This window comes from Samsonia erythrinae, from assembly GCF_004342665.1.
Taxonomy (GTDB): Bacteria; Pseudomonadota; Gammaproteobacteria; order Enterobacterales; family Enterobacteriaceae; genus Samsonia; species Samsonia erythrinae.
In genome coordinates this window covers 57672-115342 of the sequence record NZ_SMBY01000009.1, presented here as the reverse complement: position 1 = coordinate 115342, position 57671 = coordinate 57672, and the positions used below count along the sequence as shown (strand labels likewise).

Annotated in this window: 46 protein-coding genes and 1 tRNA gene (2 of these 47 cut by a window edge); 23 read left to right on the top strand and 24 right to left on the bottom strand. The window is 54.5% G+C overall.

Annotated elements, in window-relative coordinates:
* Both glnL and glnA read right to left on the bottom strand, forming a co-directional pair.
* Positions 1-229, bottom strand: the 5' portion of a protein-coding gene (gene glnL / locus EDC54_RS13980; RefSeq protein WP_132457493.1) for a nitrogen regulation protein NR(II). It extends 821 nt beyond the left edge of the window; 229 of the gene's 1050 nt are visible here — the first part of the coding sequence; it begins with the start codon at positions 227-229; its stop codon lies off the left edge, out of view.
* Positions 230-551: 322 nt separating this feature from the next.
* Entirely contained in the window at positions 552-1961 is a 1410-nt protein-coding gene (gene glnA / locus EDC54_RS13975) for a glutamate--ammonia ligase (protein WP_132457490.1), read from the bottom strand.
* A gap of 370 nt (positions 1962-2331) precedes the next feature.
* On the opposite strand from glnA, the gene typA reads away from it, so the two are divergent.
* The 4 genes from typA to fabY all read left to right on the top strand — a co-directional run bounded on the left by typA (position 2332) and on the right by fabY (position 6427).
* Complete coding sequence (gene typA, locus EDC54_RS13970; protein ID WP_132457487.1) at positions 2332-4155, top strand: ribosome-dependent GTPase TypA; 1824 nt, start codon at positions 2332-2334, stop codon at positions 4153-4155.
* Positions 4156-4317: 162 nt separating this feature from the next.
* Positions 4318-4929 (top strand): glucose-1-phosphatase, encoded by a 612-nt coding sequence (gene yihX, locus EDC54_RS13965; RefSeq protein ID WP_132457484.1) that lies wholly within the window; start codon positions 4318-4320, stop codon positions 4927-4929.
* Positions 4930-4999: 70 nt separating this feature from the next.
* Entirely contained in the window at positions 5000-5437 is a 438-nt protein-coding gene (gene dtd / locus EDC54_RS13960) for a D-aminoacyl-tRNA deacylase (protein WP_132457481.1), read from the top strand.
* A gap of 48 nt (positions 5438-5485) precedes the next feature.
* Positions 5486-6427 carry a fatty acid biosynthesis protein FabY gene (gene fabY, locus EDC54_RS13955; protein WP_132457478.1) on the top strand — a complete coding sequence of 314 codons (942 nt, stop codon included), beginning with the start codon at positions 5486-5488 and terminating at the stop codon, positions 6425-6427.
* A gap of 39 nt (positions 6428-6466) precedes the next feature.
* Here fabY and EDC54_RS13950 read toward each other — a convergent pair whose 3' ends face one another.
* From EDC54_RS13950 to gmk, 7 genes are all read right to left on the bottom strand, one after another.
* Complete coding sequence (locus EDC54_RS13950; RefSeq protein WP_132457475.1) at positions 6467-8158, bottom strand: AsmA family protein; 1692 nt, start codon at positions 8156-8158, stop codon at positions 6467-6469.
* A gap of 140 nt (positions 8159-8298) precedes the next feature.
* The gene (locus tag EDC54_RS13945; RefSeq protein ID WP_132457472.1) at positions 8299-9702 is read right to left on the bottom strand and encodes a nucleobase:cation symporter-2 family protein; all 1404 of its coding nucleotides are present in this window, start codon (positions 9700-9702) and stop codon (positions 8299-8301) included.
* Positions 9703-9855: 153 nt separating this feature from the next.
* Positions 9856-11937, bottom strand: a complete 2082-nt coding sequence (recG, locus tag EDC54_RS13940) for an ATP-dependent DNA helicase RecG (RefSeq protein WP_132457469.1) — start codon at positions 11935-11937, stop codon at positions 9856-9858.
* Positions 11937-12629: a tRNA (guanosine(18)-2'-O)-methyltransferase TrmH gene (trmH, locus tag EDC54_RS13935; RefSeq protein WP_132457466.1), complete on the bottom strand. Its 693-nt coding sequence runs from the start codon at positions 12627-12629 to the stop codon at positions 11937-11939. The genes recG and trmH overlap by 1 nt, the downstream gene beginning before the upstream one ends.
* Before the next feature lie 5 nt (positions 12630-12634).
* A complete protein-coding gene (gene spoT / locus EDC54_RS13930; protein WP_132457463.1) occupies positions 12635-14734 on the bottom strand; it encodes a bifunctional GTP diphosphokinase/guanosine-3',5'-bis pyrophosphate 3'-pyrophosphohydrolase in 2100 nt (699 codons plus the stop codon).
* 18 nt (positions 14735-14752) lie between these two features.
* Positions 14753-15028: a DNA-directed RNA polymerase subunit omega gene (rpoZ, locus tag EDC54_RS13925; RefSeq protein WP_005968230.1), complete on the bottom strand. Its 276-nt coding sequence runs from the start codon at positions 15026-15028 to the stop codon at positions 14753-14755.
* 53 nt (positions 15029-15081) lie between these two features.
* Entirely contained in the window at positions 15082-15705 is a 624-nt protein-coding gene (gmk, locus tag EDC54_RS13920; RefSeq protein WP_132457460.1) for a guanylate kinase, read from the bottom strand.
* A 320-nt stretch (positions 15706-16025) separates the two neighbouring features.
* Between gmk and ligB the strand changes: the two genes are divergently transcribed.
* The 5 genes from ligB (at position 16026) to EDC54_RS13895 (ending at position 22924) form a co-directional block, all read left to right on the top strand.
* Positions 16026-17717, top strand: a complete 1692-nt coding sequence (gene ligB, locus EDC54_RS13915; RefSeq protein ID WP_132457457.1) for an NAD-dependent DNA ligase LigB — start codon at positions 16026-16028, stop codon at positions 17715-17717.
* Positions 17718-17965: 248 nt separating this feature from the next.
* On the top strand, positions 17966-19645 hold the full coding sequence (eptB, locus tag EDC54_RS13910; RefSeq protein ID WP_132457454.1) for a kdo(2)-lipid A phosphoethanolamine 7''-transferase: 1680 nt from the start codon (positions 17966-17968) through the stop codon (positions 19643-19645).
* Between the two features lie 130 nt (positions 19646-19775).
* Positions 19776-19852, top strand: a tRNA-Pro gene (locus tag EDC54_RS13905).
* A 349-nt stretch (positions 19853-20201) separates the two neighbouring features.
* Entirely contained in the window at positions 20202-20750 is a 549-nt protein-coding gene (locus tag EDC54_RS13900) for an Ail/Lom family outer membrane beta-barrel protein (protein ID WP_132457451.1), read from the top strand.
* Between the two features lie 392 nt (positions 20751-21142).
* The gene (locus tag EDC54_RS13895; RefSeq protein WP_132457448.1) at positions 21143-22924 is read left to right on the top strand and encodes a glycoside hydrolase family 3 protein; all 1782 of its coding nucleotides are present in this window, start codon (positions 21143-21145) and stop codon (positions 22922-22924) included.
* 15 nt (positions 22925-22939) lie between these two features.
* On the opposite strand, the gene EDC54_RS13890 is transcribed toward EDC54_RS13895, so the two are convergent.
* On the bottom strand, positions 22940-24139 hold the full coding sequence (locus EDC54_RS13890) for a BaiN/RdsA family NAD(P)/FAD-dependent oxidoreductase (protein WP_132457445.1): 1200 nt from the start codon (positions 24137-24139) through the stop codon (positions 22940-22942).
* A gap of 269 nt (positions 24140-24408) precedes the next feature.
* Between EDC54_RS13890 and pitA the strand changes: the two genes are divergently transcribed.
* Positions 24409-25914 carry an inorganic phosphate transporter PitA gene (gene pitA, locus EDC54_RS13885; protein ID WP_132457442.1) on the top strand — a complete coding sequence of 502 codons (1506 nt, stop codon included), beginning with the start codon at positions 24409-24411 and terminating at the stop codon, positions 25912-25914.
* An 89-nt stretch (positions 25915-26003) separates the two neighbouring features.
* Here pitA and uspB read toward each other — a convergent pair whose 3' ends face one another.
* Positions 26004-26339, bottom strand: a complete 336-nt coding sequence (gene uspB / locus EDC54_RS13880) for a universal stress protein UspB (protein WP_132457439.1) — start codon at positions 26337-26339, stop codon at positions 26004-26006.
* A 509-nt stretch (positions 26340-26848) separates the two neighbouring features.
* Between uspB and uspA the strand changes: the two genes are divergently transcribed.
* Positions 26849-27286, top strand: coding sequence for a universal stress protein UspA (gene uspA, locus EDC54_RS13875; RefSeq protein ID WP_132457436.1), 438 nt, complete (start codon positions 26849-26851; stop codon positions 27284-27286).
* Between the two features lie 291 nt (positions 27287-27577).
* A complete protein-coding gene (gene gdhA, locus EDC54_RS13870; protein WP_132457433.1) occupies positions 27578-28921 on the top strand; it encodes an NADP-specific glutamate dehydrogenase in 1344 nt (447 codons plus the stop codon).
* 188 nt (positions 28922-29109) lie between these two features.
* Here the strand turns inward: gdhA and rsmJ are convergent, their stop codons facing one another.
* The 3 genes from rsmJ to EDC54_RS13855 all read right to left on the bottom strand — a co-directional run bounded on the left by rsmJ (position 29110) and on the right by EDC54_RS13855 (position 32471).
* Positions 29110-29856 (bottom strand): 16S rRNA (guanine(1516)-N(2))-methyltransferase RsmJ, encoded by a 747-nt coding sequence (rsmJ, locus tag EDC54_RS13865; RefSeq protein WP_132457430.1) that lies wholly within the window; start codon positions 29854-29856, stop codon positions 29110-29112.
* Positions 29853-31895, bottom strand: coding sequence for an oligopeptidase A (gene prlC, locus EDC54_RS13860; RefSeq protein ID WP_132457427.1), 2043 nt, complete (start codon positions 31893-31895; stop codon positions 29853-29855). The genes rsmJ and prlC overlap by 4 nt, the downstream gene beginning before the upstream one ends.
* A gap of 282 nt (positions 31896-32177) precedes the next feature.
* On the bottom strand, positions 32178-32471 hold the full coding sequence (locus tag EDC54_RS13855) for a DUF2623 family protein (protein ID WP_132457424.1): 294 nt from the start codon (positions 32469-32471) through the stop codon (positions 32178-32180).
* 297 nt (positions 32472-32768) lie between these two features.
* Between EDC54_RS13855 and EDC54_RS13850 the strand changes: the two genes are divergently transcribed.
* The 3 genes from EDC54_RS13850 to EDC54_RS13840 all read left to right on the top strand — a co-directional run bounded on the left by EDC54_RS13850 (position 32769) and on the right by EDC54_RS13840 (position 36253).
* Positions 32769-33611, top strand: coding sequence for a 23S rRNA (adenine(2030)-N(6))-methyltransferase RlmJ (locus EDC54_RS13850; RefSeq protein WP_132457421.1), 843 nt, complete (start codon positions 32769-32771; stop codon positions 33609-33611).
* 126 nt (positions 33612-33737) lie between these two features.
* The gene (gene gorA, locus EDC54_RS13845; RefSeq protein ID WP_132457418.1) at positions 33738-35090 is read left to right on the top strand and encodes a glutathione-disulfide reductase; all 1353 of its coding nucleotides are present in this window, start codon (positions 33738-33740) and stop codon (positions 35088-35090) included.
* 257 nt (positions 35091-35347) lie between these two features.
* A complete protein-coding gene (locus tag EDC54_RS13840; protein ID WP_132457415.1) occupies positions 35348-36253 on the top strand; it encodes a siderophore-interacting protein in 906 nt (301 codons plus the stop codon).
* A 50-nt stretch (positions 36254-36303) separates the two neighbouring features.
* Here EDC54_RS13840 and EDC54_RS13835 read toward each other — a convergent pair whose 3' ends face one another.
* The 9 genes from EDC54_RS13835 to EDC54_RS13795 all read right to left on the bottom strand — a co-directional run bounded on the left by EDC54_RS13835 (position 36304) and on the right by EDC54_RS13795 (position 46062).
* On the bottom strand, positions 36304-37437 hold the full coding sequence (locus EDC54_RS13835; protein ID WP_132457412.1) for an alkylhydroperoxidase domain protein: 1134 nt from the start codon (positions 37435-37437) through the stop codon (positions 36304-36306).
* Entirely contained in the window at positions 37434-38468 is a 1035-nt protein-coding gene (locus EDC54_RS13830) for a putative FMN-dependent luciferase-like monooxygenase (RefSeq protein ID WP_132457409.1), read from the bottom strand. The genes EDC54_RS13835 and EDC54_RS13830 overlap by 4 nt, the downstream gene beginning before the upstream one ends.
* Positions 38469-38483: 15 nt before the next feature.
* On the bottom strand, positions 38484-40157 hold the full coding sequence (locus tag EDC54_RS13825; RefSeq protein WP_132457406.1) for a dipeptide ABC transporter ATP-binding protein: 1674 nt from the start codon (positions 40155-40157) through the stop codon (positions 38484-38486).
* Positions 40154-41014: an ABC transporter permease gene (locus EDC54_RS13820; RefSeq protein WP_132457403.1), complete on the bottom strand. Its 861-nt coding sequence runs from the start codon at positions 41012-41014 to the stop codon at positions 40154-40156. Before EDC54_RS13820 ends, EDC54_RS13825 begins: the two co-directional genes overlap by 4 nt.
* Positions 41011-41955, bottom strand: coding sequence for an ABC transporter permease (locus EDC54_RS13815; protein ID WP_132457400.1), 945 nt, complete (start codon positions 41953-41955; stop codon positions 41011-41013). The genes EDC54_RS13820 and EDC54_RS13815 overlap by 4 nt, the downstream gene beginning before the upstream one ends.
* A gap of 32 nt (positions 41956-41987) precedes the next feature.
* Complete coding sequence (locus EDC54_RS13810; RefSeq protein WP_132457397.1) at positions 41988-43625, bottom strand: TIGR04028 family ABC transporter substrate-binding protein; 1638 nt, start codon at positions 43623-43625, stop codon at positions 41988-41990.
* A gap of 303 nt (positions 43626-43928) precedes the next feature.
* On the bottom strand, positions 43929-44891 hold the full coding sequence (ghrB, locus tag EDC54_RS13805) for a glyoxylate/hydroxypyruvate reductase GhrB (RefSeq protein WP_132457394.1): 963 nt from the start codon (positions 44889-44891) through the stop codon (positions 43929-43931).
* 167 nt (positions 44892-45058) lie between these two features.
* The gene (locus EDC54_RS13800) at positions 45059-45502 is read right to left on the bottom strand and encodes an N-acetyltransferase (protein WP_132457391.1); all 444 of its coding nucleotides are present in this window, start codon (positions 45500-45502) and stop codon (positions 45059-45061) included.
* On the bottom strand, positions 45499-46062 hold the full coding sequence (locus EDC54_RS13795) for a DNA-3-methyladenine glycosylase I (protein ID WP_132457388.1): 564 nt from the start codon (positions 46060-46062) through the stop codon (positions 45499-45501). The genes EDC54_RS13800 and EDC54_RS13795 overlap by 4 nt, the downstream gene beginning before the upstream one ends.
* Before the next feature lie 208 nt (positions 46063-46270).
* On the opposite strand from EDC54_RS13795, the gene EDC54_RS13790 reads away from it, so the two are divergent.
* The 8 genes from EDC54_RS13790 to EDC54_RS13755 all read left to right on the top strand — a co-directional run bounded on the left by EDC54_RS13790 (position 46271) and on the right by EDC54_RS13755 (position 56048).
* Positions 46271-47077: a sulfite exporter TauE/SafE family protein gene (locus EDC54_RS13790; protein WP_132457385.1), complete on the top strand. Its 807-nt coding sequence runs from the start codon at positions 46271-46273 to the stop codon at positions 47075-47077.
* A gap of 126 nt (positions 47078-47203) precedes the next feature.
* Positions 47204-48118, top strand: coding sequence for a glycine--tRNA ligase subunit alpha (gene glyQ / locus EDC54_RS13785; RefSeq protein WP_132457382.1), 915 nt, complete (start codon positions 47204-47206; stop codon positions 48116-48118).
* A 9-nt stretch (positions 48119-48127) separates the two neighbouring features.
* The gene (gene glyS / locus EDC54_RS13780; RefSeq protein WP_132457379.1) at positions 48128-50197 is read left to right on the top strand and encodes a glycine--tRNA ligase subunit beta; all 2070 of its coding nucleotides are present in this window, start codon (positions 48128-48130) and stop codon (positions 50195-50197) included.
* Between the two features lie 371 nt (positions 50198-50568).
* Entirely contained in the window at positions 50569-51273 is a 705-nt protein-coding gene (locus tag EDC54_RS13775; protein ID WP_132457376.1) for a DUF3053 domain-containing protein, read from the top strand.
* A gap of 510 nt (positions 51274-51783) precedes the next feature.
* Positions 51784-53700, top strand: a complete 1917-nt coding sequence (locus EDC54_RS13770) for a PTS mannitol transporter subunit IICBA (RefSeq protein ID WP_132457373.1) — start codon at positions 51784-51786, stop codon at positions 53698-53700.
* 59 nt (positions 53701-53759) lie between these two features.
* A complete protein-coding gene (locus EDC54_RS13765) occupies positions 53760-54908 on the top strand; it encodes a mannitol-1-phosphate 5-dehydrogenase (RefSeq protein WP_132457370.1) in 1149 nt (382 codons plus the stop codon).
* Positions 54909-55025: 117 nt separating this feature from the next.
* Complete coding sequence (locus tag EDC54_RS13760) at positions 55026-55592, top strand: MltR family transcriptional regulator (protein WP_132457549.1); 567 nt, start codon at positions 55026-55028, stop codon at positions 55590-55592.
* Positions 55593-55685: 93 nt separating this feature from the next.
* Complete coding sequence (locus EDC54_RS13755; RefSeq protein ID WP_132457367.1) at positions 55686-56048, top strand: YibL family ribosome-associated protein; 363 nt, start codon at positions 55686-55688, stop codon at positions 56046-56048.
* Positions 56049-56133: 85 nt separating this feature from the next.
* On the opposite strand, the gene EDC54_RS13750 is transcribed toward EDC54_RS13755, so the two are convergent.
* Positions 56134-57671: the 3' portion of a methyl-accepting chemotaxis protein gene (locus EDC54_RS13750; protein ID WP_132457364.1), read on the bottom strand. 355 nt of this gene lie beyond the right edge of the window; the window shows 1538 of its 1893 coding nt (coding positions 356-1893); the start codon falls outside the window, past its right edge — the gene reads right to left on this strand; it ends in the stop codon at positions 56134-56136.

Here is a 57671-nt window from a genome sequence, read left to right as displayed (position 1 = left end):
TAAAGCCTTGCCCTGAATCCAGACTTTCACGCAGTAAATCGATATTCAGGGAAAAATACCCCAGCAGTTCCGGTAGTGGCGTACCGGATAATTTACGCGAACTTTGCGCCAGTAGTTGCTGCGCTGCCGGGTTGGAATAGTGAATCGCCAGATCGTCATCCAGCAATACAATGCTGTTTATCAGCGAATTTAGGATCTGCCCAGCATCGGGCAGCGTGCCTGTTGCCATAACGCAGACTCCCGCACCCTATTGGTGCATCGTTGTGTCGATGACGGATGTTACGTCGCAACGGTCATGCCGGTGGTGAAAAAAGCCCATCCGAAGATGGGCTGAAAAGTTTCTACGGCAACAAAAAATTTTCAGGAAATTTTTAATAACGCAGAGCGCTAACCCGTAGGACGAATCAACATTTTTGACGTCGCACCGTGACACTCCTAGCGAGTGGCGGGCATCGCCGCTCGTCACAAAAAACATTTAGATTCTGTTGAGTATCGTTTATGGTCGGGTCGTCATTCCCCCGACCATGGCGAGGCAAAGATGCCGCCGCGCATTAAACGCTGTAGTACAGTTCGAATTCAACCGGGTGCGGCGTCATACGAATGCGATCTATCTCTGATTTACGCAGCTCGATGTAAGCGTCGATAGCGTCGTCGGTGAACACGCCGCCACGGGTCAGGAACTCGCGATCTTCGTTCAGCGCAGCCAGAGCCTCGTCCAGCGAGCCTGCAACTTTTGGAATCTCAGCTTCTTCTTCCGGCGGCAGGTCGTACAGGTTTTTGTCCATCGCATCGCCAGGATGGATTTTGTTGATGATGCCGTCGAGGCCCGCCATCAGCAGCGCGGCGAAACACAGGTATGGGTTCGCTGCCGGATCCGGGAAGCGAGCTTCGATACGACGCGCTTTCGGGCTGGCGACCACAGGAATACGGATGGACGCAGAGCGGTTACGGGCTGAGTAAGCCAGCATCACGGGGGCTTCGTAGCCTGGGACCAGACGCTTGTATGAGTTGGTGGTCGGGTTCGACAGGGCGTTGATTGCCTTAGCATGCTTGATCACACCGCCGATGTAGAACAGTGCGGTTTCAGACAGGCCGCCGTATTTGTCGCCGGCGAACAGGTTAGCGCCGTCTTTAGACAGTGACATGTGGCAGTGCATACCTGAACCGTTATCGCCGAACATCGGTTTCGGCATGAACGTCGCGGTTTTGCCGTAAGCGTGAGCCACGTTATGCACGACATATTTGTAGATCTGAATTTCATCCGCTTTTTTGGTCATGGTGTTGAAACGGGTCGCGACTTCGTTCTGACCCGCGGTAGCCACTTCGTGGTGGTGAGCTTCAACAACCAGACCCATTTGCTCCATCGTCAGACACATAGCGGAACGAATGTCCTGTGATGAATCGACAGGCGGAACCGGGAAATAACCGCCTTTCAGGCCAGGACGGTGGCCTTTATTGCCGCCTTCATATTTTTTGCCGGAGTTCCAGCAGGCTTCGATATCGTCGATAGCCACGTGGGAACCGGAAGTGCTGCTACCGAAACGGATGTCATCAAACAGGAAAAATTCCGGCTCAGGCCCGAACAGCACGGTATCTGCGATACCTGAAGAACGCAGGAAATCTTCCGCGCGTTTGGAAATAGAACGCGGGTCACGGTCATAACCCTGCATGGTGCCGGGTTCGAGGATGTCACAACGGATGATCAACGTAGAATCTTCGAAGAAGGGGTCAATCATCGCGGTGCTGGCATCAGGCATCAGAACCATGTCTGATTCGTTAATCCCTTTCCAACCGCCAATCGAGGAACCATCAAACATTTTACCTTCTTCAAAGAAGTCGGCATTGATTTGATGAGCCGGAATGGTGACGTGCTGTTCTTTGCCTTTCGTATCCGTGAAGCGTAAATCGACAAACTTCACTTCGTGTTCATTCAGCATCGTCAAAACATGTTCTGCGGACATACTTGAATCTCCCGATTGGTCATTTTTTCGTCGTGGAACGAATATCGTTGTGGATTGATGTTGTTGCCATGAGTAGACTAAAGCTAAAAGTGTGCCAACTTTTTAAATATGTGCAATGTGTTGCTCTTTGGGGCTTTCTGGCTCAAATCCACTGCACCATTATAGCCTAAAGCACCAAAATGGTGCTCTTGATGTGAATTTACGCACTAATTTGGTGCAATGCTATTCGCTTGTCGCACTTTTGCACCGTGAAAGGGATCACAAAGCAGGCAGCAATGAGTTGTTTAACATTGATGCTTGTGATCTTGTTTAGTCCCTCGATTAATACGTGTACAATAGCGCGCTATTTCTAAATGCCTGAGGCAAAGCTGTGATCGAAAATTTGCGTAACATCGCCATTATTGCGCACGTTGACCATGGGAAAACCACCCTGGTCGACAAGTTGTTGCAACAATCCGGAACGTTCGGTGAACGTGCTGAAGCAACCGAGCGTGTCATGGACTCCAACGATTTGGAGAAAGAGCGTGGAATTACTATCCTCGCAAAAAATACCGCCATTAATTGGAAAGACTACCGCATTAACATAGTGGATACCCCAGGACACGCCGACTTCGGCGGTGAGGTTGAGCGTGTAATGTCGATGGTTGACTCGGTGCTGTTGGTTGTTGATGCGATGGATGGCCCGATGCCGCAAACGCGTTTCGTGACCAAAAAAGCCTTTGCCAACGGTCTGAAACCGATTGTGGTTATCAACAAAGTCGACCGTCCCGGCGCGCGTCCTGACTGGGTTGTCGATCAGGTGTTTGACCTGTTCGTGAATCTGGACGCAACTGACGAGCAGCTGGATTTCCCGATCATTTACGCTTCTGCGCTGAATGGTATCGCGGGTCTTGATCACACCGACATGGCGGAAGATATGACCCCGCTGTATCAGGCGATTGTCGATCATGTTTCTCCTCCTCAGGTTGAGATTGATGCGCCGTTCCAGATGCAAATCTCTCAATTGGACTACAACAACTACGTTGGCGTGATCGGCATTGGCCGTATCAAGCGCGGTAAAATCAAGCCGAACCAACAGGTTACGATTGTTGATAGCGAAGGGAAAACCCGTAACGGTAAAGTCGGTAAGGTACTGACTCACCTCGGTCTGGAGCGTATCGACGCGACGGAAGCGGAAGCGGGCGATATCATCGCGATTACCGGTTTGGGCGAGCTGAACATTTCCGATACGATCTGCGATCCGCAGAATGTTGAAGCGCTACCCGCGCTGAGCGTCGATGAACCTACCGTTACCATGTTCTTTAACGTCAATACGTCACCGTTTTGCGGTAAAGAAGGTAAGTATGTGACCTCGCGCCAGATCCTGGAGCGCCTGAATAAAGAGCTGGTGCACAACGTCGCGCTGCGCGTTGAAGAGACCGAAGATGCCGACGCGTTCCGCGTTTCCGGTCGTGGTGAATTGCACCTGTCTGTTCTGATCGAAAACATGCGCCGCGAAGGGTTTGAGATGGCGGTGTCGCGTCCGAAGGTTATCAACCGTGTGATCGACGGCCGTAATCAGGAACCGTTTGAAAACGTTACGCTGGACATCGAAGAACAACACCAGGGCGCAGTCATGCAGGCCATGGGTGAGCGTAAAGGTGATGTGAAGGACATGATACCGGATGGCAAAGGTCGTATCCGTCTGGATTACCTGATTCCGGCACGTGGTCTGATCGGTTTCCGTACCGAGTTCATGACAATGACGTCAGGTACGGGTCTGCTGTACTCCACGTTCAGTCACTACGATGATGTGCGTCCGGGTGAAATCGGCCAGCGTCAGAACGGCGTGCTGATTTCTAACGGTCAGGGTAAAGCGGTCGCATTTGCGCTGTTCAGCCTGCAAGATCGCGGTAAGCTGTTCCTGGGCCACGGTGCGGAAGTGTATGAAGGCCAGATTATCGGTATCCACTCTCGTTCTAACGACCTGACAGTTAACTGTCTGACCGGTAAGAAGTTGACCAACATGCGTGCATCCGGTACGGATGAAGCAACGGTATTGGTTCCGCCGATCAAGATGTCTCTGGAACAAGCACTGGAATTCATCGATGATGACGAACTGGTTGAAGTTACGCCGCAGTCGATTCGTATTCGTAAGCGTCACCTGACCGAAAACGATCGTAAACGCGCGAGCCGCGGCAGCAAAGACGTCTGATTTCTCGGCTAATTTATGTCGTTACGTAACAGAGCACCTTTGGGTGCTCTGAATTTTATGTATTTTCTTCCATTTTAACCTTTCCTCATATTTCCTGTCTGTTCTGCCTTGTCATTTCTCGCTAGAGTGAAAATCCTACGATTACGTCAGGAGGTGGCGACCATGCTGTATATCTTTGATTTAGGTAATGTCATCATTGATATTGATTTCAACAGAGTGTTGGGCGTCTGGAGTCATCTGAGCGGCACGCCGCTGGCGACATTGCAAGAGCGTTTCGTCATGGGGGAAACGTTTGAACAGCATGAGCGGGGGGAAATCAGTGATGAGACGTTTGCCAGTAGACTGTGCAATGAAATGGGCATCACACTGAGCTTCGAGCAATTCACCGCTGGCTGGCAGGCGATTTTCGTCGGGCTGCGTTCTGACGTCATTGATATTATGCAGTGCCTGCGTCAGGAGGGAAACCGCGTGGTGATTCTGTCGAATACCAATCGTCTCCACTGTGAATACTGGCCTGAATTATTCCCGCAAGTTGAGGCGGCGGCCGACAAACTGTACCTGTCGCAAGAGATCGGGCTGCGTAAACCGGATCTGGCGATTTATCAATATGTACTGGCGCAGGAAGCGGTGACGCCAGCACAGGTTGTCTTTTTCGATGATAATCCCGCGAATGTCGAGGCTGCGCAACGCCTCGGAATTTATAGCATTCTGGTGACCAATCGACACGTGGTGCCACATTTTTTTGTCATGCATGTTGCGATGAGCAGGACATGATTTATATCGTAGAGGGATGCTGCGCACGGTGCATTCCCCGTTAAGAATTATATCAGGAGCGGTTGGGGTTATGATTGCACTTATTCAGCGCGTTTCCAGCGCCAGCGTTAGTGTTGAAGGCCGGGTGGTTGGGGAAATCGATAAAGGGTTGTTGGTATTGCTGGGCGTTGAGCAAGGCGATAATGAACAAAAGGCGACGCGGCTTTGCGAACGGGTTCTGGGCTACCGGATATTCAGCGATGATGAGGGGAAAATGAACCTCAATGTTCGTCAGGCTGGCGGTCGTGTGCTGGTGGTGTCGCAATTTACGCTGGTGGCCGATACGCAACGCGGCATGCGCCCTGGGTTTTCCCGCGGCGCGCATCCATCCGAGGCCGATCGTCTCTATCAATATTTCGTTGAGGGGTGTCGTAAGCAAGGCGTTCACACAGAAACGGGGCAATTTGCGGCGGATATGAAAGTGGCATTGGTAAATGACGGCCCGGTAACGTTCTGGCTACAGGCATAACGTCAGTCATGGGTTGTTTTGACAAGATACGGTTGAAGAGGAAGCGTTATGTATCATCTGAGAGTACCAGAGAGCGCGGAAGAACTGGACGCGTACTACCAATTTCGCTGGGAGATGTTGCGTAAGCCTCTGCATCAGCCGCTGGGTTCCGAGCGCGATGCCTATGATGCGTTGGCGCATCATCAAACCGTTGTGGATGAGCATGGGAGGCTGGTGGCGATTGGCAGGCTTTCCATCAATGCCGATAACGAAGCCGCGATCCGTTTTTTAGCTGTTCACCCCGATCTGAGAGGAAAAGGATTGGGAACGCTGCTGGCGATGACGTTGGAGTCCGTCGCGCGTCAGGAAGGCGTCAAACGCGTGGTTTGTAGCGCCCGTGAAGATGCGATGGATTTTTTTTCCAAGCTGGGTTTTGTTAATCAAGGAGAGATCACCGCGCCACAAACGACCCCGTTACGTCATTTTCTGATGATCAAGCCCGTTGCGACGCTGGATGATATTTTACATCGCCCTGACTGGTGCGGTCAGCTACAGCAGGCCTGGTACGAACACATCCCTTTAAGTGAAAAAATGGGGGTGCGGATAAGCCAGTACACCGGAAAGCAATTTATTACCACGATGCCTGAAACGGGCAACCAGAACCCGCATCAAACGCTTTTTGCCGGTAGTCTGTTTTCTCTTGCTACGCTTACCGGCTGGGGGTTGATCTGGCTATTGCTGCGTGAACGCCACCTTGGGGGAACGATCGTTCTGGCGGATGCGCATATCCGCTATAGTGTGCCAGTGACTGGCAGACCCAGTGCGATTGCCGATTTGGGGTCGCTGAGCGGCGATTTGGATCGCCTCGCGCGCGGACGCAAGGCGCGCGTGCAGCTCAATGTCGCGCTGTTTGGCGATGACACGCAAGGGGCGCTGTTTGAAGGCGTTTATATCGTCTTTCCTGCTCAGCCGGATGCGCCGCTTGAAGAGGGCGGGTCCGTGGTCGAGTAACCGCTGTCTGAATCCCCGGTTTCTTTAGCGCCCCTGCGCTTAGGGCGTTTCGGTGACGATCCCCTGGCGCATCTGCTGCCTGATGCTGCGTTCGTTGCTATCTACGCCTTGCAGCGTCCCGTTTAGCGTTGGCTTCATCGGCGTATCGGCGGCGAGCCGCCCATGCAACTGCAATTGCAGATTGCTGTTTCCCGCAGGGAGGTTTGAGGACTCCGGCCATCCCCAGCGAGTCAGAATATCCAGCGGTACGGCGCGGCCTGTCAGCGACAGAGAAAAGTTGCGTTCGGGGTGCTGAGCGATCGTCGCTTTGGCGTCCAGCATGCCATTTTGCGTAAACGCGCTGAGCTCGTTGATGGCGATCTGGCGTTGGTCGGCGACCAGCGCCAGGGAAGGACGACGAACATCGACTTTATTGAACGTCGCATCGCTGGCATTGAGGTTCAGAGAGCCTGTCCAAATCCCCCATTGGTGTTCACGAGCCAATAGTAAATCATTGCCGTAGCCATCCAGCGCGGTCATCTGGAAGGGGAAATCCGGGTTAATGTCGATGAGCAGGTTTCGATTGGCCGTGAATTTTCGTACATACACTTCCGCCAGCCATGACGGCAGCGTCTCTTGCCAGCGCTGACGCCAGTCGCCGGGGAGCGTGTATTCCATACCCGCAACGACAAACTCATCCAGTTGCAGACGGTGGTTTTGGCGCAGCCAACTGCCGCTGGTACGCAGCAAGCCGCCTTCCCAGCGTGTAGAAAACTGCTTGATATTCACGCCCGCTGGCGACAGATCCAGATTCACGATCGGATCGATAAGGTGCATGCTGCCGTTCACAATGTCGGTTGCATTAAATGACAGCGTTCCCCCTTCGCTCTGCCAGTCATTCTGTTTGAATGTGATATTTTGCAGCGCGACATCCAGGTCGATAAACGCCCATCCCGGCCCTTCTACACGGGCATCTATCAGGTCAAAACGGTTGACTGTCACAGAAGGCCGCGCGGTCACGGGCAGCCAGAACGCTTCCGGCGTTTTTCGGGTCTGTAAACGAACATGGCTGAGTCGGAGATGATCAATGTGCCAGCTCCCGTCTTCTGCACGGCTGGCGTTGCCGGTGAGTTGCCCCTGAGCGACATCTGCGCCGAAATTACTGAGGATCAGCTGGTTGTGGTTGATCTCTCCCTGAACCAGAACCTGGCTGGCCGGAATGTCGTTGAGTTCAAGCGAGCGGGCGCTGAGCTGGAATTGACTCTGTTTACCGAGTAGGTCGCCTGCTTCGGGCTGCCACGGCATGATCCCGCCGTTGACCTGTTGACCATTCAGGCGCCAGTCACCGTCCTGCGCGTGTAGCGCCATCGTGCGCAATTGCAGGACGTCGGCTTCAATCGGGAGTGTGGTGGCCTGGGGTGAAAGGTTCAGCGTGCCGCCTGATAGCATCAGGCTGGCGAAATGGCGGGGCTCGGTAATCTGGCGCAGGCTAAAACCCGCTGAAACCTGTTTAGCCGTAAGCGTTGGCGGCTGGTTTTTCTGACCAAAGCTGACGTCGGCTAACTGGAGACGATCGGGAGCAGACCAGTCATGATTAATGTTTCCCAGTGACAGCTGATAGCGGGTGTTTTGGCTGACCCACTGGCTGATCCAGCCGGCGGCCCAACGGGTTTGTAGCAATACGTAGGTGATTGCCAGCGCCAGCAAGGCGAGTAACAGCAGCGTCAGCAATAATTTCCCGATAAATTTCATCGTGTCAGTCCATGCCAATCGTCAGGGGAACTGTTTTTATGCCGTAATTCCCCTGAAGGCTCAATAGGTAATGCTGTTACAGACAGTAAAAAGCGAGCGGTGTTGCATCACCGCTCGCTTTTCTCTGCGCCAGACAAAAATTATTGCGGGCTGACGCTATTTTCTTCGTGCGGGAAAACCAGATTCAGCACGATAGCCGTGATGCCGCCCGCGGCGATACCGGAAGACAGTAGCGTTTTAATCCACTCCGGCGCAAATTGCAGGATCAGGGGCTGCTGTGAGACGCCAAGGCCGACGGCCAGCGACAGCGCAATAATCATGATTGCTCGTCGGTTCAGTGGTTCACGGGACACAATGCGCACGCCGGAAGCGGCAATGGTGCCGAACATCACGATGGTGGCGCCCCCCAAAACGGGCTCTGGAATGTGTTGTACAAACCCGCTGACGGCAGGAAACAGCCCTAGCGCAATCAACATCAGCGCAACCACGAATCCCACGTAGCGGCTGGCGACGCCGGTAAGCTGGATGACGCCGTTATTCTGGCCGAAGCACGAGTTGGGGAAGGTGTTGAATAGGGCGGAAAGGCAAGAGTTCAGGCCGTTGGCCAGTACGCCGCCCTTTAAACGTTTCATGTACAGCGGGCCTCTGACCGGCTGTTCTGAAACATCAGAGGTGGCGGTGATGTCACCGATGGTTTCTAGCGATGTCACCATAAAGACCAGCATCAGCGGGATCAGCAGGTTCCAGTCAAAGCCTAGACCGTAATACAGCGGCGTGGGGACCATGATGACCGTCTCGTGGCGTGCTGGCGCGTTTTCCGGCAGCATCCCCATGAGCCATGCCCCCAGATACCCCACCGCCATGGCAATCACCAGCGAAGCGACGCGCAGGTAGGGGTTGCGCTGACGGTTAAGCAGGATGATGACCAGCAGCACCACGCCGGCTAACAGTAAGTTTTTGGGTGCGCCGAACGTATTATTTTCCATGGCCGCATAGCCGCCGCCGATGGAGGTCAGACCAACCTGAATGAGGGACAGACCGATGATCATCACAACAATGCCGGAAACCAGCGGGGTAATGATGCGGCGGGTCAAGTGCAGGAAGCGCGACAGAATGATTTCGGTAAAGGAGGCGACCATCAGCGTCCCGAACAGCGCCGCCATCATCGTGGGAACATCCGCCCCGCCGTTCTTCAGTGCCAGCCCACCCATAATCAGCGGCGTCACGAAGTTAAAGCTGGTGCCTTGAATCGACAGCAGGCCGGAACCGACCGGCCCCCAGGTTTTAATTTGCAAAATGGAGGCCAGCCCGGAGGCGAAAAGCGACATGCTGATGATGTGCTGTGTATCCTGAGCTGGCAACCCCAACGCCTGACAGATCAACAGAGCGGGAGTGATCACCGCGACAAACATCGCGAGCAGGTGCTGGCAGGCAGCGAACAGTGTTTGCGGCAGCGGAGGTCTGTCTTCAAGGCGATAGATCAGTTCGCTGCGTTGGGGAGCGGCAGTAGCTTCTGGCCGGGACGTTTCCGTGGTGGTAGTCATGTAAGTTGGCGTTCCTGAAACGACAAAGTGCGCATTTTAATGATCTCTTCGGTGAAAGCAAACGTTTGCTAATGCATCATTGCCGGAATGAACTTTGTCTGATGAGTAATTCCTTATTCTTTAAAGGGATATGGTTGAGAGAGCGGGGGGCTATCAGGCATTGGTATAACGCGTGCGCTCCGGTAGCCAGCGTTCGATCAGCGCGGTGGCATGTTCGGGATACTGTTCATGCAGATGGCGGGCGACGCGATGTACCTGCGGGATCAGATCCCGGTCACGAAGGAGATCTGCCACCTTAAATTCGGCATTGCCGGTCTGCCGCGTACCTAATAACTCGCCGGGGCCGCGAATTTCCAGATCGCGCTGGGCAATGACAAAACCATCATTGCTGTCGCGCAGCACCTGAAGCCGTTTTTGCGCCGTCTTGCTCATCGGCGTTTTGTAGAGCAGCACACAGTGAGAGGCAACTGCGCCGCGCCCGACTCGCCCGCGCAGCTGGTGAAGCTGCGCCAGCCCCAGACGCTCCGGGTTTTCGATAATCATCAGGCTGGCGTTGGGAACGTCAACACCGACCTCAATGACGGTTGTCGCTACCAGCAGGTGCACCTCACCGTGCTTGAACGCCTGCATCACCGCCTGCTTTTCCTGCGCTTTCATGCGGCCATGGACCAGCCCGATATTGAGATTGGGCAGCGCGGCTTTCAGTTCTTCACAGGTGGCTTCTGCGGCCTGCGCTTCCAATAGGTCGGACTCTTCAATCAGTGTGCATACCCAATAGGCCTGCCGGCCTTCCTGCTGGCAGGCGTGGTTGACCCGTTCGATAACATCACTGCGCCGTGAGTCCGGTATGGCAACCGTGGTGATAGGGGTTCTCCCCGGCGGCAATTCATCAATAATGGAGGTATCCAGGTCGGCATAGGCGGTCATGGCCAGCGTGCGGGGAATGGGGGTCGCGGTCATAATCAATTGATGGGGATGAAAGCCCTGCTCTTCACCTTTTTCCCATAGCGCAAGGCGTTGATGCACGCCAAAGCGGTGCTGTTCGTCAATAATAACCAATGCCAATCCGTTGAATTTCACCTGCTGCTGGAAAATTGCGTGCGTTCCCACCACCATCGACACCTGCCCGTTGGCGATCGCATCCTGTTGTGTCTGGCGCGCTTTTCCTTTTTGTTTGCCGGCCAACCAGCCGACTTCAATTCCTAACGGTTCAAACCACTGACGGAAGTTGTGCGCGTGCTGTTCGGCCAGCAATTCCGTTGGCGCCATCAGGGCCACCTGCTTGCCGTTAGCGATCGCGCGCAGCGCCGCCAGCGCGGCGACCAGCGTTTTTCCTGACCCGACATCGCCTTGTACCAGACGCATCATCGGGAAATCTTTTGCCATATCCGTTTCAATTTCCGCTACGACACGCGCTTGCGCCTGCGTGGGGGAAAAGGGCAGGGCGGCGAGCAACTGCTGTTTCATGTTGTCCTTTGCCTGTAGCGGCTGGGCCTTATGCCGCTGTTCCCCAGCTCGCACGGCAAGCATACTCAGGTTATGCGCCAGCAGTTCTTCCATAATCAGCCGTTGTTGTGCCGGGTGTTTCCCGTGCTCAAGCTCGCTGAGCTGCATATCCGGTGGTGGTCTATGCAAGGTGCGCAGCGCCTCCGGCAGGCTGATAAGCGAGCGGCTCAGCGAATCAGGCAGTAGCTCGTCAATGGGGTTGGCGTCGAGCAAGGCCAGCGCCTGATCGGTGAGTTTACGCAGCGTGGCCTGACGAACACCTTCTGTGGTGGGATACACCGGCGTGAGTGATTCCTGTTGCTCAATCTGCGTATTATCCCCCTGAATACGATATTCAGGATGGATGATCTCAGCGCCGATTTTACCGCGCTTGATTTCGCCGTAAGCGGTAACTCGCTGCCCCGGCGCGAGGCTGTTTTTCATTGCCGCGTTAAAGTTGAAGAAGCGCATCGTCAGCATACCGCTGCCGTCGCTGATCTGGCAGGTCAACATGCGGCGACTGCCGAAGGTGATATCGTTGCGTAAAATTTCACCTTCTACGGTGGCATACATCCCGGGAAGAAGGTCGCCAATGGGGTAAAGGCGCGTACGGTCTTCATAGCGCAAAGGCAGGTGTAGCAATAAATCCTGCACGGTTTCCAGTCCGAGACGTGCGAGCTTGGCTGCCTGGCTTGCACCCACGCCGGCGAGTGTACTCAGTGGTTGGGTGTTAAGCAGGCGGCCTTTCATCAGGACTCCGATGATTGCATCGCGGCCCACCAGGGGGCGTCCGCGACGATCTGGCCGTGATGGTCGATATAAGGACGAGGTAGCCCTTTACGTTTCGCGACGCGCGCCAGTACCGGGTAGCCTCCTTCAAAGAGCAGACGCTGTTGTTCTTCCTCATTCAGCGGGCAATTCTCGCGCTGATACATACCCGCAATCTGACGCTGGCGCTGTGCTTCATACAGAATTAATGCAGAAGCCACGGAAACATTTAACGACTGCACCATGCCGGTCATCGGAATGATGATATCCCGATCGGCCAGTTTGAGCGCTTCGGCTGTAATGCCGGTTTTCTCTTGTCCGAGCAGAATACAGGTTGGGCGGGTGTAGTCAATTTCACGAAAATCAACCGCCTGTTCAGATAAATGGGTTGCCAGAACCTGCATCCCCGCAGCCTTCAGGTGGCTGATGGCCTCACTTATAGAGCGGTGGGTTTTCACCTGTACCCAGCTATTGCTGCCCGCAGCGGAGGAGGCCAGCGTTTTCATCCGGCTGGTAGGCCAGATGGCATGGATCTGATGCACGCCGACGGCATCCGCGGTACGGATGACGGCAGAAACATTGTGCGGCTTATGCACTTGCTCCATACAAATCGTCAGGTCGGGCTGACGACAGCTCAGCATTTCTTTTATACGTGCATAACGTTGAGGAGTCATGACGATCAGTTTCGGTTACGAGTAACTTTTATCACATCCGGCATCACACGGATCTTGCGCATAATATTGGCCAGATGAACGCGATCGAGGGTGGTAAGACGGATAAAGGCACTGTATACGCGACCGTCTTTCTCTTCCGTGTTGATACTCTGAATGTTGGAGTGAGTGGCGTTGATTGCTGCCGTCAGATTCGCCAGCGCCCCTTGATGGTTGAACATATCCACTTTGATTTCGGCGATGAACTCCTGTTCCGTCACCTTATCCCACTCTACCGCCATGAATTTTTCGGGTTCTTTTTGATAGCCGCGAATGTTGCGGCAAGATTCATGGTGAATAACCAGCCCTTTACCGGGGCTGACGTGAGCAATAATCGGATCGCCAGGGATAGGACGACAGCATTTTGCGAATGAGATCATCACGCCATCCGCGCCCTTGATCGGCAACTTGCGTAAACCGGATGTGCCTAACTGGGATTGCTCATTCAGCAGATTTTTCGCCACGACGACACTCATGGCGTTACCCATGCCGATTTCCGCCATGAGATCGTCCAGCGTGGCGAGCTTCATACGTTCAAGCTCAAGCTGAATGGACTTCTCAGGGATATCGGAGAGTTTGCGACCATTGCCCAGTGCGTGGTGCAGCAAACGGCGTCCGAGACTCACGGAATCATCACGTTTGAGGTTTTTCAGCATCTGGCGGATTTTGGCGCGCGCTCTGGAGCTGACCACAAAATTAAGCCATGCGGCATTGGGTCTGGCGCCGGGCGCAGTAATGATTTCAACGGTCTGTCCGCTGGTGAGCGACTGAGAGAGCGGATAGGGCTGACGGTCTACGCGTGCGCCGACACAGGCATGGCCGATGTCGGTGTGGACCGCGTAGGCGAAATCGACAGGCGTCGCGCCCGCAGGGAGTTCCACAATGCGTCCTTCCGGCGTAAAGACATACATTTCGTCAGGGAAGAGATCGGTTTTAACGCTCTCGATAAATTCGAACGAACTGCCGGCGCTTTGCTGGAGTTCCAGCAGGCTCTGCATCCAGCGCTGCGCGCGTACCTGCGCTGTCGTGCTGCTTTCGCCCTCTTTATACGCCCAATGTGCGGCAACGCCCATTTCCGCCATTTGATCCATATCGTCGGTACGAATTTGCACCTCGACCGGTACGCCATGCGGGCCAATCAGCGAAGTATGCAGTGATTGATAGCCGTTGGCCTTGGGTATCGCGATATAGTCTTTCACCCGACCCGGACGCGGCTTATACAGGCTGTGAACCTGACCCAACACGCGATAACAGGTATCCAGCTCTTTCACGATAACGCGGAACGCATAGATATCCATGATGGAGTGAAAACGCTGCTCTTTCAGGTGCATTTTGCAGTAGATGGAGTACAGATGTTTTTCCCGACCGCTAACGCGGCAGGCGATCCCCGCTTCGGTCAAACGCCCTTTTATTTCCGAAAGGATCTTCTGAATCATCTCCTTGCGGTTACCGCGCGCGGCCTTGACGACTTCTTTAATGACGCGATAGCGGTTTTGATAGAGCGCTTCAAACCCCAGCTCTTCCAGCTCGGTTTTCAGATGATGGATACCCAGTCGGTGTGCCAGCGGGCTGTATATCTCCAGCGTTTCGCGGGCGATGCGGCGGCGCTTGTCCGGGCGTAATGAGCCCAATGTGCGCATGTTATGGGTACGGTCAGCGAGCTTGATCAGGATGACGCGGATATCCTGCACCATCGCCATGATCATTTTGCGAAAGTTTTCCGCCTGCGCTTCTTTTTTATCGCGGAACTTCAGTTTGTCCAGCTTGGAAACACCCTCTACCAGTTCGGCAACGCTTTTACCGAAAAGTTGCTCCATATCCTGATAGGTGGCGGGGGTGTCCTCTATGACATCATGCAGCAGGGCTGCCATCAGCGTCTCATAATCAAGGCGCATCTCCGCCAGAATACAGGCGACGGCAACAGGGTGCGTGATATAGGGTTCACCGCTGGAGCGAGTCTGCCCCTCGTGAGCATCACGTGCGACTAAATAGGCCTGCTGTAAACGTTTTATCTGATCGTCGGGCAGATAACGTTGAATCAGCAGATTAAGGCTTTCAAAAATGTACAAGGGCGACTCGTGGTCTGATTAACGGCGACCTTCAGCAATCGCGGTAACCGCCTGGATTTCTGCGGCTTCTTGCTCTTGCTGCTCCTGACGATCACGAACATCCAGAATCTGGTTGTTGATCAGACCTTCTTCGATTTCACGCAGTGCGATGACGGTGTACTTGTCGTTTTCTTCCGGAACCAGCGGATCTTTACCGCCGGTCTGGATTTGACGGGCGCGACGAGCAGCGACCAACACCAGGTCAAAACGGTTACCAATTTTCTCTACAGCGTCTTGAACAGTTACGCGTGCCATAATGTGCTACTCCACAGGAAATAAAAGGACTGCGCATCATACTGAAAGAGGCGTCAGTCTGCCAATAGTTTGGTGATTAATGCATCATGCCGGACTTTTTGTCTGCCCATACGCAGACGTTCGGCGCGAATAATGGTTTTCAGATCGAGCAGCGCCAGATCGAAGTCATCATTCACAATCAGGTAATCATACTCGTCGTAGTGCGTCATTTCAGCTACCGCCTGCGACATACGGCGGGCGATGACGTCATCACTGTCTTGTCCACGGCCACGCAGGCGGCGAACCAACTCTTCTTTTGACGGCGGCAGAATGAAAATACTGCGTGCTTGCGGCATTTGGGCCCGGATTTGCTTGGCACCTTGCCAGTCGATATCCAGAAAGACATCAACGCCTGTCGCTAATACCTGCTCAATTGCCGGTCGGGATGTCCCGTAGTAATTGCCGAAGACCTCGGCGTATTCCAGAAACGCATTATCCTGAATCATACGCTTAAATTCATCGACTTCGACGAAGAAATAGTGTTCGCCGTGGTTTTCTCCCGGTCGTTTCGCTCGCGTGGTATGTGAAATCGATACCTGTGTGTCATAAAGCGGCTGAGTTTTTAATAACGCCTGAATCAGACTGGATTTCCCGGCTCCACTGGGAGCAGAAACGATATATAACGTGCCTTGAGCCATAATGAAGTTTTATTCGTTATTACGCTGATGAATGGTGATATGCGGCAGAACCATGCGCATTTCCTCACATTATACACGCCAATATGCTATCAGTCGCGCTGCGATAAATCGCCCGCTGATTGTTTTTGCGTTATGCCATTGGGCCGTTCCTTTGCCAACGTGTTTTTTTCAGCTTGCGAAGCGTATTCCTATCTTTTTTGTCTGGGCTGCAAATAGCAAATTATCCTGCGGCGCATTTGGCATTTTTCTTTTTTCCTCCTCGAATTTTTTGCGCCTTTTTTGTGTACTGCCCCCATCGCTAATGGATGGCAGGAGGAAATATGGGCTTCAGGGGAACGCTGTTTTTGATTTGCATTACGGTTACGGGGCTCTGTCGTTTCCCTGTCGCGGCAGCAGTGTGTCCCGATTGGGATAAGCAGCGAGCGGGCAAAGAAATCGACGCGTTACGCCAGCAGTTGGAACGTTGGGATGACGCGTATTACACCCAGGGACTGAGCCCGATAGAGGATGACGTTTATGATCAACTCCGGGAGCAATTGAATCAGTGGCTACGTTGTTTTCAAGCGGGAACGGTTGCTCCGGTGCGGCTACCGGATGAGGGCAAGCAGCAGCATCCCGTTGCCCAAACGGGATTGAAAAAATTATCCGATCGCGGGCAGTTGGCGCAGTGGATAACGCAGCGTGATGATTTATGGATCCAGCCAAAGGTGGATGGTGTGGCTGTCACGCTGGTTTATCGGCACGGTCAGCTTGTCTCCGCGGTGAGCCGGGGCAACGGTCTGCAAGGTGAAGACTGGACGCAAAAAGTTCGCCTGATTCCCGGCATTCCTCATTCATTAGCGCAGGGGCCTTCTTCGTTGATATTGCAGGGAGAACTGTTTCTACGAATGACCGACCATCAACAGCGCGTTCAGGGGAGCGTTAACGCACGCTCTGCCGTGGCTGGCGAACTGCGTCGTCACCACCCGTCCCCCGTGTTGTCCCAAATAGGCCTGTTTGTCTGGGAGTGGCCGGATGGTCCGCGGACGATGCCCGAGCGTCTGGCAAAACTGAAAGAAATGGGGTTTACCATGACGGAGAAATATACTCACGCCATTGCCTCATTCGCCGATGCGGAAAGGTGGCGTCATCACTGGTATCACAGCCCGCTGCCGTTTGTGACGGATGGCGTGGTGATCCGCCAGGCCAAAGAGCCGCAGGGGCGTTACTGGCGTAATACCTCGGCCGATTGGGCGGTGGCGTGGAAATATCCGCCGGCCCATCAGGTGGCTGAAGTGGCTGATATCGTATTTTCAGTCGGGCGCACGGGAAAGACGACGGTGGTGCTGAAACTCAACCCTGTGAGGTTGGATGATAAATCAGTCCACAGGGTAAATGTTGGTTCGCTGTCCCGTTGGAAGCAATGGAATGTACTGCCCGGCGATCGGGTGAGTATCAGTCTGGCCGGGCAGGGGATCCCGCGTCTCGATAATGTGGTATGGCGAGGGATTGAACGGCCTGCCGTTGCCTCACCCCCTGAGCATCATTTTCATATTTTTAGCTGTTTCAGGTACAGCGCGGTTTGTCAGCAGCAATTCCTTGCTCGCCTGGTCTGGCTGAGTGGCGAGCATGGGTTGAGTCTGACGGGATTGCGTGAGGGCGTATGGCGGCTCCTGATTCAGCATAATTTACTGGAAGATGTCTTGTCGTGGCTCTCTCTGACGGAGGAACAGCTTAACGCTGTCAGTGGCATGGGGAAAAAACGCTCAAGGATTATCTACGCGAGTTTGCAGTCGGCGCGACAGCAGTCGCTATCCCGTTGGTTACTCGCGTTAGGGATTCCTATTCCTCGCTCGGCGATTAGCGCATTAGATAATGTAGATTGGCGGACGCTTCAACAGCGGACTGCACAACAGTGGCATCAATTTGCCGGGATCGGGAAGAAACGGGCGGAAGAGGTGATGGCGTTTCTGCATCATCCTATCGTGGTGGAGTTGATTGCCAGATTACATCATGAAGGTATACGCAGGTGAGTCCGGGGACTTTTTCAGACAAGGTTGAATATCGCATTTTTTATCTTTTTGCGGTTTTACGGCGTTAAATTGACTCGTTTCCCTGTTTTTTATATTTAATCAATAAATAAAGTTTATGAATTAAACGCATTTTTGTTTAGCGGTATAAAAAGGGTTGTGAACCCGATAATTCCCGTTGAACTCCGTAATAGGGATGCTGTCGTATAGCTTCAGATAATAAGACAAGTTTCGTTGGAGCATTTGTCATAATGAAGTTAGCAACATCTTTTTCGCAACCCAAGTTATCATTTTTTTTAGCTGTATATATTGGTCTTTTTCTTAATATCTCAGTGTATTATCGCCGATTTGATTATTTTTCACTCTCGGCTGGCAACCAGGTTTCAACGTATGTTCCCGCGTTTGTCGAACTGACCGCGAGTATCTTGTTTACTTTTTTCCTGATGAGGATCCTTTCACTCGGGGGGCGCCGTTTTTATCGTGTTGTCGCTTCTCTTCTGGTCTTGATCTCTGTTGCCGCCAGCTATTACATGACGTTTTTTAATGTCGTGATTGGCTATGGCATTATTGCAGCCGTCATGACGACGGATGTTGATCTGTCAAAAGAAGTCATTGGCTTTCATTTTTTCCTGTGGATGCTGGCGGTGAGCGCGCTGCCGCTGCTGCTCATCTGGAAAAACTCGTTACGCCACACGTTAATTGAACAATTGACATCACCGGGAAAGCGCGTGCTTCCGCTTCTGGTGCTTGTTGCTGTCGTGGCGCTGGTTTGGTTGCCGCTTCGCTATATGGACAATGTTCAGGCGGTATCCGAGCGGGAATCCAATGTGGATTTGCCCAGCTATGGCGGTGTCGTGGCTCATTCGTATCTGCCTTCTAACTGGTTGTCCGCATTAGGGTTATTTGCATATACCAAATACGATGAGAGTCAGGATTCTTCGACTCTTTTCGATCCCGCACAGCATTTCACCTATGTTGCGCCCAAAGGCATTGAGGATACTTACGTCGTTTTTATTATCGGTGAAACCACCCGCTGGGATCATATGGGGCTGTTAGGCTACGAGCGAGATACAACGCCAAAGTTATCAAAAGAAAAAAACCTGGTCGCCTTTCGTGGTCAATCGTGTGACACCTCAACCAAGCTTTCCATGCGCTGCATGTTTGTGCGCGAAGGCGGTACTGAAGACAACCCACAACGAACGCTGAAAGAGCAGAACATCTTTGCGGTATTGAAAGCGTTGGGCTTTACTTCGGAGCTGTTTGCGATGCAGAGCGAGGTGTGGTTTTACAATAGCATTGAGGCGGATAATTACTCTTTCCGCGAAATGATTGCCTCAGAGAAACACAACGATGGTAAATCGGTGCAGGATATGCTGTTAGTTGATGAGGTCAAGGATTCACTGGCGCGCTATCCTAAAGGTAAGCACCTGATTGTGTTGCACACTAAAGGTTCCCACTACCTGTATTCTATGAGATACCCGCGCAGCTATGCGCGTTACCAACCTGAATGCATGGGCGTTGATGCATCCTGTTCGCGCGAGCAGCTGATTAATGCTTTTGATAATAGCGTGCTCTATACCGATAGTTTTATCGATAGTGTGATCGATCAGGTGCGGGATAAAAAAGCGATTGTATTTTATGCTTCCGATCACGGTGAATCCATTGATGACAATTATCATCTGCACGGGACGCCGCGCCATATGGCTCCGCCCGAGCAGTTTCGTTCGCCAATGATGGTTTGGACATCGGATAAGTTTCTGGCTGATGCCAATAATCTGCATGCGTTTGAACAGTTAAAAGCACAGCAGAGAGTCGGTAAGACACACCGCCATGAAGAGCTATTTGATACCATCCTCGGGTGCCTGGGATATACGTCACCCGATGGCGGTATTAATCCTAAAAATAACTGGTGCCAACGCGCTTCTCATTGATACGAGGCAGGACAAGGACGTCGGTTTCGCAGGGTGAATTTATGGGGCGGATGTTTTAACAGCAGCCAGCGTCCTTTTTCCAAAAAGGGATTGACGCTTCAGTAGGGTAGCAGTAAGATGCGCCCGCATTCGGTGAGTGGCGCAGCCTGGTAGCGCACTTCGTTCGGGACGAAGGGGTCGGAGGTTCGAATCCTCTCTCACCGACCAATCTTTCCCACCCAACAGTTTATCCCCATCCATTTTTATTTTATCGCGTGATTTTCACCCGCAAACGAGATCTCTTTCTGACATTTTTGGCGTCGGCTGCTGTTATTTTCTCCTGCGTTGTTTCGGAATGCTCCCAAAAAGCAGTCTAGGGGGTGTCTATTAATTATGCTGGTTTTTTTAATTTGTTGTTTTATCTATTAAAAACAAAAAAATTTCTGTTGCTAAAAAGAAACCTGACTTTACCTCTGCATATTTAAATGTAAATTTATGCGCGGTCAACTTACGCGGTATTTATTCCTTCGCTTTGTTGAAACTGCCTTTTTATTCAAACATGGAAGATGTTTTGATCATGAAAAAAACAACGCTGTTGTGCTCCACTCTGGTTGCTTGTGCCATGGGAATCTCTGTTGCTCAGGCAACACAAACGGTGTCATTAGGCTATGCGCAGGCGAAAGTCGATGATTTTAAAGATCTGAAAGGGATCACGGCCAAATACCATTATCAGGGCGATTCCGCCCTCGGCATTATTGGTTCTTTCACCTATGTCACCGGTAAAGAGAGCTACTCACAGCAGAGTACCGGGTTTAGTTCACATGAAAGCGATAAAGTGAAATATTACTCTTTGATGGTTGGGCCATCTTACCAAATTAACGATATCGTGAGTGTTTATGGCCTTGCGGGATTGGGTTACGGCAAGGTTGATTCTTCGTACCATTACACATTGCCCCGCGAATCAGGAAGTGAGCATTTCAGTGATTATGAAACCCGTTTTGCTTACGGTGCCGGTATTCAGATTACGCCAGTGGCAAACTGGACGGTTGATATCGGCTACGAAGGGACAAAAATTTATGATACGCGTATAGACGGCTTTAATGTTGGCGTCGGCTACCGTTTCTGATGTGCTGAATCGCAACCGGCGGAGAGCTTTCCGCCGGTTATTGGTTTTTCTTCCCCCTTCCTCTTCGACTATCACATTCTCCAGCGATTGGTTGTCGTAATAGAGAAACAAAACCTGCAACATTCATTACCTACGGCATTGGTATAAAGGCGCTTTGCCTCTTCTCTGCGTTGCGCTGGCGTGATGCCTGGGTTCTTGCGCTCTCCACGTCTTTCTTCTTCAATGGGGGCAGTCCGGGGCGGGAAGCGCGCTGACAAATGATCAATCAATTTAAAAAGTTTTTTACACGCTACTCAGTATGCTTATTTTCGCTTGCTGTCAAATAATGATGTGAGTGAAATAACCCATCGCATAAACATGCGTAACTGATTACGCAGGTAGAGGTAAATGAAATGAATATTAAACAGAAAGTCAGTGCAATGACGTTAGAAGAAAAGATTGGGCAAAAAATCATGTTGGATTTTCGCTACTGGAATTCCAATGATGAAGAAAATAATAAGGATATGATCGCTCCCAATGATTTCATCGCGAACTTGATGACGGAGAATCATATCGGCGGCGTGATCCTTTTTGCGAACAATCTTAAAAACAAGGAACAAATTAATACGCTCACCGCCTGGTATGCCGCGATGAAAACCTGCGGAGATATCCGATTGTTTATTGGAACAGATAACGAAGGGGGCAATGTTTTCCGGCTGCCCCGCGAGGATTATGCGCCATTTCCCGGAAGCATGGCGCTTTCTGCCGCGATTGAAGGGGGAGCGGATATCCAACTTGCTGGCGAACAAGGAAAGCAGATGGCGCAAGATATGCTGTCTGTTCATATTAATACCAACTTTGCGCCGGTCGTGGATGTCAACACCAACCCTTTCAACCCGGTGATCAACGTCAGGGCGTTCAGTGATGATGTGGGGACGGTTTCCCGACTGGCGGAGAAAATGACGGCGGGGATGAAACAGCAGAATTTAATCACGGCTTACAAACATTTTCCGGGACATGGCGACACCGCGACCGATTCTCATACGGGTCTGCCTCGGGTTGATCGCTCCCGGGAAGACGCTTTCGCGATCGATATTGCGCCATATAAGCATGCCATTGATCGCGCGGCCGCTCCGGATATGATCATGACGGCTCATATTCAATACCCGGCGTTGGATAACAGCCGGGTACGCACCCGAACGGGGGAAGAGATTACCGTGCCGGCTACCATGTCACGGGAGATCCAAACCCAGATCTTGCGCCATGAGTTAGGGTATGACGGCGTGACTATTTCAGATGCGCTTGATATGGGCGCGATCGCGGACTATTTCAGCCAGGATGATGCCATTGAACGGGTATTCACGGCGGGAGTGGATATTGCTCTGATGCCCGTCAGTCTTTCGTCGCCCTCTCAGGCGGCGCTGCTGCCGGAATTAATCCGTTCTGTGACAGACAAGGTAAAAAAAGGCGTCATTCGCGAGTCGGATATTAATGAATCTGTTGAGCGTATCCTGCGTCTCAAGCAGCAATACCATCTGCTGGGCGATGGCGTTGAAATGAGCGACGTTGTCTCATCGGGCAAGGCGTTGGAAAAGCAGATTTCCGATCGGGCGATCACCGTTGTGATTAACCACTATATGGCTCTGCCGCTGTCGGACAACACTCTGCGCTACTTTATTCTGACGCCTTGGGGCGAGCAAGCCAAAGGTATCGCTGAGGAAATGGGGCGCGCAGGCTATCAGCATGTGGTTGCACTCAAGGAGACGACGCTGACGGAGGCGGAAATCAGGCAGCAGATTTCCGCCTGTGATGTGTTTATGCTGGGTACGCTGTCCACCAGTTTTTCTCCGGTCGAACATGACAACGCGAACACGGAGGCCGTGAAAGATGATCGCTACCTGAGCTGGTTGCGTTATGCCGGCCAACAGGGGAAAAAACGCATACATCTTTCACTGCGTGCGCCGTATGACATTGTCCGCTATGCCAACGATATTGATGCATCGGTGGCGACCTATTCGTATTACGGCTATGACGAGGGGGTATGGCGCGGATACGCAATGATATCGCTGGCGGAGGTATTGATAGGGAAACGGTCGCCGCAGGGGAAACTGCCCGTCAACGTGTGGTATGACTACGATGCGACGACGGATACCGGGACGGTGGCATTTCCCAGAGGGTATGGACTACGTTGGTGAGTAGATCCGCCGGGCCTATTCACGGAAAGGGAGCGCCTGTGCGCAGGCCCAGGCTGAGCTCCACGCCCATTGGAAGTTATAGCCGCCGAGCCAGCCGGTGACATCGACCACTTCACCGATGAAATACAGCCCGCGCACAGCGTTGGCCTCCATGGTTTTGGAGGACAGCGCCTGCGTGTCAACGCCGCCGATAGTCACTTCGGCGGTGCGATAGCCTTCCGTCCCGTTTGGCTGTACGCGCCATTGTTGCAGGTTTTGCGCAATGCGGGCCTGTTGTGTGTGATTAAGCTGTTTTAATGTCACGTCCGGCAACTGTCCCAGCGTTTGCAGACACTCGACCAGTCGTTTGGGTAGCCACTGTGCCAGCGTGTTTTTCAGGCTTTGATTCGGGTGAGCGGCGCGCTCGTCATTAAGTAAGGTGGTGAGATCGCGATCGGGCAGCAAATTGATGGTAACGAATTCACCGGCCTGCCAGTAGCTGGAAACTTGCAAAATAGCCGGCCCGGACAGACCGCGATGCGTAAACAGAATGTTTTCACGAAATGTTACGCCGTTTTCTGCGGTGACGATGGCGGGCACGGAAACGCCGGAAAGCGCCTGTAGCTGTTCGAGCAGCGGCTTGTGTAGCGTAAACGGCACTAGTGCGGCGCGGGTCGGGAGCACATTGATACCGAACTGCGCGGCAAGCTGATAGCCAAAGGGCGTGGCGCCCAGACCGGGCATCGACAGGCCGCCACTGGCGACGACCAGCGCCGCGCTGTGGAATGATGCGCCGTTGTTGAGGTGGATCGTGAAGCGATCGCCGGATTTCTCCACCGCGGTAACTTCACTGCGCAGGCGGATGGTAACATTCGCCTGCTCACACTCGGCCACCAGCATATCTACGACCTGCTGTGCGGAATCATCGCAGAATAGCTGACCGAGCGTCTTCTCGTGATAGGCGATGCGGTGGCTGTTGACCAGACTAATGAAATCCCATTGGGTGTAACGCGCCAGCGCCGATTTACAAAAATGGGGGTTGTGGGACAGATACGCTGCGGGTTCTGCATAGAGATTGGTGAAGTTGCAGCGACCGCCGCCGGACATCAATATTTTCCGACCGGGCTTCTTGCCGTTGTCGAGCAGTAGAACACGCAGCCCGCGTTGTCCGGCCTGTGCCGCACAGAACATACCTGCCGCTCCGGCACCGATGATGACCGCGTCGAACTGTTCCACAATGCATGTCTCCAATGAGTGATGGGGGGAGCCTCTGGCGCAAGCCGTTGGGGCGGCAAATTGTAGTGTTGGTTGCTGTTCGATACCAGCGTAACAATTTGCGTGTTTTGGTAAAAATATATTAATTATTTGATTTTTATATGATTAATGGTTTTCATGCTTTTCTCTGCCAAAGATTAAGTCAAAAAAAAGTCATATTTCCCTTTTCCCCACCCCTGATTGTCGCCGATAATGCGCCGCGTTCATGACCACTAAATGGCCTAACGTTTATGTTACATTTATTCGCCGGACTGGATTACTACACCGGCTTGATGCTGATACTGGCTTTGTTGTTTGTATTGTTCTATGAAGCCATTAACGGTTTTCACGATACCGCGAACGCCGTTGCCACCGTTATCTATACCCGAGCCATGCGCGCTGAGTTTGCTGTTGTGATGGCAGGTATCTTTAACTTTTTTGGTGTACTGCTGGGTGGCCTGAGCGTCGCCTATGCAATTGTCCACCTTCTCCCCACGGATTTATTGCTGAATGTGAGTTCGGCGCATGGTCTGGCCATGGTGTTTTCCATGCTGCTGGCCGCCATTATCTGGAACCTGGGTACATGGTATTTCGGTCTTCCCGCGTCCAGTTCTCATACCTTGATCGGCGCCATTATCGGGATTGGTTTGACCAACGCTTTGCTGACGGATACCTCTGTTGTTGATGCCTTAAACGTGCCGAAAATGATCACGATATTCCTGTCTCTGCTGTTATCGCCGATTGTGGGGATGATTGTTGCAGGCGTGATGGTGTGGGCGCTGCGTCGATTCTGGAACAACAGTAAAAAGCGCAAACGCGTGCATTTGACACCTGTCGATCGCGAGAAGCAGGACGGCAAACGTAAGCCGCCGTTCTGGACGCGTACCGCGCTGATTTTATCAGCGATTGGCGTAAGCTTCTCTCATGGCGCGAACGATGGGCAAAAAGGCATCGGCCTGATTATGTTGGTGCTGATTGGTGTTGCGCCGGCCGGGTTTATTGTCAACATGAATGCGTCTGGATACGACATCAGCCGTACCCGCGATGCGGTTGTCAATTTACAGGAATATTACCAGCAGCATGGCGACGCGCTGAAGCACGTTATCGATCTGTCTCCGCCGGTCATTCCCTCACCGGAAAGCACGATCCCCGGCAACGGTCAGAAAGAGTTCCATTGTGACAGTTCACGCGTGATGATTGTGATTGAACATACGCAAAATCTGCTGAATAACCTGAAGAGCTACGAGCAGTTGAATGCTGACGATCGTAGCCGGGCGCGTCGTCTGTTGATGTGCATCGCGGATACGATGGATCGCATTATTAAGCTGCCGGAAACCCCGACGGACGATAAGCGTTACCTGAGCAACCTGCGCAAAGACATGTTGCAGACGGTGGAATATGCGCCTATCTGGATCATTGTTGCCGTTGCTCTGGCATTGTCTCTGGGCACGATGATCGGCTGGAAACGCGTGGCGGTGACCATCGGTGAGAAGATCGGCAAGAAAGGGATGACCTATGCGCAAGGCGTTTCCGCGCAGGTGACGGCGGCATTGTCGATTGGCGTTGCCAGTTATACCGGTATGCCGGTTTCCACAACGCACGTTCTGTCCTCCGCGGTTGCGGGCACAATGATTGTCGACGGCGGGGGCGTGCAGGGTAAAACGATAAGAAGCATTCTGCTGGCCTGGGTATTAACGCTGCCGATCTCAATGCTGATGTCCGGTTCGTTATACTGGCTGGCGCTGAAGCTGATTTAGTTTCGTTAGCGCGTCAATCATAAAAAAGGCGATTCTGTGGGGATCGCCTTTTTACTTTTTATCGACATTCATGGAGTGAGTAGGCGGGGTTAATACCACATCATCATGGCGACCAGACTAATGATGACAAGGCCGCATAAGGCGGTCGTGAGTAGAAATTGTCCTCTCACTCGTTCGCAGCGGCGAATGAATTCGGGATCGTGATGTTCAAGATAGCGTTGTGCATAGATATAACGTACCAGCCGGATTTGCTTACTTGGCTGACCATGCGATGTGAAAAAACCGCCGCCATCGACGTATTGGTAAAGCAGCGGATCGCAATCACGCAATACCAGCAGCAAGACGCGTAATGACGAATAATACCGCGCCATATTGATGATGCAGACGACACATAAAGCCCAGAAAAGCGCAAATGTACTGATCATGCTTCCCTCCCGGTCGTTCTGTTCGTCAGATGAGGCGACCCTGCGTTCCCATAATCCCACCTGCGGCCGCAACAACTAGTCTGTCTGCGAACAGTTAGGTATGCCACGCGCTTGCGTGCGATTTTATTGTTAATGCGAAGAGACAGAGTACGACGGCTAATCCTATCGTTTTCCATCCACAGGCGTGACGAATAGACTCACCACCCCCTACTTTTTAGTGTAGAAGAAGAACGCTTGTTTGTGCCAGTGAGGGCTGCGCGATCCGCTTAAAGGATGATTTTCAACGATGTAATGTCTCATCCTGAAGGAGAAAACACGTGATTTAATTATGAAAAGGAGCGGTTTCAACTACACTTATTAATAGAATTAACAGGTTTGAAACGGGTTGTGATCGACTGAACATACCGATAGCGCGGGTGAGTGCTATTCTATAATCCGCTGTTAAGAATCAGATCGGCAGGAGAAATATCTGCTAACCCTTAATTAGTCTTTACGGAAGGAGTCTTATTATGGCCTATAAACATATCCTTATTGCTGTTGACCTTTCTCCAGAAAGCAAAGTGTTAGTGGAAAAAGCCGTATCAATGGCCAAACCGTACAATGCAAAAGTCTCGTTAATTCATGTCGATGTGAACTACTCCGATCTCTACACGGGGCTCATCGACGTCAATCTGGGGGATATGCAACAGAGGATTTCTGAAGAAACCCATAACGCGTTGACCGAACTGTCGCAAAACGCAGGTTATCCGATAAGTGAAACGCTGAGCGGCAGCGGCGATTTAGGGCAGGTTCTGGTTGATGCCATTAAGAAATATGATGTCGATCTGGTGCTGTGCGGACACCATCAGGATTTCTGGAGCAAACTGATGTCTTCGGCACGCCAACTGATCAACACGGTGCATGTCGACATGCTCATCGTGCCGCTACGCGATAGTGAAGACGAATAAAAATTAGCTTTTATTGAATTTTTTTTCAGTCTTGAAAGGCACGGCTTTTATGCTGTGCCTTTTGTTATATAACAAAAACTTATGCCAAAATTTCCCTTCAGGAATTGCGAAAACTCCCTCCTATCTCATTGGATTCTAACGTTTATCTGAAAAGAAAACGCTTGCTTAAATATCCATCGCTAGTGTTATAGTCCAGAGGACACAACATCATTTTCACCGATCCCGCAAGCTTCAGCGTGTCTAAAAATAAGAAGCAGATGGGAGCTTAATTCGTTCAATCAGGAGCAGTTCATGGCACAAATCGTATCTCTGGCAAGTTTTCTTGATTCTGTCCAACAACGTGACCCGCACCAGCCTGAATTCTTACAGGCCGTTAACGAAGTGCTGTCCACGCTATGGCCTTTTCTGGAGCAGAATCCTCATTATGCCGATTACAGCCTGTTGGAACGCCTGGTGGAACCTGAGCGCGTAATTCAGTTCCGCGTCGCCTGGACGGACGATAAGGGACTAGTACAAGTGAACCGCGCCTGGCGCGTCCAGTTCAGTTCCGCGATTGGTCCATACAAAGGCGGCATGCGTTTCCATCCGTCGGTTAACCTGTCGATTCTGAAGTTTCTCGGGTTTGAGCAGACATTCAAAAATGCGCTGACGACGCTGCCAATGGGCGGTGGTAAAGGCGGTTCGGACTTTAACCCGAAAGGGAAAAGTCAGGGAGAAGTCATGCGCTTCTGTCAGGCGCTGATGACGGAGCTGTATCGTCATCTGGGCGCGGATACCGACGTGCCGGCGGGGGATATCGGCGTAGGCGGGCGTGAAGTCGGCTTTATGGCTGGCATGATGAAGAAACTGACCAATAACACCGCATGCATCTTTACCGGCAAAGGGCTGTCATTCGGCGGTAGCCTGATCCGTCCGGAAGCGACGGGTTACGGACTGATTTACTTCACCGAGGCGATGCTGAAACGCCACGGTCTGGGTTTTGAAGGGATGCGGGTTGCGGTATCCGGCTCCGGTAATGTGGCGCAGTACGCGATTGAAAAAGCGATGGCGTTGGGGGCTCGTGTGGTCACGGCATCCGATTCCAACGGCACGGTGGTGGATGAAGACGGGTTTACGCCGGAGAAACTGGCGCTGCTGGAAGAGATCAAGAATCAGCGTTATGGCCGTGTGGAAGACTATGCGCGTGAAGCGAAACTGACCTATATTGCCGGCAAAACGCCGTGGGACGTGCCGGTAGACATCGCTCTGCCGTGCGCCACACAGAATGAGCTGGATCTGCCGGCGGCGCAGCGGCTTATCGCTAACGGCGTGAAAGCCGTGGCAGAAGGGGCCAATATGCCGACCACAATCCCGGCGACAGATGCGTTCCTGGAAGCGGGCGTACTGTTTGCGCCGGGAAAAGCCGCCAATGCCGGCGGCGTGGCGACATCGGGCCTGGAGATGGCGCAGAATGCGGCGCGTTTAGGCTGGAAAGCAGAGAAAGTGGATGCGCGTCTGCATCACATCATGCTGGATATTCACAATGCGTGCGTGCAGTACGGCGGCGAGTCTCGCCAGACTAACTACGTGCGCGGCGCCAATGTGGCGGGCTTCGTCAAAGTCGCCGACGCGATGCTGGCGCAGGGCGTGGTGTAATTTTTTTGCGCTGATGCCCCTGCCGGCGGTTAAGGCTGCGTAGGGGCAGAGATGTTAAGCGGGAGCCACGTTTAGCCATTGGTTGACTGTTCTGGCGGGGTAACGGTTTCTGCACAGACAGCGCGGTGATACCCTGCGACGTCTCCCGTTCTTTTCGATGGCACACCTCTGTGCCTCCGTCTGGATTGTCAGGCCGGAAGGTAAAAATCGAAGCGGTGGCTTTTGGTTGCCAGCACGGATTGTGCCGGTACGCCAGCCAGCGGCGGCGCATAGTCCGGTCGCTTCACCACCACGCGTTTCTTCGCCAGCGCGCGCGCAGGTGCCAGCAGCGCATCGGCATCGTCATCGGCACCAACCAGTGATTGAAACACCCGCATCTCTTTTTTCACCAGCGCGCTTTTTTGCTTGTGCGGAAACATCGGGTCGAGATACACCACATCCGGCGGGGGCGTAATAGCGCGCAGCGCGGTCATACTTGAAGCGTGCAGCAGCGTCAGCCTCTCCCGCAGCCACGGGCCAATCTCCGCATCCTGATAGCCGCGCCGCAGCCCGTCGTCGAGCAGCGCCGCCACCACCGGATTGCGTTCCACCATACGTACCCGACAGCCCAGCGCCGCCAGCACAAAGGCATCGCGTCCCAGTCCGGCCGTTGCATCCACCACGTCCGGCAGATAACCTTTTTTGATCCCGACGGCTTTGGCGACCGCTTCGCCGCGCCCGCCGCCAAAGCGACGGCGGTGCGCCATCGTCCCGGCGACGAAATCGACGAAGACGGCGCCGAGCTTCGGTTCGTCCCGCTTACGCAATTCCAGTCGCTCCGCCGTCAGCACCAGCGCAATCACCGCATCGGGATCGGAAACCAGCCCCCAGCGTTCGGCCAGTGAAGAGAAGGCGCCATTATCGGCGCCTTCTTCTGCGATCAGGCAGACACTCATTCTTTGATACCGTAATGCGCCAGCATCGCGTCCAACTGCGGTTCACGGCCACGGAAGCGTTTGAACAACGCCATCGGCTCTTCAGAACCACCACGGGTCAGGATGTTATCCAGGAATGACTGACCGGTTTCACGGTTGAAGATCCCTTCTTCCTCGAAGCGGGAATAGGCGTCGGCGGCCAGCACATCGGCCCACAGATAGCTGTAATAACCGGCGGCATATCCCCCCGCGAAGATGTGGCTGAATGCGTGCGGGAAGCGGCCCCAGCTAGGGCTTGGCACCACGGCCACCTGCGCTTTGACTTCAGCGAGCGTCGGCAGAATGCGTGCGCCTTTCTCTGGATCAAATTCGGCGTGCAGGCGGAAATCAAACAGCCCGAACTCCAGCTGGCGCAGGATGAACAATGCAGCCTGATAGTTCTTCGCCGCCAGCATCTTATCCAGCAGTTCCTGCGGTAGCGGTTCACCGGTTTCATAATGGCCGGAGATAAAAGCCAGCGCTTCCGGTTCCCAGCACCAGTTTTCCATAAACTGGCTTGGCAGTTCGACCGCATCCCAGGGTACGCCGTTGATGCCCGCGACGCCGGCGGTATCGATCTGGGTCAGCATGTGGTGCAGGCCGTGGCCGAATTCGTGGAATAGCGTGGTGACTTCGTTGTGCGTGAACAGTGCCGGTTTGCCGTTGACCGGACGGTTAAAGTTACAGACCAGATAGGCGACCGGTTTTTGCAGTTCGCCATTACCTTTACGCAGTTTACCCGCGCAGTCGTCCATCCAGGCGCCGCCGCGTTTGTGTTCACGGGCGTACAGGTCGAGGTAGAAACTGCCGCGCAGTTCACCGCTTTCATCAAACAGGTCGAAGAAGCGCACGTCCGGGTGCCAGACGTCCACATCGTGACGCTCTTTGGCCGTGATGCCGTAAATGCGTTTCACCACTTCAAACAGGCCGTTTACCGCACGATCTTCCGGGAAGTAGGGGCGAAGTTGCTCATCACTGATGGAATACAGATGCTGTTTCTGTTGCTCGCTGTAGTAGGTGATATCCCAGGGGTGTAATTCATCTACGCCGTAGTGTTCTTTGGCGAAAGCGCGCAGCCGCGCCAGCTCCTCTTCAGCCTGCGGGCGGGCGCGTTTTGCCAGATCGCTCAGAAAATCGAGTACCTGCTGTGGGTTTTCCGCCATTTTGGTCGCCAGCGATTTGTGCGCGTAGCTATCGAAGCCGAGAAGTTGCGCCAGCTCGTGACGTAACGCCAGCGCTTCCGCCATGATGTCACTGTTGTCCCATTTGCCCGCATTCGGCCCCTGATCGGACGCGCGGGTGGCGTAGGCGCGGTACATTTCTTCGCGCAGCGCCTGATTGGCGCAATATGTCATCACCGGCAGATAGCTCGGAATATCCAGCGTCAGCAGCCAGCCGTCCTGCTCTTTGGCTTCCGCCTGCGCTTTGGCGGCGGCCAATGCGCTTTCCGGCATGCCATCCAGCTCGGCGATGTCGATAATCAGCTTGCTCCAGCCCATGGTGGCATCCAGCACGTTGTTGCTGAACTGCGAGCCGAGTTCAGACAGACGGGCAGCAATTTCACCGTAGCGTTTCTGTTTTTCCGGCGGCAAACCGATGCCGGACAGCTCGAAGTCACGCAGCGCGTTATCGACGGATTTCTTCTGCGCCACGCTCAGCTCGGCGTAATGTTCGCCATCGCGCAGGCTGCGATAGGCCTGATATAGCCCGGCATGCTGGCCGACCCAGGTGCTGTGTTCGGACAACAGCGGCAGACATTGCTCATAAGCGCTACGCAGCTCCGGACTGTTCTTCACCGCGTTCAGGTGGCTGACGGGGGAAAAGATGCGGCCAAGACGATCGTCGCTGTCTGCCAGCGGCTGACACAGATTGTCCCAGGTAAACGGCCCCGCTTGCGCCACCACACGCTCTACCGTCTCGCGGCACTCATCCAGCGCAGATTTCACTGCCGGGACAATATCTTCCGTTTTGATGCTGGAGAACGGGGGGAGGGTAAATGAGGTCAGTAATGGATTCGTCATGGTGCCGTCCTGATAATTGTAGGTGATCTCGTTGCCGGTAAGTGGAAACTCTTGCTGAGAAACCGGCAAGGCGGATATCAACTGAAGATAATTCTTTAAGATGAGGTCAAGCGGCGTGAAAATCAATGGGGGAAGCGGCGTTGCTCGTGGTTAAAGGTGCGTTTGGGCGAGAGAGTCAGCGCCGCCTGTTCCCTGAGCGTTATCGTTCGGGCATTTTTGTCCAGCCAGCGGGGTGAACGATAGCCAGGGATAACGCCCTGCGTATTGCTGGCTGGAATAAAGTTAGCACGCTAACTGTGCGTCATAGCCAGCATAAAAAAAACGAATTGCATACGGGTTGCCTTGTTCGATAAAGAACTCTGCAACGCGTTCCCGCTCCAGCCCGTATCGGCGCGACAACAGCCCCGCTTCAAAGGCCGCATGCTGGCGATCGCCTTTGGTTTCCACCAGATGGTGAGCATAACCGCAGATATAGCCACGTCGATAGTCATAACAATAAGGCCGAATGTCGGAAGTTGATTTTGGGCTGGCGGCCCTTAATCCGGCGATGACACCCCGCTCAAAGTGGTTTTCCATATAACGCTCCTTGGATTTTCGATATATAAAAAATAATATAACGATTGTTTTTCACCCACCAGAGCGAATAGAAAATTTTCCTGCTCTGCTGCGCGCACGCGTAGTGCCGGCATATTCGTTCTGCTTGCAGAAAGGTGGGGCTGTTGAAGGGTATTAACTGGGGCGGTGTGCTTTCTAGCTGGACTGTGTCGCCGTGACAAAAAACGCCGTGGCGGGATTGATGGGATATTTTCTGTCGTAGACAGTTATACTGTCGGTTAATCGACGTTATTTATAAAACTTCACCGGAAAGTAAGCATGCTAAGTTACCGCCACAGTTTCCATGCCGGCAATCACGCCGACGTGCTGAAACATACCGTTCAGAGCCTGATCATTACCGCCTTGAAAGAGAAAGAAAAACCTTTCCTGTATCTCGACACCCATGCGGGGGCTGGTCGCTATCAGCTCAGCGGTGAACACGCCGAGCGCACCGGCGAGTATCTGGATGGCATCGCGAAAATCTGGCAGCGTGATGACTTGCCGCCTGAGCTTGAACCTTACATGCAGGCGGTGCGCACCTATAATCATAACGGCCAGTTGCGCTATTACCCCGGTTCTCCGCTGATTGCCCGCCAACTGCTGCGTGAGCAGGACAAGATTCACCTGACTGAACTGCACCCCAGCGATTTCCCGTTATTGCGCAGCGAGTTCCAGAAAGATGCGCGTGCGCGCGTTCAGCGTGAGGATGGCTATCAGCAGTTGAAATCACAGCTACCACCGCTTTCACGCCGGGGTTTTGTGTTGATCGACCCGCCCTATGAGCTAAAAACGGACTATCAGGCCGTCGTGAAAGGCATTCAGGAAGGGCATAAACGTTTTGCCACCGGCGTGTTTGCGCTGTGGTATCCGGTGGTGTTGCGTCAGCACATCAAGCGCCTATTGAAAGAGCTGGAGGCCACCGGCATTCGCAATATTTTGCAAATCGAGCTGGCGGTGCTGCCGGACAGCGATCGGCATGGGATGACGGCGTCAGGCATGATCGTCATTAATCCGCCGTGGAAACTGGCCGCGCAAATGAAGCGCGTTCTGCCGTGGCTGCATCAAACGCTGGTGCCGGAAGGGACCGGACATACGCTGGTGGAACAGCGCGTACCGGAGTAATACCAGGGTTTTTAAGTGGAGACGATCGATTTTCCCGATTGAAACCATAGGCGTAACCTTTATGGGGCGTATGGCTCCGGCGTTACACTCTAGGCAAATTTTATTCACTTAAGCATGGGTAACCTGATGACCAAACACTATGACTACCTTGCTATTGGTGGCGGCAGCGGCGGTATCGCGTCTATCAACCGCGCGGCGATGTATGGACAAAAATGTGCGTTGATCGAAGCAAAATATCTGGGCGGCACCTGCGTCAATGTCGGCTGCGTGCCGAAGAAAGTGATGTGGCATGCGGCGCAGATTGCCGAAGCGATCCATCAGTACGGGCCGGATTATGGATTCGATACCACGGTGAACGCGTTTAACTGGGGTACGCTGGTCAAGAACCGTAGCGCCTACATCGATCGCATTCACCAGTCCTATGACAACGTGCTGGGTAAGAATAAGGTCGATGTCATCCACGGTTTTGCGCGCTTTGTCGATGCGCATACGGTGGAAGTCAACGGCGAGAAAATGACGGCTGACCACATCCTGATTGCGACGGGCGGCCGTCCGGTGCACCCGGATATTCCCGGCGCGGAATACGGTATTGATTCCGATGGCTTCTTTGAACTGGATGCGTTGCCGAAGCGTACCGCTATCGTCGGTGCCGGTTATATCGCGGTAGAGATTGCCGGCGTGCTGAACGCGCTGGGTTCTGAAACCCATCTGTTTGTGCGTAAACATGCGCCGCTGCGCAGCTTTGATCCGCTGATTGTCGATACGTTGCTGGAAGTGATGAACACCGAAGGGCCGACGCTGCATACCGAATCGATTCCGAAAGCGGTAGTGAAGAACGCGGATGGCAGCCTGACGCTGGAACTGGAAAACGGTCGGTCACAAACTGTCGATTGCCTGATTTGGGCGATTGGTCGCGAACCCGCGACGGATAACCTGAACCTGAGCGTCACCGGCGTGGCGCTGAACGACAAAGGCTACATCAACGTCGATAAATTCCAGAATACCAACGTTCCTGGCATTTACGCGGTAGGCGATAACACCGGGGCTGTCGAGCTCACGCCGGTTGCCGTCGCGGCAGGGCGTCGTCTGTCCGAACGTCTGTTTAACAACAAGCCGGACGAGCATCTGGACTACAGCAACATCCCGACCGTTGTCTTCAGCCACCCGCCGATTGGCACCGTCGGGCTGACCGAACCGCAGGCGCGTGAGCAGTACGGCGACGATTGGGTGAAAGTGTATCAATCCGCCTTCACCGCGATGTACACCGCCGTCACACAGCATCGTCAGCCGTGCCGCATGAAGCTGGTCTGCGTGGGGAAAGAGGAAAAAATCGTCGGCATCCACGGCATAGGGTTTGGTATGGACGAAATGCTGCAGGGTTTTGCGGTCGCCGTCAAAATGGGCGCGACCAAGAAAGACTTCGACAACACCGTCGCCATCCACCCGACGGCTGCGGAAGAGTTTGTGACGATGCGGTAATAAGGTAGGGAAGTGGTGCTGCTGCTTTTCTGGAAATGAAAACAGGCTGGTTGAATAGTGAACTATTTGGCCGGCATTTTTTATGTCCGCACCGAACGCTTTATGGTCACGCGATGAAGAAAATGCCGGGTTTATCACCGCACCACCGCGAATGGTGATAATGATTATCGTTAGTGTTTTATTTATGGTAAGTTGCGTACCGGGGGATTTATCCCGCTGACTGACTTTTTTCTTACCAACATACCGGCTTTCCCACTATGTCTTTAGCTAACCGCACAACGTCTTCAGCCTATCGGTTGTTCAATTTACGCTTAGAAAGCAAGGCGTTGCTTTCGCCTTCACTCGTTCGCTGTGTCTTCACGGGCCCGGAAGTGCGCCAGATGAAACTGGACGCGCCGGATCAGCGCATCAAGCTGCTGTTTGCCAATGAGCACGGCGAACTGACGCCGATGGCCGTGAGCGACACCTGGTATCAGGATTATCTGGCGCTGCCGCGCGAGCGGCGTCCAATTCTGCGCACTTATACGCTGCGCCTCGTCTCACGCGAGTCACAGCAGGCGGCCATCGATTTTGTGCTGCACGGCGATACCGGGCCAGCCTCAAGCTGGGCAAGTCATGCCAAACCGGGGGATGCGCTACAGATTGTCGCCCCGAATGCGGACGCCGATGGCGACAGCGGCGGCTATGAATGGGCGCCGCACGATGGCGTTGAACAGGTGTTGCTGATCGCGGATGAAACGGCGCTGCCGGCGGCGATGGGGATCCTCGAACAGCTGGCGACCCAGCCTTCTCCGCCGTCGGTGCAGGCGTTTTTTGAAGTGCCGAAAATAGCCGACTGCGTGACTACCGCCGACTTTCCTTTTGCGCAGATTAACTGGTTGCCGCGTGAGGAAACCGGCAGCACGGTATGGGGCGAACGCCTGCTGGCGGCGGTGCGGCAGGCTGCGAAGATCCCCGCCAGCGCCTGTACCCACCGCGATGAAACCGTCGGGGAAATGCCGGAAGGCGAGCTACTGTGGGAACGCGCGACGGCACATCGTCCGTTTTACGGCTGGGCGGCGGGGGAATCGTCCGCCATCAAGCGGCTGCGTCGCTATCTGCTCGACGAGCGCCACCTTGATAAAGAAACGATCAATTTTATGGCTTACTGGTCGCATCGCTAAAAAACGTCGGGAGTCGCGGTCTGTTCACTAAAAAACAGACCGCTTGGGGATTAATGCGCCGGCCAGAAGGGTTCTCCTAGCGTCAGCATCAATCGGTTGGCCCATGAGAAGAAAGCGGCTGACTGCACCACATCGACGATCTCCAGCGTATCTAACCCCTGTTCCTGCAACTGCTTCAGGTCGTTTGCGTTGACCTGCGCGGGCGTGACGGAAAGGCGGGCAGAAAAATCGATAATCGCCTGCCAGCGCGGGCTTTGGCCGATGCCTAAATCACCGCCGGGAACGACATCCAGCAGCCGTTGCACGTCGTTGTCCTGCTTGGAGAGCTGGCTGGCTTTACGTGCATGTACTGAAGCGCAGTAGATGCAGCCATTGACCTTGCTGGTGACGGCGGCAATCAGTTCGCGTTCTTTGCGCGGCAGGCCGCCGGCGGTATAGAAAATCCCTTTATCTGTCAGCGTGCGCTGTTCCAGTACCGGAAGGTTGCGGGCGAGCAGACGGAAATAGTCGGAATCGGTGTGGCCGAAACGCGCCAGAATCGCCTGCTCATCCGCATTGAATGCGGCCAACGGTTTGGGGGCGAGCCACGGTTCCCAGCCCAACTCTGCCTGAGTGAACGCCTGCGGCGCAGACTTGCCGCTGTGCGTCTGCGGTTGAGTATGCCACTGACCCGCGACGGCGGCCTGCGAATGCGGCTGGCTGACGCGATGGCCGGCAATCAGGCGATAGCCCCGCAGCAAGCGACTTTGAAAATTCACAAACGCGATAAGCTGCGAGAGCGTCACGATATCGTCTGCCGACCAGCCCGCCTGCTCCAGCGCGTTGACGTGGGACGCCGAGGCTTGCACGGGCGTTTTCGTCAGCCGTTCAGCGTGATCCAGCGCGAGTTGTCGCGCTGGCGTCAGGGTGGGTTCCGGGAAGTCCGCCAATCGCTCGGCATAAAAACGCTGCAATTGCTCATCCTGCTGCCAGCCGCTGATTTTGGTCGCAAACCAGAAGCGCAGCGATAGCGGCAGTGTTGCATCGTCATGTGCGGCGGCGTTAAACAGCGCGTCGTAGCTGCCTTGCGTGTGGCGGGTTGCCGCCTCACGGGTTTTTCGCGCGGCGGCGAGAGCGGAATCCGGGCGGATTTCGGCCAGCGTATCCAGTACGTCAGGGGTGTGTAACGTGTTAGCGTGCGTCATGCAATCTCCTGCCCGATCGGGCTTGTTTGTTTGACGGCGGGCTTCCAGCCCAAAGCGGGAGCCACCTGTGTGGCGATCAGCTCAAGCGAGCGAAGAATCAGCGCGTGCGGCGGATCGATAGAGTGCACCTGAAACGTCACATCGGTCGCGCGTTCCAGCGAACTGTCCGCCTGAAGAGAGGCGATGACGTCCTGCACGGTGCCGACATGACTATCGAAGGAGGCGATCAGCGCCGCTACCGAGTCGTGAGGGATCGCGCGGAACGTGCCGGAACGGGCGGAAGAACGCGTCAGCCCTTTCTCCGCCAGACTCAGCGCTAATTGACGATCGTCAGCCACGAAAACGCTGCGCGAGCTGAGGATACGTGGTGCGACGCCCGCGGGCAGCGCGGCTAAGTAGGCGTCGATCATCGGGTTTTGCAGATCGGCGAGCGTGGCGTCTGGGAAGTGCTCCGGGCGCGGCTGGGTACGGGAGAGCATCAGACCATCGCCCGCTTTACCGGCTCGCTCCGCGCCTTCGATGGAAAATGTGGCCTGCCAGACGCGCTTATCCAAATGCGGAGCGGCGGGATAGAGCTGATTGCCGTCTTCGCTCAGGGCTTCTCCCCGCCAGGCCGCACGCAGCTTTGCCAGATGACGCCCGAGGATTTGCCCGCGCTGCGCGCTGTCATGACCGAATGCGGCAAAGGAGGACGGCGTGCCGCCGGAACCCACGCCGACTTCAAGCCTGCCGTTGCTGAGTAAATCGAGCACGGCGGTGTCTTCCGCTACGCGCAGTGGCTCCTCCATCGGCAGTGTAATCACACCGGTGCCGAGTTGGATGCGCTGAGTGCGGGCGGCGACCAGCGCCAGAAACACCAGCGGTGAAGGCAGCCCGCCTTCATCAGCGTGAAAGTGGTGCTGCGCAACCCAGGCGCTGTCGAAGCCTAATTGTTCGGCTTTGACGATCTGTTCCGTCGCCAGCCGATAGCGCTGCCGGGTGGATGTGTCATCCAGCAATCGCGTGAAAAATCCCAGCCGTTTCGTTGTCATTCTACAGTCCTTGGTTTAGTGCGAATTGTGAATTTGAGCGTGGTGCGAGCGGGCAAAAGCCGGGTGTTGCTGCCCGGGGATGGCCTCGATCAGTTCACGGGTGTAGCGATGTTCGGGCTGGGCGAAGATCTGCTCCACCGGGCCGGATTCAAGCTGCTTGCCGTGGTACAGCACGGACACGGTGTCGGCGATTTGGCGCACTACCGCCAAATCGTGCGAAATGAACAGGTATGTCAGCCCGAGCGATGCCTGTAGCTCGGTGAGCAAACGCAGGATCTGCGCCTGCACGGTGACATCCAGCGCGGAAACGGCCTCGTCCAGCACCAGCACCTGCGGTTCCAGTACCAGCGCGCGGGCGATGGCGACACGTTGGCGTTGGCCGCCGGACAGTTCACGCGGCTTGCGTGACAGAAGGGCTATCGGCAGGGCGACGCGCTCGAACATCTCATGAATTTTCCGCTCCCGCTGCACGGCGGTATGGCGATTAAAATTGCGCAGCGGTTCCTCGACGATGTCGTATAACCGCTGTGAGGGATCGAGTGAACCAAAGGGGTTTTGATAGACCAGCTGAATTTTCTGCCGGAACTGTCGTAGCGCTTCGCCTTTCAGGTGAGTGATATCGGTGCCGTCGATCAGAATGCGTCCGGCGCTGGGGTGATGAAACCCGAGCAGGCTGCGGGCCGTGGTGGTTTTGCCGGAGCCGGATTCGCCGACAATCGCATGCGTGGTGCCGCGTGCCACGCGGAAAGAGACGTCATCCACGGCACGAAAATGTTCCCCTTTTCGGCCCGACAGGGGAAAAGTCTGCACCAGATTTTCGACCGAGACGATGATATCGGACGCAGGACTGCGCGGTGGACGCGGGGTGGGGTTGAGCGACGGCACGTTTGCCAGCAGCGTGCGGGCATAGTGGCTTGAGGGCGCGCTGAGCACCTCAAGCGTTGGGCCTTGCTCCTGAATGTCGCCGTTCTGGAAAACCAACAGACGATCGGCTCGCTCGGCCGCTACGCCCAGATCGTGCGTGACAAACAGCACCGCCGTGCCGTTTTCGCGTCGCAGTTCATCGAGCAGGTCGAGAATGCGTTTCTGCACGGTGACATCCAGCGCGCTGGTGGGCTCATCGGCAATAATCAGCGCGGGTTTCAGCGCAATCGCAATGGCGATCAGGACGCGCTGTTTCATACCGCCGGACAGCTCATGTGGATACTGCTTCGCCCGTAATTCGGGCTGATTCAGGCCAACGCGTTCCAGCAGGGCCAGCGTTTTCTGACGCGTGGTCTGGCGATCTTCCCGCAGGTGAATCCGCAGAATCTCGTCCACCTGTTCGCCGATGGTCTGCACCGGATTCAGGGAACTGGTGGGATCCTGAGGGATCAGGCTTACCTGCGCGCCGCGCACGCTGTCCAGCCGCTTTTGCGACCAGCCGCTGATATCCACGCCGTTCAACCGGATAGCGCCGCGCGTTAACCTGCCGTTCTCAGCCAGCAAACCGATGACGGCCTGCGCGGTGGTGGTCTTGCCTGAACCGGATTCCCCCACCAGCGCCACCACTTCGCCGGGCTGAATGTGAAACGAGACGTTTTCGACGACGGTTTGCTCGCGATCGTCGCTGCGGTAGGCAATCGTCACGTTTTCCAGCGCCAGTACGGGCTCGGCGGCGCTGGCTTGTAAGCGGGCTGACAGGCTCATCGTTCCGTCCCCCTCATCGACTGGCTGATGCGGTTGGCGGACAGCACAACGAATACGACGACCAGACCGGGGAAGGTGGTGAGCCACCATGCGGTTGCGATGTAGTTGCGGCCTTCGGCTATCAGCAGGCCCCATTCCGGCGTGGGCGGCGGCGCGCCATAGCCGAGGAAACTCAGCGTGGAGATGGCCAGGATCGCGCTGCCGAATTGCAGGGCGGCGAAGGCGAAAACGGTGGTTAATGAATTCGGCAGAATGTGCCGCCACAGCACGCTGAAGAAGGTGCCGCCGCTGCCATAGGCGGCTTCGACATATTCGCTGTGGCGCACGCGCAGCACTTCTGAACGCACCAGACGGGTAAAACTGGCGACGGAGGTGACGCCCACGGCAATCGCGGCGTTAACTGTGCCGAATCCCAGCAGGATGATGACGCTCAGCGCCAGCAGCAGACCGGGGATGGCCAGCAGTACATCAATACTGCGCATCACGACGCTATCGAGCCAGCCGCCAATCGCGCCCGCCAATAGGCCAAACAGGCTGCCAAGGACCAGACCCAGCCCGACGGCGATAACGGCGCCGGAAAGCGAGTGCGCCGCGCCGTAAACGATACGCGCATAGAGGTCACGCCCCAGTTGGTCGGTGCCGAGCCAGTAGTCGGCGTCAGGCGCCAGCCGCTGCGCGCCCGCGATGCCTTCCGTCGGGCTGTAGCCGGTAAACCAGCCGGGAAACAGCGCCCAGAGCGCGACGGTCAGCATCACCAGCCAGGCCAGCGCCAGCCCCGGCTGAAAGGCGTAGCGGCGCAGAGAGCGTCGTTTGCGCAGAAGAGGAAAGGTGATTTTTTCCAACGGTAACGTAGTCATAACGTGGCTCCTGGCGTTCTTTTCAGGCGCGGATCGAGAAGGGGATAGAGCAGATCGACAGCGAGATTGACGACAACAAAGGCGGCGGCGGAAATCAGCACGATGGCTTGCAACACGCTGCTGTCCTGAGAGTTCACGGCTTCCTGCGTCAGCTGGCCGAGTCCATTGCGGCCAAATACGGTTTCGGTAATCAGCGCCCCGGCAATCAGTTCCCCGAACAGCAGGCCGGCGATGGTCAGCGTGGGCAGCATGGCGTTACGGGCGATATGCCGCCAGAGCACGCCGATGCGGCTGGCCCCTTTCGCACGGGCGACGGCGACAAACGGTTGGGTTTGCACCTGATCGATGCTGCGCATCAGCACCTGAGCAAGCGGAGCGGAGATCGGCAGCGCCAGTGTGAGCACCGGTAAAATCAGCCCTTCCCATTCACCGGGGTTAATCACCGGAATCAGCCCCAGACGGAAAGAGAAAATCTGAATCAGTACGATGCCGAGCCAAAAGGTCGGCACGGAAATAAACAGCGCTGGCAGTGATTGCAACGCGTTTCGCAGCCACCTAAACGGCATGAGCGTCGATAAAAACGCGAGAGCAAACGCCAGCGCCCCGGCGGCAATAAAACCCAGCACCGCGAGCAGCAGCGTAGGTGGCAAATTCGCCGCGATCAGTTCGGTCACCGGCACGCCAGCCTGAAGAGAGAGGCCGAGATCGCCGCGCAGTATCTGGCCTATTGCATGGAAGTATTGCGTGATTACCGGCGTATCGGCGCCGTAGGCCAGACGCAGCTGTGCGATCTGCTCGGCGCTCAGGCCGAGCTCCGGGTTTTGGAACTTGATCAGTACGGCATCGCCCGGCATTGCCTGAAGCAGGATAAACGACAGGGTAAATGCCGCCCACAGGACGAGCAGCGCCTGACCGATGCGGAGTGCCAGATATCGGTTCATGATGATCTCCTCACGCTAGCTTTAACGCTTCGTTACTTATCCAGCCAGGTGTTGTAAAAGCTGGGGCGCCCAACGGCTTCAAACGCGATGCCTTTGGTCGTGGGGGCGCCGGCAAACACCTGCGGCTCTTCAAAAATAGGAATGACGTAGGCTTGATCGATCAGGTAGTTCTGTACCTCTCCGACCAGCGCCAGCCGCTTGCTGCGGTCGGTTTCAGCGGCGATGCCATCCAGCAGCGCATTCAGATGCGGATCAACAAAATCCTTCACCTTGTCGCTGGATCCGCCTTTTTGCAGCAGGACGTTACGTAGCGTCGGATAATACTGGCTTTTCAGCACGTCCGGGTCGGCGCGGCCGACCATCGCCGGCGCCACGCCGGTTTTCAGTGGATCGAGGCTATCCACGGTTTTGCTGCCCGCATCGCCCGCCAGCACGTTCAGCTTCACGCCGACTTTGGCCCACTGTTGAGAGACCAACTGTAAGGTTTCTTTGTTCTGCGGCTGCGGCAGCGATTCATACGCGGTCAGCGCCAGCGTTTTGCCGTCCTTTTGCCGTAATCCCTGCGAACCGGTTTTCCAACCCGCTTCATCTAACAGCCGGTTGGCCTGAGCGGGATCGAAGGTAAGCTTACTGGAGAGGTCGACATAGCCAGCGGCGGTTTTCGCCAGCGGGGAGGTGGCCTGCGGGTAGTTTGCAGAGAACAACGTCTCAACAATCTCTTTGGTGTTGGTGGCGTGCAGCAGTGCTTTGCGCACGCGGATATCGGCAACCAGTGGATTATCCGGACGAAAAACGATGCTGTTATTCACGCCTCGTGTGGGTGGGGCATAAAGATTGAAACCCTGAGCTTGCACCCGTTTTTCATCATAGGCCTGGATCTGACGAATGAAATCCGCCTGACCGGAGAGCAATGCGCCAATACGCACGCTGTCTTCCGGGGTGACCAGATAGGTAATGCCATCCAGATAGGCGCGCCCCTGATGCTTCGATTTCACCGGCGCCCAGTTGTAATCTTTACGGGCAGTCAGTTTTAGCTCTCGCCCCAGCTTCTCGCTGCTGACCACGAACGGCCCGGAGCCAATAATGTTTTTGGCATTACCGAGCTGATTGAAATTGCGCCCAAGCGTACTGAGAGACACCAGACCGGAACCGATCGCCGAAGTGCCTTGCAGGAAGCCCGGCGACGGTTTTTTAAAGTAAAACGTGACCGTGAGCGGATCGACGACTTCACTGCGCAGGTAGTTATTGATGACCTCTGAAACCGGTTGGTTGAGCGCCGTATTGCCTAAACCGTAAGTATCGAAATTTTTTGCTACCGCGTTGGCATCCAGCGGCGTGCCGTCAGAGAAGGTGATACCGGGGCGGATCCTGAACGTATATTCGGTGTTATCCGCATTGATGGTCCAGGATTCGGCAACCCACGGTTCGATCTCCAGCGTTTCCGGGTTCTGGTAGGTCAGCTTATCGGTGATCTGGTTGAGAATACCGCCGTTCGGGTAAAACCCGCCTGCGGGGGTATAGAGATTGGTGTGCGCCTGCTGTTCCAGATAAACCAGCGTACCGCCGATTTTCGGCGTGTCGTTCGCGGCCTGTGCGCTCAGCGCACCGCCCAGAAGGAGCAGTGAGGCAAAAATAGTGAGTTTCTGATGAGGATGCAAAAAAGTCGCCACGATGGTTGTTCCTACAGGTAATGGTTTTTATGAATATTCTGTTTTGTCAGGTGAATCGGCGTATCGATTACGTCCTGAAACGGGGAATACAGCGAGGGGACGTTACCGTTCGTTACCGCCGATACTTCCATAGGCGGTGGGAAACAGCAAAGAACAAAACCGGCATTGGTTATCCAGTTTTCAGGTGGGAAAAGCGCGGTTTTTTGCGGGAAATCGCCACGTTTTGCGTGTGATGGCGTGTTTATCGCGTAAACGGGGGCAGCGCTGCGAAAGCATCATCGCAGCGCTAAGGTTGCCTGAGGACTATTGCAAAACCTGCGGATTCACGCAGTTTTCTTTGACCTGACCACTCAGGGCGGCGACCAGGTTGTCGACCGCGCAGGCGGCCATGCCGTAACGGGTTTCGTGCGTGGCGGAACCAATATGAGGCAGCGCCACCACGTTGGGTAAATCCAGCAGCGGGGAATCGACGGGTAACGGCTCTTTGACAAACACATCCAGACCTGCGCCCTGTATCGTCCCTTTTACTAATGCTTCCGTCAGCGCGTCTTCATCCACGACGGCGCCACGACCGATATTGATCAAAATGGCGCTGGATTTCATTTTTGCCAGCTGTTCGCGCCCGATCAGACGATGGGTTTCCGCCGTGAGCGGCAGGGTGATGCAGAGGAAATCAGACTCGGCCAATAGCGTATCGAGATCGCAATAGCGGGCATTAAAGCGCTCTTCCGCTTCGGCGTGCTGGCGGCGCGCGTTATACAGAACCGGCATGCTGAAACCAAAGTGCGCGCGTTGTGCGACGGCCAGACCGATGCGACCCATCCCCAGAATGCCGATGGTTTTGTGGTGAACGTCTGTACCAAACCAATCGCTGTCAACGCCACCTTTCCATTCGCCTGCTTTAACGCGTTCGGCGACTTCCACAACCCGACGCGCGCTGGCCAGCATCAGTGCCAGAACCGTATCCGCCACGGTTTCCGTCAGCACGGTGGGGGTGTGCATCAGGAGCACTTTCCTTTCGTTCAATGCGTTAACGTCAAAGTTGTCGTAACCAACAGAAATGGTGGAAGCCGCACGCAAACGCGGTGCGTGTTGCAGGAAGTCTTTATCGACTTTACCACCGGAACCCAAAATGCCCTCAGCCGTTGCCAGAGCCGGATGGTCAACAGAAGGAAAGTCATCAAGTTCAGTAACGACAAAGTGTCGGTCTAAACGAGCGCGTAAGTCGTCAGGGATTTTTTTGTATAAGATCACGCTAGGTTTCATCACAAACTCCAGCAAGTTGAGGGAATGAATGTCGAAATCGCTTATCGAATCATCGCGTAGGCGGCGGGAGACCGCAAGCGATACCGTCCCCGCATTTGCACAAGGTTAATGGTGATTAATGGGGTATTTGCACGATGGCTGTGATGAGCGATGGCTCGGAACCGCGCTTAAAACGTACATCCGGGTGCGGCCCACTGCATGATCAAAGTCGTAGCCTGAGTATCCTGATTGAGATTTTCCTCTACGGCGACAAAACCCTGCTTATGGTAGAACCGGCAGGCGCGTGTATTCTGCTGATACACTTCCAGACTGAGTAAGGGGAACTGCACCTGAACATGCTGGATCAGCGCTTTGCCAATCTGCTTTCCATAATAGGCTTGCTCCACAAACAGCGCGCCGATAAAGCGTTTTTCCAGCACGCTGATAAAGCCGATAAGGCGTTTTTGTTCTTCATAAACCCAGGTTTGCGACCGGGGGATATAGACATCACGCACCTCCGCTTCACTTTCCCGCCAGTAATCTTCACGAATAAAGGGATGCGCCAGAATGGTGCTCTTTAGCCAGAGGTGCATCAGCGGCGCAAGATCGCGGCTGCGATAAGGGCGGATCATGGCATGCTTTCCTGATGGCAAAAGCAGTCGGTGACGTGGTCGTTGACCAGTCCGCCCGCCTGCATGAAGGCATAACAGATGGTTGAACCGATAAATTTGAAGCCGCGTTTTTTCAGCGCTTTTGCCATGGCATCCGAAATGTCCGTTTTGGCTGGAACCTCTGCGAGCGAGGCGGGATGATTGAGAAGCGGCTGGTGTCCGACAAAAGACCAGATGAAATGCGAGAAGGGCTCTCCCTGATTTTCCATCGCCACCCACGCTTTGGCATTGGCGATAATCGCCTCGATTTTCCCGCGATGGCGGATAATGCCGCTATCCTGCATCAGCCGCTCTACGTCATCCTGAGTCATTTGCGCCACTTGCACAGGATTGAACTGATGGAAGCAACGACGATAGTGCTCGCGTTTTTTCAGAACGGTGATCCAGGAAAGACCGGCCTGTTGGCCCTCCAGACACAGTAACTCAAACAGCTTCTGGCTATCGGTACAGGGTTTTCCCCACTCGTTATCGTGGTAATCCTGATATAAGGTGTCTTGTGTAACCCAGCCGCAGCGTCGCATTCCTTTCTCCTCAATTCAGGGGAATGACAAGGTAATGCGATAATCGCATTCATAGTGCTGTATAGGCAACCAGTGTTTTGCGGGCGAGCTCTCAGATATGAACGGTTGTTTGCGGATGGGGCGGAAAATCGTCGTGGAATTGTGAATAATGTTTTGCCGGCAGCCTTGGCTGTCCACGATCAAAAATAATGAACAAGGGGTACAGGGAATGGCAGCAGAGTGGATTGCAGCCTATCTGGCACTGGGTGCCGTGGTAGGCTTTATGGCGGGGTTATTGGGGATTGGCGGCGGGGGAATTATGGTGCCGGTGTTGACGGCGCTGTTTGCCGCGCAGGGCGTAGATAACGCGCATCTGGTGCATCTGGCGTTGGGGACATCAATGGCGGCCATCGTCATCACGGCGATTTCCAGCCTGCGAACTCACCATCAACATCAGGCGGTGCTCTGGCCCGTCGTGGTGAGAATTACGCCCGCCATTCTGATCGGGACATTCGCGGCCACCTGGCTGGCGACGCTGTTGCCGACGCGAGCGCTGGCAATCTTTTTTTCTTGCTTTATGGCCTACGTTTCGCTGCAAATGGTGCTGAATATCAAACCGAAACCGCAGCGTCACTTGCCCGGTACGGCGGGCGTTTCGCTGGCGGGACTGGTGATCGGCGGCATTTCGGCGCTGGTGGCCATCGGCGGCGGGTCGCTCACCGTGCCGTTTCTGACGTGGTGTAACGTTCGCATCCAGCAGGCGATTGGTACGTCGGCGGCGGTGGGATTACCGATTGCCCTTTCCGGTGCGCTGGGCTACATGATCAACGGCTGGTCGGCGGCGGGGTTGCCTGACTACAGCGTGGGATATGTTTCTCTGCCCGCCGTGCTCCTGATTTCCATCGTCAGCTTTTTTACCGCGCCTGTCGGCGCGCGTCTGGCACATCGCCTGCCGGTCGCCACGCTGAAAAAAGCCTTTGCTGCGCTGCTGTTGCTGCTGAGTCTGAAGATGTTGCAGACCGTTTTTTCAGGCTGATTTTGAAATTTGAAAGATGATGATGGGGATTTGCACTTGTTGCCGCATTCTGGCTGTATATCTTGCGGTCAGAGGGTATACTGGCGCATTCCTTATAAATCCACTTGTATCGTGCGCGAATTCAACATGCAAAAGTTTGATACCAAGACCTTCCAGGGCCTGATCCTGACATTACAGGATTATTGGGCGCGTCAGGGCTGCACCATTGTTCAACCATTGGACATGGAAGTCGGCGCAGGCACTTCACACCCGATGACCTGCCTGCGGGCGCTGGGGCCAGAACCGATGGCCACCGCCTATGTGCAGCCGTCCCGACGTCCGACGGATGGGCGCTACGGCGAAAACCCTAACCGCTTACAGCACTACTATCAGTTTCAGGTCGTCATTAAGCCATCACCGGACAATATTCAGGAGCTGTATCTCGGCTCGCTGAAAGCGCTGGGCATGGACCCGACCATTCACGATATCCGCTTCGTCGAAGATAACTGGGAAAACCCGACGCTGGGCGCCTGGGGGCTGGGTTGGGAAGTCTGGTTAAACGGTATGGAAGTCACGCAGTTTACCTACTTCCAGCAGGTGGGCGGTCTGGAGTGTAAGCCTGTCACGGGAGAGATCACTTACGGTCTGGAACGTCTGGCGATGTATATTCAGGGCGTCGACAGCGTGTACGATCTGGTCTGGAGCGATGGCCCGCTGGGTAAAACCACCTATGGCGATGTGTTCCATCAAAACGAAGTCGAACAGTCGACCTATAACTTTGAGTATGCTGACGTCGACTTCCTGTTCAGCTGTTTCGAGCAATATGAGAAAGAGGCGCAGCACCTGCTGGCGCTGGAAAAACCGCTGCCTTTGCCCGCTTATGAACGCATTCTGAAAGCGGCGCATAGCTTTAACCTGTTGGATGCGCGTAAAGCGATCTCGGTGACCGAGCGCCAGCGTTACATTCTGCGTATCCGTACCCTGACCAAAGCGGTTGCGGAAGCCTATTATGCCTCGCGTGAGGCGCTGGGCTTCCCGATGTGTAATAAGAAAGAGAGCTAAGAGGCAGCCATGACTGACAAGACTTTTCTGGTGGAAATCGGCACGGAAGAGCTGCCGCCGAAGGCTCTCCGTAATCTGGCAGAATCCTTTGCCGCCAATTTCACGGCGGAATTGGATGCCGCCAATCTGGCGCACGGTGAGGTGAGCTGGTTTGCCGCGCCGCGTCGTCTGGCGCTGAAAGTGGCAAGGTTAAGCGCTTCCCAGCCCGATCGTGAAGTGGAAAAACGCGGCCCGGCGATTGCTCAGGCGTTTGATGCCGACGGCAAGCCGACCAAAGCGGCAGAAGGCTGGGCGCGTGGCTGCGGCATTACCGTTGAACAGGCCGAGCGTTTGACGACGGACAAAGGCGAGTGGCTACTGTACCGTGCTCACGTCAAAGGCGAACAGGCGCAGGCGCTGCTGGCGGGTATGGTAAGCACCGCATTATCAAAGCTGCCGATCCCAAAACTGATGCGCTGGAGCGATAAAGAAACCCAGTTCGTCCGTCCGGTGCATACCGTCACCTTGCTGCTGGGTGAGGAACTGATCCCCGGTCAGGTATTGGGCATCAATTCCGCGCGCACGATCCGCGGTCACCGTTTTATGGGCGAGGCTGAATTCACGATCGATAACGCTGACCAGTATCCGCATATTCTGCTGGAACGCGGTAAAGTCGTCGCCGACTATGAGGCGCGTAAAGCCAAGATCAAAGCCGATGCGGAAAGCGCCGCGCGCCAGATTGGCGGCAAGGCCGATCTGAGCGACAGCCTGCTGGAGGAAGTCACCTCGCTGGTGGAATGGCCGGTCGTGCTGACCGCAAAGTTTGAAGAAAAATTCCTTGCGGTGCCGTCCGAAGCGCTGGTTTACACCATGAAAGGTGACCAGAAGTATTTCCCGGTTTACGACAACAGCGGCAATTTGCTGCCGAACTTCATCTTTGTTGCCAATATCGAATCCAAGGATCCACAGCAGATTATTTCCGGTAACGAAAAAGTGGTGCGTCCGCGTCTGGCTGACGCCGAATTTTTCTTCAATACCGACCGCAAGAAACGTCTGGAAGATCACCTGCCGCGTCTGGAAACCGTTCTGTTCCAGCAGCAGTTGGGGACGCTGCGTGATAAAACCGACCGTATTCAGGCGCTGGCCGGCTGGGTTGCCAGTCAGATTGGCGCGGATGTGAATCACGCGACGCGTGCCGGTCTGTTGTCCAAATGCGACCTGATGACCAACATGGTGTTCGAGTTCACCGACACGCAGGGCGTGATGGGGATGCACTATGCGCGTCACGACGGCGAAGCGGAAGATGTCGCCGTTGCACTGAATGAGCAGTATCAGCCGCGCTTTGCGGGTGACGAATTGCCGTCTTCTGCGGTGGCTTGCGCGCTGGCGATTGCCGACAAGATGGATACGCTGGCAGGGATTTTCGGTATCGGTCAACATCCGAAAGGCGACAAAGACCCGTTTGCATTGCGCCGCGCCGCGCTCGGCGTGCTGCGTATTATCGTTGAAAAACGCCTGCCGCTGGATTTGCAGACGCTGACCAGCGAGGCCGTGCGTTTGTATGGCACTAAGCTGACTAACGCCAATGTTGTGGATGACGTGATTGAGTTTATGCTTGGTCGCTTCCGCGCCTGGTATCAGGAAGAAGGCCATAGTGTGGATACCATTCAGGCGGTCTTGGCGCGTCGTCCGACGCGTCCGGCAGATTTCGATGCCCGGGTGAAGGCGGTGAGTCATTTCCGTTCGCTGGACGCGGCGTCGGCACTGGCGGCGGCAAACAAGCGCGTTTCCAACATTCTGGCGAAATCCAATGATACGCTGAACGAGAGCGTCGACGCTGCCGTATTGAAAGATGCGGCGGAAATTACGCTGGCGACACACCTTGTCGTGCTGCGTGACAAGCTGACGCCGCTGTTTGCCGAAGGTCGCTATCAGGAAGCGCTGGTTGAGCTGGCCTCACTGCGCGAGCCGGTTGATGCGTTCTTCGATCAGGTGATGGTGATGGCGGAAGATGAGCAGGTGCGAGTGAACCGTCTGACGCTGCTGAGCCAACTGCGTGAGCTGTTCTTGCAGGTTGCGGATATTTCCGTTCTGCAATAACGGCAAGGGCATAATTGTTATCTCCGCCCCCGGCAGGGTTCCCCTGTTCGGGGGCGTTTCTTTTCATATGAAGCGACGTCTATCGGCGGTGACGTTGGGTCATGGCCCGACGCACGCCTGTGGCCTTCGGCTACGCGTTCTACTCGCGCTGCGCGTATGAAGTCTGCCAAAAACGCGTGTACATGGCGCAATGGCGATCCCCTGCAAAACCTGTTGTCAAATATGGCCTTTTTCTGCACAGCCAGCCTTCATCGACTATGCTTATGGCGTAGAAAATTTTGTTATGGAATCCATCGCCAGCCTGCGTTTATCCGTGTAAGGCGCCGCTGGTGAGGCCGTGAGTATAACAGGGGTAGGGAATGAGAAGGTTGATGACGTATCGTTCACGCTGGCTGTGGCCAGTTCTGATGATTCTGGCGGCATTGCAGCTTGCAGCCTGTGGCGACAGTGAGGCTGAGCAACGTAAGGCATTTGTTGCGTTCCTGCAAAGCGCGCAATCGCAGCAGGATGGGCAACTACCGGCGTTGACGGAAGAACAGAAGAAGAATTTTGGTCATTTTGCTAACGATTACGCAATTCTGACGACATTTTCTCAGCAGTTTAATCAGGCGGTATCAGGCAGCCTGACGCCGATGCTGGGGCAAATATCCCGGATTCGCGTGCCTGAAGATTATCTGGGGCAGCGTGAAGCACTGAGGCAATCACTCGGAACCCTGAGCCTGTTGGCGCAGCATGTTCAGACGGCGAAAGCGCAGGCTGATAATGCCCACCGCAAGTTAAAACAACCGGAAGAGGTGCAAGTCCCTTATGAACGGTTATACGCACGCACGGTAATCCAACCGACTAACGCGCTGTTACCGGCAATTCCCAATGCTACGTCATTTGCGCAAAACCTGATTCAGGTCGGGGATTTCCTGCATGCTCAGGGAGATCAGGTCATATTTAACGGTGCGTCGGTGCAATTCCGTACGCCACAGCAGGTACAGCAATATAACAATATGGTGGCTGCGCTGCCGGTTCAGCAGCAAAATCTGATGAATGCGCTCAGAGGCGTCAATGGCGTGGGGTATCCCTAAACCTGCAATTCACGCCTCGATAAACAGGAAATTGAGCAGTGTCATTCGAGGCAAACGGTGAGAAAGGAAAATAAATTGTGACTTTCGTCACACATATAAAACAAAGTGTGATTAATGAAATGTGATATGTATCACAAGAATTTTGCGTTGCTCGCCTGAAAATTGGTTTGTTTTTTCATTTTAAACCATTTTTTGTGAATTAAATCACCTATTTGTCTTGTTGATGTAGGGTTATTGTGTGATTTTTGTCGCATTTTTCCGTGGAGTTGCGGTATGAAAACAGCGTGTTAGAGTCCGCGCTGCATGCAGTGATATTGACGGAAAGGTTTAGTGGCGATCGTTACATGCGCCACCGCTGATGTTCCGGTCATAACCCTGACGGTTGGTCAGCGCGGTTTGCTGGTCATCATCGATCCTGACATGACTGTTTCTATTATGAATTGTCACGCCGTCTCACAATAATTACCACGCGCTCTTATTGTCAGCGCGTTTCAATAGGGGTGCGTTTTTATGCTTTCACCAGATATTAAGATCAAAGTGCAGAATTTTGGTCGCTTCCTCAGCAATATGGTCATGCCGAATATTGGCGCATTTATCGCCTGGGGGATTATTACTGCGCTGTTCATTCCCACCGGCTGGATTCCCAATGAAACGCTGGCGAAGCTTGTCAGTCCCATGATCACCTATTTACTGCCATTGCTGATTGGTTATACCGGCGGACGTTTAGTCTTTGGTGAGCGTGGCGGTGTTGTGGGCGCGATTACGACGATGGGCGTGATCGCCGGGACAGATATCCCGATGTTCCTGGGCGCGATGATCGTCGGTCCGCTGGGCGGCTGGGTGATCAAGCGCTTTGACCTCGCCGTTGACGGTAAGATCAAGAGCGGCTTTGAAATGCTGGTCAACAACTTCTCCGCCGGTATTATCGGTATGTTGTTGGCTATTCTGTCGTTCCTGGCAATCGGTCCGCTGGTTGAAATTTTCTCTCAGGTGCTGGCTTCCGGCGTTAACCTGATGGTTCAGAATAACCTGTTGCCGTTTACCTCTATCTTTGTTGAACCAGCAAAAATTCTGTTCCTGAATAACGCGATTAACCACGGTATCTTCTCACCGCTGGGCATCCAGCAGGCGACGGAAACCGGAAAATCGATTTTCTTCCTGATCGAAGCGAACCCCGGTCCCGGTATGGGCGTGCTGATGGCGTATATGTTCTTCGGCCGCGGTAACGCGAAGGAATCGGCGCCGGGTGCGGCAATCATCCATTTCCTGGGCGGGATCCACGAAATCTATTTCCCTTACGTATTGATGAACCCGCGTTTGATTATCGCGGTGATTTTGGGCGGGATGACCGGCGTGTTTACGCTGAACGTTCTGGGCGGTGGTCTGGTTTCTCCGGCCTCTCCCGGCTCTATTCTGGCGGTGCTGGCCATGACGCCGAAAGGCGCTTATTTCGCCAACCTTGCGGCCATTGCCGCGGCTTTCGCGGTTTCTTTTATTGTCTCTGCAATTTTGCTGAAAAGCACGAAGCAGAAAGGAGACGATCTGAACGACGCGACGCGCCGGGTACAGGAAATGAAAGCGTCCTCCAAAGGGACGGCGGCTAACGTCGGCGGCGTCAGCGGCGATATGAGCACCGTGCGGAAAATCATTGTCGCCTGTGATGCGGGTATGGGGTCCAGCGCCATGGGCGCCGGCGTGTTGCGTAAGAAAATTCAGGACGCCGGATTGACCAACGTTGTGGTGACCAACAGCGCGATCAATAGCCTGCCAAATGATGTCGATCTGGTGATTACGCACCGCGATCTGACGGAACGCGCGATGCGTCATGCGCCGCAGGCACAGCATATTTCGCTGACCAACTTCCTGGATAGCGGCCTGTATAGCGATCTGGCGGCCCGTTTGGTGGCTGCACAGGGCGCCGGAAAGCCTGAAACCGTCGCGACGCCGGCCCCTGCTCCTGCTGCTGCGGATGCCCCGGCTGACCTGTTCCAATTGCGTGAAGGCAATGTGTTCCTGAATCAGCACGCGTCAGACAAAGAGCAGGCCATCCGTTTTGCCGGTGAGCAACTGGTGAAAGGCGGCTATGTTGAGCCTGAGTACGTTGAAGCGATGCTGGAGCGTGAAAAACTGACATCCACCTATCTGGGCGAATCGATTGCCGTCCCGCACGGTACGATTGAAGCGAAAGATCGGGTGCTGAAAACCGGCGTGGTCTTCTGTCAGTACCCTGAAGGCGTGCGTTTCGGCGAGGAAGAAGATGAAGTGGCGCGTCTGGTTATTGGTATCGCTGCTCGTAATAACGAACATATCCAGGTTATCACCAGCCTGACTAACGCGCTGGATGATGATGCCGTCATTGAACGTCTGGCAAAGACGCAGGACGTTCAGGAAGTGCTCGATTTACTCTCCGGTAAAAAGGGTGCCTGATGAATTTGGCTTGTGCCGCCTTCGGGCGGCCTCTTTTTATGTTTTAAGGTTATCTTCTCATGAAAGCATTACATTTTGGTGCCGGTAATATTGGCCGTGGATTCATTGGTAAACTGCTGGCGGATGCGAATGTTGAACTGACATTTGCTGATGTTAATCAACCGTTATTGGATGCACTGAACAGCCGTAAAAGCTATGCGGTACGGATTGTCGGCGATAAGACGCAGATCGATACCGTCAGTAATGTGAGCGCCGTTCACAGCGGCAGCCAGGATGCCGTTGCGCTGATTGCCATCGCCGATCTGGTGACGACGGCGGTGGGGCCGCAGATCCTGGAAAAAATTGCCGGTACGATCGCTCAGGGGCTGGTCAAGCGCCATGACGAGGGCAATACCCGTCCCTTGAACATTATCGCCTGCGAAAATATGGTGCGGGGGACCAGCCAGCTAAAACAGCATGTGCTGAAACACTTGCCGGAAAGCCATCAGGATTGGGTGGCTGAGCATGTTGGGTTCGTGGATTCAGCCGTCGATCGCATTGTACCGCCTTCAGAAGCAGGCAGTGACGATGTTCTGGCGGTAACGGTAGAAACCTTCAGCGAGTGGATTGTCGATAAGACGCAGTTCTGTGGCGAACCGCCTGCGATCCCCGGTATGGAACTGACCGATAACCTGATGGCGTTCGTTGAACGCAAGCTGTTTACGCTCAATACCGGCCATGCCGTGACGGCCTATCTGGGTCAGCTGGCGCGCCATCAAACGATTCGCGATGCGATTCTTGACCCGAAAGTCAGAGCCGTAGTGAAAGGCGCGATGGAAGAAAGCGGAGCGGTGCTGATTAAACGCTACGGTTTTGACGCGGACAAGCACGCGGCTTATATCAACAAAATTCTCAGCCGCTTTGAAAACCCCCATCTGCATGATGATGTCGAACGCGTGGGCCGTCAGCCGCTGCGTAAGCTGAGCGCAGGCGATCGTCTGATCAAACCGTTGCTCGGCACGCTGGAATACCATTTGCCGCATGATAATCTGATCACCGGTATTGCCGCCGCCATGCATTATCGCAGTCAACAAGATCCGCAGGCGCTGGAACTGGCTGAGTTAATCCGTACTCAGGGGCCGCAAGCGGCGTTGGCGCAGATTTCTGGTCTGGATGGTGACAGCGAGGTTGTCGTGCAGGCAGTGAATGTGTATAACGCCATGCAGTAATCGGCGCGTCTCGTCGCAAGGCAGGTGTGGTTTCCTGACCACGGTGTAGTGCATTGAGGCAACGTCGGAGATGGGATGTCGCTACACCTGCCGGTAAGCATACTGCCGGGATGCGGTATGCTGTGCGAAGGTTTAACGGTACGAGAAGTGACGATGGAAGAAACGCTGGCATTTGAAAACCGGGTTCTTGAGGCGCTGAACTCAGGGAGGACGGTGCGCGATTTTATGCTGTGCGCCGTTGAGTTACTGGCTGAGGCGGTCAGTATTTTGATGTTGCAGGTGTTTCGTAAAGACGATTACGCAGTGAAATATGCCGTTGAACCGCTGATGACGGGGACGGGGCCGCTGGGCGATCTTTCCGTGCGCCTGAAGCTGATTTATGGGCTGGGCATGATCAGCCGTAAAGAGTACGAGGATGCGGAGCTGTTGATGGCGCTGGGCGAAGAGCTGGCGCATGACGAACGGCAGTATCATTTTACCGATGATGAAATTCTTGGCCCCATTGGCGAATTGCACTGTGTTGCTGCGCTGCCCGCAGAACCCGCATTACCGCCGGACGCGGAAGCTGTCGATCCGCTGTTGACCAGTATGCAGCAGCAGCGCTATCAGCAGATGGTGCGTTCTACGCTGGTGTTATCTCTGACCACATTGATTGCGAAAATCAGTCTGAAAAAAGCGTTTTAGCCCCATAACCTGCCCCATTGCGCCACTGCGTCCTTCGGGCGTTTAGTGTATGCTGTGTCCCGCATTATTCTCCCGTTATACAGGTTATCTTTTATGAAAGAGCAGGAAAAAGCAGAGATTAAACGCCTCAGCGACCAGTTGGATAAGTTGACGCGTAAACAGGCCACGTTGCTGGCGCAGGGGGATGCCGACGCGATCGCCCTCAATCTGGAGGCCTGCGAGAAGCTAACGACTGAAATCGGGCGCCTGCGTAATGTGAGAGAACAAAAACTCGGCAAAGAAGCGCAGAAGCTGGCGAAGCTGCCGTTCAGCCGTGTGATTACGAAAAAAGAGCAGGCGAATATAGGGGCGTTGAAGAAGAGCGTGCGTGGTTTGGTGATCGTGCATCCAATGACGGCGCTGGGCCGTGAAATGGGGTTGAAAGAGATGACAGGTTACGCGCCGACAGCGTTCTGACGCCTTTCCCTGCCTCCGCGTATAGAGAGAAAGCGCCATTTCGGATTGTGTTCCCCCTGCTACAGCAGGGGGATGATTACTGGCCTCAGTTTAGCGCTTGCAGATGCGGCGTCTGGTTGGTAAAGGCAATACTGGCCGGTGAGTCGTCATGCTGCGAATTGGCCAGACGGAAGACGGAGACTGCTTGTTTCAACAGTCTTGCCTGTTCTTCCAGAGAATCTGCGGCGGCAGAAGATTGTTCCACCAGCGCGGCGTTCTGTTGCGTCGTGCTGTCCATTTCGACAATCGCCTGATTGATCTGAGTAATTCCCCGGCTTTGTTCATCTGACGCTGTAGCGATTTCGCCCATAATATCGTGTACCTGTGTAACAGAGGTGACGATATCATTCATCGTTTTCCCGGCATTGCTGACCAGCGTTGCGCCGTGTGATATCTGGTTGACGGATTCGGAGATCAGGCCTTCGATCTCCTTCGCCGCCTGTGAGCTGCGCTGGGCCAGATTACGGACTTCACTGGCGACAACTGCAAAGCCGCGGCCTTGTTCACCGGCGCGAGCGGCTTCTACCGCGGCGTTCAGCGCCAGAATATTGGTCTGGAAAGCGATGCTGTTGATGACGGAGGTGATTTCCGCAATGCGCTTGGAGCTGTTTTCGATCGCGTTCATGGTTTGCACCACGTTATTGACCTGTTCACCGCCTTGTTTCGCCGTCTGAGAAGCGCCGATAGCCAGTTTATTGGCGTGGTGCGCGTTGTCTGCGTTTTGTTTCACCGTAGCGGTGAGCTGCTCCATGCTGGCGGCGGTCTGTTCCACGGCGGCCGCCTGCTCTTCGGTACGTGAAGACAAATCGGTATTACCTGCGACGATTTCGCTGGATGCGTTAGAAATCTGACTGACGCCGACGCGGATGTCATCAATCATATTGTGCAGGTTGTCGTTCATTGTCGACATCGCAACCATTAGCTGGCCCAGTTCATCCTTGCGAGTCGTGTTGATGGACATGGTCAGGTCGCCTAACGCGATTTTCTCGGCCATCGTCAGCGCGCTGCCTAGCGGCGTGGTGATTTGGCGTGAAATAAACCAGGAGATCAGCAGACCAAGCAGGAGCGTAATCAGCGCGGTGATGATCATTTGCAGTGTGGCGTTGCGAATGTCTTTGTGTGAAGCGGCCAGCTGGTCGCCGAGCAGTGATTCAATGACGGTGTTCAACTGCCCTGCGACAGTATTCATTTGATCTGCCTGTGCAACTTCGTCCTGATAGGCGGGCATGTATGCGAGCGCCTGTTCTTCATAGTTGTTCATGATGGTCAGCACTGGCGCCAAGGTTTCCCTCTGTTCGGCGGACAAACTCTGATACAGGAAGGTTAATGACGTTTGCGCCGCGTTGATGGCCTCACGTAATTTTTCTTCGGATTCTTTATTCGTAGAAAGTAATAAACCACGAACGTGGTAACGAACCGCAATCAGCTTTTGATTCAAGTCAGACAGCAATAATTGCAGCGTCAGACTGCTATTGTCTGACTTGAGTTGCTCACCGAGCTGTTGCAACGGTGCTTCCGTCGTTGAAATATTCCAGCTCTTTCTGACGGCGTCCTTAACCCCTACGGCATGAATATAATTTTTTT

Bases quoted from the DNA above. Each gene is read 5' to 3' on its own strand.
- glnA (WP_132457490.1), bottom strand. From the start codon at position 1,961: ATGTCCGCAGAACATGTTTTGACGATGCTGAATGAACACGAAGTGAAG.
- yihX (WP_132457484.1), top strand. From the start codon at position 4,318: ATGCTGTATATCTTTGATTTAGGTAATGTCATCATTGATATTGATTTC.
- dtd (WP_132457481.1), top strand. From the start codon at position 5,000: ATGATTGCACTTATTCAGCGCGTTTCCAGCGCCAGCGTTAGTGTTGAA.
- fabY (WP_132457478.1), top strand. From the start codon at position 5,486: ATGTATCATCTGAGAGTACCAGAGAGCGCGGAAGAACTGGACGCGTAC.
- EDC54_RS13950 (WP_132457475.1), bottom strand. From the start codon at position 8,158: ATGAAATTTATCGGGAAATTATTGCTGACGCTGCTGTTACTCGCCTTG.
- EDC54_RS13945 (WP_132457472.1), bottom strand. From the start codon at position 9,702: ATGACTACCACCACGGAAACGTCCCGGCCAGAAGCTACTGCCGCTCCC.
- recG (WP_132457469.1), bottom strand. From the start codon at position 11,937: ATGAAAGGCCGCCTGCTTAACACCCAACCACTGAGTACACTCGCCGGC.
- trmH (WP_132457466.1), bottom strand. From the start codon at position 12,629: ATGACTCCTCAACGTTATGCACGTATAAAAGAAATGCTGAGCTGTCGT.
- rpoZ (WP_005968230.1), bottom strand. From the start codon at position 15,028: ATGGCACGCGTAACTGTTCAAGACGCTGTAGAGAAAATTGGTAACCGT.
- gmk (WP_132457460.1), bottom strand. From the start codon at position 15,705: ATGGCTCAAGGCACGTTATATATCGTTTCTGCTCCCAGTGGAGCCGGG.
- ligB (WP_132457457.1), top strand. From the start codon at position 16,026: ATGGGCTTCAGGGGAACGCTGTTTTTGATTTGCATTACGGTTACGGGG.
- eptB (WP_132457454.1), top strand. From the start codon at position 17,966: ATGAAGTTAGCAACATCTTTTTCGCAACCCAAGTTATCATTTTTTTTA.
- EDC54_RS13900 (WP_132457451.1), top strand. From the start codon at position 20,202: ATGAAAAAAACAACGCTGTTGTGCTCCACTCTGGTTGCTTGTGCCATG.
- EDC54_RS13895 (WP_132457448.1), top strand. From the start codon at position 21,143: ATGAATATTAAACAGAAAGTCAGTGCAATGACGTTAGAAGAAAAGATT.
- pitA (WP_132457442.1), top strand. From the start codon at position 24,409: ATGTTACATTTATTCGCCGGACTGGATTACTACACCGGCTTGATGCTG.
- uspB (WP_132457439.1), bottom strand. From the start codon at position 26,339: ATGATCAGTACATTTGCGCTTTTCTGGGCTTTATGTGTCGTCTGCATC.
- uspA (WP_132457436.1), top strand. From the start codon at position 26,849: ATGGCCTATAAACATATCCTTATTGCTGTTGACCTTTCTCCAGAAAGC.
- gdhA (WP_132457433.1), top strand. From the start codon at position 27,578: ATGGCACAAATCGTATCTCTGGCAAGTTTTCTTGATTCTGTCCAACAA.
- rsmJ (WP_132457430.1), bottom strand. From the start codon at position 29,856: ATGAGTGTCTGCCTGATCGCAGAAGAAGGCGCCGATAATGGCGCCTTC.
- prlC (WP_132457427.1), bottom strand. From the start codon at position 31,895: ATGACGAATCCATTACTGACCTCATTTACCCTCCCCCCGTTCTCCAGC.
- EDC54_RS13855 (WP_132457424.1), bottom strand. From the start codon at position 32,471: ATGGAAAACCACTTTGAGCGGGGTGTCATCGCCGGATTAAGGGCCGCC.
- EDC54_RS13850 (WP_132457421.1), top strand. From the start codon at position 32,769: ATGCTAAGTTACCGCCACAGTTTCCATGCCGGCAATCACGCCGACGTG.
- gorA (WP_132457418.1), top strand. From the start codon at position 33,738: ATGACCAAACACTATGACTACCTTGCTATTGGTGGCGGCAGCGGCGGT.
- EDC54_RS13840 (WP_132457415.1), top strand. From the start codon at position 35,348: ATGTCTTTAGCTAACCGCACAACGTCTTCAGCCTATCGGTTGTTCAAT.
- EDC54_RS13835 (WP_132457412.1), bottom strand. From the start codon at position 37,437: ATGACGCACGCTAACACGTTACACACCCCTGACGTACTGGATACGCTG.
- EDC54_RS13830 (WP_132457409.1), bottom strand. From the start codon at position 38,468: ATGACAACGAAACGGCTGGGATTTTTCACGCGATTGCTGGATGACACA.
- EDC54_RS13825 (WP_132457406.1), bottom strand. From the start codon at position 40,157: ATGAGCCTGTCAGCCCGCTTACAAGCCAGCGCCGCCGAGCCCGTACTG.
- EDC54_RS13820 (WP_132457403.1), bottom strand. From the start codon at position 41,014: ATGACTACGTTACCGTTGGAAAAAATCACCTTTCCTCTTCTGCGCAAA.
- EDC54_RS13815 (WP_132457400.1), bottom strand. From the start codon at position 41,955: ATGAACCGATATCTGGCACTCCGCATCGGTCAGGCGCTGCTCGTCCTG.
- ghrB (WP_132457394.1), bottom strand. From the start codon at position 44,891: ATGAAACCTAGCGTGATCTTATACAAAAAAATCCCTGACGACTTACGC.
- EDC54_RS13800 (WP_132457391.1), bottom strand. From the start codon at position 45,502: ATGATCCGCCCTTATCGCAGCCGCGATCTTGCGCCGCTGATGCACCTC.
- EDC54_RS13795 (WP_132457388.1), bottom strand. From the start codon at position 46,062: ATGCGACGCTGCGGCTGGGTTACACAAGACACCTTATATCAGGATTAC.
- EDC54_RS13790 (WP_132457385.1), top strand. From the start codon at position 46,271: ATGGCAGCAGAGTGGATTGCAGCCTATCTGGCACTGGGTGCCGTGGTA.
- glyQ (WP_132457382.1), top strand. From the start codon at position 47,204: ATGCAAAAGTTTGATACCAAGACCTTCCAGGGCCTGATCCTGACATTA.
- glyS (WP_132457379.1), top strand. From the start codon at position 48,128: ATGACTGACAAGACTTTTCTGGTGGAAATCGGCACGGAAGAGCTGCCG.
- EDC54_RS13775 (WP_132457376.1), top strand. From the start codon at position 50,569: ATGACGTATCGTTCACGCTGGCTGTGGCCAGTTCTGATGATTCTGGCG.
- EDC54_RS13770 (WP_132457373.1), top strand. From the start codon at position 51,784: ATGCTTTCACCAGATATTAAGATCAAAGTGCAGAATTTTGGTCGCTTC.
- EDC54_RS13765 (WP_132457370.1), top strand. From the start codon at position 53,760: ATGAAAGCATTACATTTTGGTGCCGGTAATATTGGCCGTGGATTCATT.
- EDC54_RS13760 (WP_132457549.1), top strand. From the start codon at position 55,026: ATGCTGTGCGAAGGTTTAACGGTACGAGAAGTGACGATGGAAGAAACG.
- EDC54_RS13755 (WP_132457367.1), top strand. From the start codon at position 55,686: ATGAAAGAGCAGGAAAAAGCAGAGATTAAACGCCTCAGCGACCAGTTG.